The sequence below is a fragment of the Mesorhizobium sp. M0119 genome, from assembly GCF_040322615.1.
Lineage (GTDB): Bacteria > Pseudomonadota > Alphaproteobacteria > Rhizobiales > Rhizobiaceae > Mesorhizobium.
The window spans coordinates 1-46566 of sequence record NZ_JAMYTU010000040.1; the positions used below are offsets into that span (position 1 = coordinate 1).

Here is a 46566-nt window from a genome sequence, read left to right on the forward strand (position 1 = left end):
AGAGAAGCGAGGCCCCGCGAAAGACGTCAAACGCCGGAGAAGCCGCAAGCTCGAAAGCGCTTGACCTCAACATGCCGAATAGAGAAGTGCTTCAGAGCTGCTTCAAGCCGGAGTTTTTCAACACAATCGGCGCGAAGCTGACCTTCGGCCTGCCTCACCGCCCCCTGGCCAAACTCCCCAAAATACCCCGCACGATCGCCCGTCCGACCGACGAGCCGACCGAGCGCACGACTGATTTGATCGCAGCCTCCGCCACCGTCTGGCGGTTGGAGGGCCGCGGCGCGCGGCGGGCGCCGGTCGGCTGGGGATCGTCGTTGCCGAAGCCGGGAATGGTCCAGCGCGAACGGCCTGCGTCCTGTTGCTGCGCCTGTGCCGCCTGGGCGTCCTTGGCCTTTTTCTGCAGGATTTCGAAAGCGGATTCGCGATCGACGGTCTGGTCGTACTGTCCCGCAACCGGGCTCTCAGTGATCAGCTTGCGGCGCTCTTCGGGCGTGATCGGGCCAAGGCGCGAGGACGGCGGGCGGATCAGCGTCCGCTGCACCATGGACGGCACGCCCTTGGCTTCCAGCGTCGAGACAAGCGCCTCGCCGGTGCCGAGCTGGGTGATCACGGTTGCGCAGTCGAAATCGGGATTGGGTCTGAACGTCTCGGCCGCTGTCTTGACGGCCTTCTGTTCGCGCGGCGTATAGGCACGAAGTGCGTGCTGCACGCGGTTGCCGAGCTGGGCCAGGACCGTTTCAGGGATATCCAGCGGATTTTGCGTGACGAAATAAACGCCGACGCCTTTCGAGCGGATCAGCCGGACGACCTGTTCGACGCGGTCGACCAGCACCTTCGGCGCATCGTCGAACAGAAGATGTGCCTCGTCGAAGAAGAAGACCAGCTTCGGCTTGTCCGGGTCGCCGACTTCGGGCAGTTCCTCGAACAGTTCCGACATCAGCCACAGAAGGAACGTCGCATATAGCCGCGGATTCATCATCAGCTTGTAGGCGGCGAGCACGCTGATGGCGCCGCGTCCATCGCGCGTGGTGCGCATGATGTCGGCGATCCGCAATGCCGGCTCGCCGAAGAAATTGGCCGCGCCCTGCTGCTCCAGGACCAGCAGCGTGCGCTGGATGGCGCCGACCGAGGGCTTCGTCACATTGCCGTAGCGGGCGCCGATCTCTTCGGCGCGGTCGGCGATGTTGGCCAGCAGTGACCGCAGGTCCTTCAAGTCGAGCAGCAGAAGGCCTTCCTCGTCGGCGATGCGGAAGGCGATGTTCATGATGCCTTCCTGCGCCTCGGAAAGGTTCATCAGCCGCGACAAAAGCAGCGGCCCCATCTCAGAGATGGTGGCGCGGATCGGGTGGCCCTGCTCGCCGAAGAGATCCCAGAAGATGACCGGGAATTCCTGGAACTCATAGGGATCGAGCTTGACCTGCTCGGCCCGCTTGACCAGGAAGTCCTGCGCCGTGCCCATCATGGCGATACCCGACAGGTCGCCCTTGATGTCGGCGCAGAATACCGGCACGCCGGCATTGGAGAAACCCTCGGCCAATATCTGCAGGGTCACCGTCTTGCCGGTGCCGGTCGCGCCGGTGACCAGGCCGTGACGATTGCCATACTGCAGCAAAAGCTGTTCGGGCCGCTGATAGCTGTCGTCCGGCTTGCGGCTGGCTCCCATGAAGATACTGGTGTCGTCGGCCATGTGTCCGGTCTCCGCAAACCTGTAGGGTTGAATGCCCTGATCCCTTGAAGAAAGGGGAGCCCCGCCGCAGGTATAGTGAGGCCATTGCGCAGCGACAATGGGCGTCGCCGAAAATGGTTTTTGGAGCTTGCGGAACCTGCCCATGTTTGGCAATCGATTGACGGTCGCCGTCACGGAAGGCGTGTTGCACGCATGTGTGCTGCATTGTGATATGGGGCCGGGGACCGTAGACTGACATAGTCGGCCGCTGCGGCCGCTAGAACGAGGAGAACGGATGGTCGCCGGTGCCTTGACCCAGGATGCCCAACTTCCGAACGTCGACCGGCAACGATGGCTGGCGCTGGCAGAGAAGGCGCTGGCCGGCGGGTCCTTCGAGGAAAAGCTCGTCTCGCATACGGACGACGCCATCCGCATCGAGCCGCTCTACGAGCGTTCGGTAACCGCCGAGCCTGTCGTGCGCGCCAACCCGGAATCACCGTGGATCGTCAGCCAGCGTATCGACGATCCGGACATAGGCCGCGCCAGTGCGCAGGCGCTGGAAGACGTCGCGCAGGGTGCTACCGGACTGTCGCTTGTCTTCGAAGGTGCGCCGAACGCCTTCGGCTACGGCTTGCCGAGGACGGCGGAGGCGCTGGAGGGTGTACTCGACGGCGTGCCGCTCAACCGCATCCAGATCCGCATCGACGCCCATCCCTGGAGCCGTGCCGTGGCCGACTGGCTGGTGGCGTTTTTGACCAAGCGCCGCTCCGACCCGGCAAAGCTCAACCTCTCCTTCGGCATCGATCCGGCGGCGATCTTTGCCGGGACCGGCAGGCTGCGCATGTCGATCGAGGCTTTGCAGGCTTCTATGCCGCAATCGCTGGCGCATTTCTTTTCGATGGGCGTGCCCGGCGTGCTGCTGGAAGCCGACGGGCGGGTATTCCACAATGCCGGTGCCACCGAGGCGCAGGAGCTTGGCACCATGCTCGCTTCGGCCGTCTCCTATCTGAGGCTGTTCGAGAAGGCGCGCCAGCCGCTTGTCTATGCGGCGCCGCATATCGGTTTTGCGCTGAGCGTCGACCAGGACCAGTTCGTGTCGATGGCCAAGGTCAGGGCGTTGCGCAGACTGTGGGCGCGTGTCCAGGAGGCCTGCTCGATACCGCCCTCCACCGCCAGCATCCATGCCGAAACCTCCTTCCGGATGATGACGGCAGCCGACCCGGAAACCAACATCCTGCGCACCACCATCGCCGCTTTTGCGGCTGCCGCCGGTGGCGCGGATTCGATCGCCATCCTGCCGCACACCATCGCGCACGGCCTGCCCGCAGGTTTTGCCCGCCGCGTTGCCCGCAACGCGCAACTGATCATGGCCAATGAAAGCCACATCGACCATGTCGCCGATCCGGCTTGTGGTTCGGGCGCTGTCGAAGCGCTGACTGCGGAGCTCTGCGCGGCGGCCTGGCAGGAGTTCCAGCAGATCGAAGCGGAAGGCGGCGTGCTGACCAGCCTTGAGCAAGGCCATATCCAGAAGCGCGTGCAGGCAGCTTCCACCCGCCGCAACGCTGCCTACCAGGCGGGCGAACGGGCGATGATCGGCACGACGCTGCACCCGCCGCAAACCGAGCGTCCTGTCGAGACGCTGGCGGCAGAGCGGCGGCCAGCCTTCACCGAAGGCGTTGCGGTGTGCGAGCCGCTGTTTCCGATCCGCATCGATCAGTCGATCGGAGCCGTACCATGATCCCGGATTTTAGCCAGATCGGCTGGTCGCCGCCACGGCGGGTTCCGGTCGAGGTCAAAGGCCAGCGGATGACGCCGGAAGGCATCGCCGTCAAGCATCTCTACGACCAGGGCGATCTCAAGGGCTTGCCGCATCTCGATACCTATCCAGGCCTGCCGCCTTTCGTGCGCGGCCCCTATCCGACGATGTATGTCCAGCAACCCTGGACGATCCGGCAATATGCCGGCTTCTCGACGGCCGAAGAGTCCAACGCCTTCTACCGGCGCAACCTTGCCGCCGGCCAGAAAGGCCTGTCGGTCGCCTTCGATCTCGCCACGCATCGCGGCTACGACAGCGACCATCCGCGCGTCGCCGGCGATGTCGGAATGGCCGGCGTCGCCATCGATTCGATCTTCGACATGCGCCAGCTGTTCGACGGCATCCCGCTTAACGAGATGACCGTATCGATGACGATGAACGGCGCTGTGCTGCCGATCATGGCGCTCTATATCGTGGCGGCGGAGGAACAGGGCGTCGCGCAGAAGGATCTCGCCGGGACCATTCAGAACGACATCCTGAAAGAGTTCATGGTGCGCAACACCTATATCTATCCGCCAAAACCTTCGATGCGGATCGTGTCGGACATTTTTTCCTACACGTCGAAGCACATGCCGAAGTTCAATTCGATCTCGATCTCCGGCTACCACATGCAGGAGGCGGGAGCGACGGCGGATCTCGAACTCGCCTACACGATCGCCGACGGCATCGAATATGCCCGCGCCGGCGTCGCGGCCGGCCTCGACATCGACCGTTTCGCGCCGCGCCTTTCCTTCTTCTGGGCGATCGGCATGAATTTCTTCATGGAAGTCGCGAAGCTGAGAGCAGCGCGCCTTTTGTGGGCCAGCCTGATGCTGAAGAACTTTTCGCCTAAGGACGAGCGCTCGCTGTCGCTGCGCACCCATTGCCAGACTTCGGGCTGGTCGCTGACGGCGCAGGATCCCTACAACAACATCATCCGCACCATGATCGAGGCGATGGCGGCGACTCAAGGGCATACGCAGTCGCTGCACACCAATTCCTTCGATGAGGCAATGGCGCTGCCGACCGACCATTCGGCCCGCATCGCCCGCAACACACAGCTCATCCTGCAGAAGGAGTCCGGCACGACGCGCATCATCGACCCGTGGGGCGGCGCCGCCTATGTCGAACGGCTGACGCATGATCTGGCGGCGCGCGCGCTTGCGCATATCGAGGAGGTCGAGGACCTCGGCGGTATGGCCGCGGCGATCGAAAAGGGCCTACCGAAGCTGCGCATCGAAGAGGCTGCCGCGCGCACCCAGGCGCGCATCGATTCCGGCGAACAGATTGTGGTCGGCGTCAATGCCCACCGCCCCGGGACGGACATCGAGGTCGACGTGCTGAGGATCGACAATGCCGAAGTCAGGGCGCGGCAATTGTCGAAGCTGCAGCGGCTGAAAGGCACGCGTGACGTCGCCGCCGTCGAGAGCGCGCTCGATGCGCTGACCCGTGCTGCCGGGAGTAACGGAAACCTGCTGGAATTCGCCATCCGGGCCGCACGCGCCAACGCCACGGTCGGCGAGATTTCGTTGGCGCTGGAAAAGGTTTTCGGCCGCCATGTCGCCTCGGTGCAGACGATCTCCGGCGTCTACCGCAACGCGCTCGGCCACAATCCAGTGGTCGACCGGCTGCAGGACAAGATCGTAGCGTTCGAGGAGAAGTCCGGCGGCAAGCCGCGCATTCTGGTCGCCAAGATGGGGCAAGACGGCCATGATCGCGGCCAGAAAGTGATCGCCACCGCCTTTGCCGACCTCGGCTTCGACATCACCGTCGGGCCGATGTTCCAGACGCCGGACGAGATCGCCAGGCTGGCGGTCGAGCATGACGTGCACGTCGTCGGCGCGTCGTCGCTGGCAGCAGGCCATTTGACGCTCATTCCCGAACTCAAGCTTGCACTGAAGAAGCTCGGCCGCGACGACATGCTGATCGTCGCCGGCGGCGTCATCCCGCCGCAGGATTACGATGCAGTCCGGCAGGCAGGCGCCACTGAAATATTCCCACCCGGCACGGTCATCCCGGAAGCGGCGGACCGGCTGATGGACCGGCTGCTGCGGGGGGCTGACGCTTTGTTATAATGTCTGTTGCAACGAAAACACGCTGAGTTATAATCAGCGTTGCAACAGGATGTCTCACCATGAACACGACCATTCGCAAGATCGGCAATTCCGAAGGCGTGATCCTGCCGAGGGAGCTTCTCGACCGCCTGAATCTGAAGGCCGGCGACCAGCTTCAAATCGTTGAAACAGGTGACGGTCTTGCGCTGAAGCCGGTGGACGACAGCTTCGAGCGGCAAATGAAAGCTGCCCGCGAGGTGATGGACAAATACAAGGTCGCGCTTCAGAAGCTCGCTGAATGAGTTGGGAGTTTCTGACGCGGCGTGCGGTGGAAGCCATGCACGCGGAGCAGTTGCGCCGACACGGCGGAGCACAAGGCTTGAGGGATGAAAATGCCCTCGAATCGGCGCTCGCCCGCGCCGAGAACAAGGCCAACTACGGAGACCCGTCGGTTGAAGAACTCGCAGCCGCCTATGTCTTCGGCATTGCCAGAAATCATGCCTTTGTCGACGGCAACAAACGCACCGCCATTGTCGCTGCCGGCGCATTTCTGATTGTGAATGGTTATGCCCTGTCGGCCAATGACGGCATGCTTTACGAATTCGTCATGGGCGTCGCCGCCGGCGAAATCGACGAGGCTGGTGCCGCGGCGTTCTTCCGCGATCATGTGGTGAAGCTCGAAGACTAACTGTCGGAAAGCTTGACGATCTCCCATTCCTTGCCGTTGACTGCGGCAATTTCGCCGACCTTCTTGCCGAACAGCGCCATCGCCATCGGCGACATATGGGAAATTGTCCCCTTGGCGGGATTTGCCTCATCCTCGCCGACGATCTTCCAGTGCACCTTCTTGCCGTCGTCGCTTTCCAGGGTGACACCCATGCCGAAACGAACCAGGTCGCTACCCGGTTCCGGCACGGAGAGCTCGGCGCTTTCCCGCCTTGCCGTCCAATAGCGAAGATCGCGCGACACCAGCGCGATCCGCTCGCGGTCGGCCCTCTTTTCGGCTCTGCCCAGTTCGTCGCGCAGAGCGGCCACCTCCGCATCGATCAGCGCCAGGCCGCGTTCCGTCACCAGATTGCGGTGATGGCTGATCGGCCGCTCGCCGATGCCGGCGATGGCGTTTTCGCTGTCTTCCTCGCGGGTGAAGGCCCTGCTCATTTATCGAACTTATGCCTGCCGCGACGACTCCACAAGCCGTAGCCGGCGAACCGACGTCGGGGCCGATCCGGCCGACCCTGTCTGGCACGAATCCTGCGGCGCGACCGTTGAACGCAAGGAATCTGTGCCGATGTTGAACAGACGAACGCTGCTTGCGCAGACCGCCGGCTTTGCCGTCATGGGGCTTTCGCTCGGCAAGGCAGCGGCGAAAACCCGCCCCGGCATCGAGAAAGCCGCGATGCGCGGGGGGATCAACGCGACCGATCTCGGCGTCCGGCCCGGCGCGCTTGACGACCAGAGCAAGGCCTTCACCAAGCTGCTGCGCGATGCGCACGACCGCGACATGCCGGTGTTCCTGCCGCCGGGGATCTATATCGTTTCCAACCTGTCGCTGCCCGGCCGCGTGCGCCTGTCCGGCGTGCCGGGCGCATCGCGGATTGTCTACGGCGGCAACGGCCATCTCATCATGGCCGAACAGGCCGAGTATATCGAACTCAGCGGGCTCGTGTTCGACGGCAGCAACCGCTGGATGGGCGACTACACGCAAGGCCTGCTCGATCTGCGCCACATCGCCCATCTGGTCGTCGACAATTGCCAGATGACCGGCAGCGGCAAGAACGGCCTGGCGCTCGAACACGCCTCGGGCCGCATCCAGCGCTCGGAGATTTTTGGTGCGGCCGATGCCGGCATCTATTCGGTCGAGGCCGATGGCCTGGAAATATCAGGCAATTGCGTCTCCGACTGCGCCAATGGCGGCATCCTCGTGCACCGCTGGCAGGCGGCGGAAGACGGCACCATCGTCAGCGGCAACCGGATCGAACGCATCCGGGCACGCAGCGGCGGAACCGGCCAGAACGGCAACGGCATCAATGCCTTCCGCGCCGGCAACGTCATCATCTCCGGCAATATTGTTTCGGACTGCGCGTTCTCGGCGATCCGCGCCAACAGTGCCAGCAATTTGCAGATCACCGGCAATACCTGCTCGCGCTCGGGCGAAACGGCCGTGTATTCCGAATTCTCCTTCGAAGGCGCCGTCATCGGCAATAACATCGTCGACGGCGCCGCGAACGGCATTTCGATCGTCAATTTCAACGAAGGCGGCCGCATGGGCGTCTGCTCCGGCAACATCGTCCGCAATCTGTCGACTAGCGGCCCCTACCCTGCCGACGCGCCCGGCTTCGGCGTCGGCATCAGCGCCGAGGCAGACACCACAGTTTCCGGCAATGTCGTCGAGGATGCGCCGCTCTACGGCATGCAAATCGGCTGGGGACCGTTCATGCGCAATGTGGTCGCCACGGGAAACGTCATCCGCAAGGCGGGGACCGGCATCGTCGTCACCGTGGTCGAAGGTGCCGGGACGGCAATCATCTCCGACAATGTCATCGACGGGGTCCAGAACGGCGCGATCGTCGGCCAGCGCTGGGCCGAGCCGGTAACCGGCGACCTCGCCGCGTCAGGCAATGCCGGCTATGCGCATCTGACCGTCGAGCGCAACCAAGTCAGTTGAGGGCGGCCGTCGGCCGGAGCGCGCCGACTTTGGCGCCGATCCGGCTTTCGATGGGCGGATTTGCCTGTTCGATCAGTTTCGCCGCCAGCGCGTGGTCGGCGTGCAGCAGCTTTGCCAGCACGGCCGCGACCATCACTTCAGCGGCGCGGCCGGCGCCGTCGTCGCATTTCAGCGCGATGCCAAGGCCAAGCTCCGGAAGGGCGGCGCAAAAAACACCTTCGGCGCCTCCCTTGACGAAAATCCGGCCCGGCGCTGCCTCCATCATCGCGACATCGGACCTGCCCGTGCCGGCGACGAAAAACGGCTCGGCCATGCAGGCGGAAAGCAGCCGCTCCGCCGCCCGGGCGCGCACCGGCTCGAAGCCGGCACCTGTCGCCATGCGGGCAAAGCCAAGGGCAAAGCTGCGCAGCGGCACGGCATAGGTCGGAATCGAGCAGCCGTCGGTGCCGCGGTGATCGGCGTCGTGGGCGGCACCGGTCACCGCCTGCATCGCTTCGCGCACCATCTCCTGCGACGCATGGCCAGCCTTGACGTAACCGCGATGGGCGATGCCGCTGTGAACGCAGGTGCATAGGAAGCCTGAGTGCTTGCCAGAACAATTATTGTGCAGCGCGTTCGGCGCGCTGCCGGCGCGGGCAAGCGCCAGCGTCGCTCCATGGCTCGACGGCCAATGCGCGCCGCATTCGAGTGCCGTCTCGTCGAGGCCGGCCTTCGCCAGCATGGCCCGCGCGAGCTCGACATGTGGCGGCTCGCCGGAATGCGAGGCGCAGGCCAGCGCCAGCTCCCGGTCACCGAAGCCGTAGGCATCGGCAGCGCCGCTCTCGACCAGCGGCAACGCCTGGATCGCCTTGACCGCCGAACGCGGGAACACCGGCTGTCCCGTGTCGCCGATCTCCCAGACAGGCTTGCCGTCGGCGTCGAAGACGGCAACAGCGCCGCGATGCGCGCTCTCGACGATTGCGCCGCGCAAGACTTCGACCAGAACCGGATTTGTCATGTCACCTCCCGCAATGCGGGCGGGTTTATCTGATCCGGTCGAGAATGGAAACGTAGTTGGCGACCGCAGCACCACCCATGTTGAAGATGCCGCCGAGCTTTGCTCCCGGCACCTGGATGCCCCCGGCCTCGCCGACAAGCTGCATGGCGCTCAGCACATGCATCGATACGCCGGTGGCGCCGATCGGATGGCCCTTCGCCTTCAGCCCGCCCGACGGATTGACCGGCAGCCTTCCATCTTTCGCCGTCTCGCCATCCAAGGCCAGCTTGGCGCCCTCGCCCGGCTTTGCCAGGCCCATCGCCTCATACTCGATCAGTTCGGCGATGGTGAAACAGTCGTGCGTCTCGACGAAGGACAGGTCGCCGAGCGTCACGCCCGCCTTCTTCAACGCCTGGTTCCAGGCCTGCTCGCAGCCTTCGAAGGCGAGGATGTCGCGCTTCGACATCGGCAGGAAATCCTGCACATGCTCATTGGCGCGGAAAGCGACCGCGCGGCGCATCTTCAGCGCCGTGGCGGTATCGGCAAGGATAAGTGCGGCGGCGCCGTCCGACACCAGCGAGCAGTCTGTGCGCTTCAGCGGACCGGCGACGAAGGGGTTTTTTTCGCTTTCCTGCCGGCAGAACTCGTAGCCGAAATCCTTGCGCATCTGCGCGTAGGGATTGTCGACGCCGTTCTTGTGGTTCTTGGCGGCGATCGTCGCCAGCGCATCCGACTGGTCGCCGTAGCGCTGGAAATAGGCTTGGGCGATCTTGCCGAAGACGCCGGCGAAGCCTGCCGGCGTGTCACCGTCCTCCGGCAGATATGAGGCCTTGAGCAGGTTCTTGCCGATCTCCGGACCGGGCGTCGTCGTCATCTGCTCGGCGCCGACCACCAGCACGATACGGGCGGCATTGGCGTCGATGGCGCGGATGCCTTGCCTGACCGCCGCCGAGCCGGTGGCGCAGGCGTTCTCGACGCGGGTCGCCGGCTTGAAGCGCAGCCGGTCGTCGGCCTGGAGGACCAGGCTCGCGGTGAAATCCTGGGCGGAAAACCCGGCGTTGAAGTGGCCGAGCACGATCTCGTCGACGTCATCCGGACCGATGCCGGCATGGTCGAGCGCCTCGACTGCCACCTTGGTGATCAGGCCCTCCAGCGTCTCGCCTTCGAGCTTGCCGAAGCGCGAATGCGCCCAACCGACGATGCATGCTGTCATGGCGATCTCCATCCTGTGGACCTGGGCTACGCGATACTGCGGCGCGCCTCAGCATTGTTCAAGCATGAACCGTTCCGCCGGCGTCGTGAAGGGGCCAGAACCGCACAATCGCTTGATCTTGATATCTGGTCATAGTGCCTGGCTTTTGCCAGCAAATCAGGCTGGATTTTTGTTGATTGATGCGTCAATAAAAAATAATCTTGCCACGACAAGACCGGAGCAAGAATGCCGAAACTCGGAATGGAGCCGTTGCGCCGCAGGGCGCTCATCGACGCAACGATCTCGGCGATCGGCGAGCGCGGTTCGCTTGATGTGACGATGTCGGAAATCGCCGGGCGCGCCGGCGTGTCCTCGGCGCTTGCCCACCATTATTTCGGCGCCAAGGACGAATTGCTGTTGGCGACGATGCGGCACATCCTGAGCGAGCTCACCGCCGATACACGCCGTGCACTTCGCGCGGCCGGCACGGCGCGCCAGCGCGTCTCGGCAGTGGTCGCGGTCAATTTCTCCGACATCCAGTTCCAGCCCGAAACGATCGCCGCCTGGCTCGCCTTCTACGTCGAGGCGCAGAAATCGGCAGCACTTCGCCGGCTGCTCAAGGTCTATGCGCGGCGGCTGCATTCCAATCTGCTCAGCGGGCTGGCCGGCATCCTGCCCAGAAGCGAGGCGGACCGGGTCGCCGAAGCGACGGCGGCGCTGATCGACGGCCTCTATATCAGGCGCGCGCTGAAGGACGGCGTCCCCGATGCCGCGACCGCGATTGCACTGGTCGAGGACTATCTCGAAACGAAGCTCAGCGGACGGCAGAAGCAGTGACATCCAAGCGACCCAACATCCTGATCGTGATGGTCGATCAGCTCAACGGAACGCTGTTTCCGGACGGGCTGGCGGACTTCCTGCACGCGCCGCATCTGAAGGCGCTGGCCACACGTTCGGCGCGTTTTTGCAACAATTACACCGCCTCGCCGCTCTGCGCGCCGGGCCGCGCCGCATTCATGAGCGGCCAGTTGCCGTCACGCACCGGGGTCTACGACAACGCCGCCGAATTCGCGTCTTCGATCCCGACCTTTGCCCATCATCTGCGCGCTGCCGGCTATCACACCTGCCTCTCCGGCAAGATGCATTTCGTCGGCCCGGACCAATTGCACGGTTTCGAGGAGCGGCTGACCACCGACATCTATCCGGCCGATTTCGGCTGGACGCCGGACTATCGCAAGCCCGGCGAGCGGATCGACTGGTGGTATCACAATCTCGGCTCGGTGAGCGGCGCCAGTACTGCCGAGATCACGAACCAGCTGGAATATGACGACGAGGTCGCCTTCCATGCGGTGCAGAAGCTTTACGATTTTGCCCGCGTCTCGGACGATGCCGCACATCGGCCCTGGTGCTTGACGGTTTCCTTCACCCATCCGCACGATCCTTACGTCGCACGCCGGCGCTACTGGGACCTCTACGAGGATTGCCCGGCGCTCGAGCCTGAGGTCGGCTTCATTCCTTACGACAGGCAGGACCCGCATTCGCAGCGGCTCTACCGCGCCAGCGACTATGATAGGTTCGACATCACCACTGAGCAGATACGCCGCGCGCGGCGCGGCTATTTCGCCAATGTCTCCTATCTCGACGACAAGCTCGGCGAGCTGCTGTCGGTGCTCGAGACGACGCGCATGCTCGACGACACGATCATCCTGTTCTGCTCGGACCATGGCGACATGCTCGGCGAGCGCGGGCTGTGGTTCAAGATGTGCTTTTTCGAGGGTTCGGCGCGGGTGCCGCTGATGATCGCCGGCAAGAGCATACACGCCGGGCTGATCGAGACGCCGGTTTCCAATCTCGACGTGACGCCGACGCTTTGCGATCTCGCCGGCATCGACATCAGCGCGATTGCGCCGTGGACCGACGGCCAGTCGCTGCTGCCGCTGCTAAACGGAAAGAAACGCTCCGCGCCGGTGCTGATGGAATATGCGGCCGAAGGCTCCAATGCGCCGATGGTGGCGATGCGCGAGGGCCGCTACAAATTCATCCATTGCGAGATCGACCCGCCGCAACTGTTTGATCTTGAATCGGATCCGCGGGAATTGACCAATCTCGCCGCCGATCCGGCCAATGCGGCTTTGGTGGCCGCTTTCACCGACAAGGTGCGGGAGCGCTGGGACATGGCGGCGTTCGATGCCGCGGTGCGTGCCAGCCAGGCACGCCGCTGGGTGGTCTACCCGGCGCTGCGCAACGGCACCCATTATCCCTGGGAGTTCCAGCCGCTGCAGAAGGCGTCGGAACGCTACATGCGCAATCACATGAACCTCGACCTGCTCGAAGAGCAGAAGCGCTTTCCGCGAGGCAAATGATGGCAGACAGTCTCGTCCCCTCTGTCGACCACCTCAGGCAGGCCTATGCCGTCACCTCGAAGGCGACGCAGATCACACCGCTGCTGGAATCGGCGGCACTCGCCCGCGAGACCGGCGCCGCCCGCGTCTTCGTCAAGGCCGAGTCGCTGCAATGGGCCGGATCGTTCAAGGTGCGCGGCGCCTATTGGCGGCTGAAGCGGCTGTCGCCCGACGAAGCCAAAATGGGCGTCGTCGCCTATTCCTCCGGCAATTTCGCGCAAGGGCTGGCGGCGGCAGGCCAGGCGCTTGGCATTCCCGTCACCATCGTCATGCCGATCGACGCGCCGGCCGCCAAACGCGATGCCACGGCGGGCTATGGCGCCCGTGTCGTGCTGACCGACCATGGCGAGCGCGCGCGTGAGGAGGTCGCCGCCGCCAAGGCGCGCGAGATCGCCGCGAGCGAAGGTCTGGCGCTGCTGCACCCGTTCGACGATCCGGAGATCGTCGCCGGCCAGGCCGGCGCCGGACTGGAGGTACTCGACCAGCTCGCCGCCAGGCAAGTGGAGGCCGATCTCTTGTTCTGCTCGGTCGGCGGTGGCGGGCTGATCGGTGGCGTTTCGCTGGCCTTCCACTATCTGTCGCCAGCCACGGAGATCATCGGGGTCGAGCCGGAAGGTTTTGACGGCATGGGGTCCTCGCTGGCGCATGGTGCCATCGAAACCATGCCGATCGGGCCGAAATCGATCTGCGACGGGCTGATGTCGCGGCGGCCCGGCGACGCGCCGTTCGCAGCGGTGAAGGCCGCCGGCGTTCGCGGCGTCACCGTCGACGATGCTTCGGTGCGGCGCGCCATGCGCATCGCCTTCGAGCGGATGAAGCTGGTGCTCGAACCATCCGGCGCTGCTTCGCTGGCGGCGTTGCTCGGCGGCAAGGTCGACGTGACCGGCAAGACCGTTCTCGTAATGGCAACCGGCGGCAACGTCTCGCTGGCCGATTTCATTGCCCATATGAACCATGGACGCGCATGAACTATGCTTGAAGCGGATTTCGTGATTATCGGCTCCGGCTCGGCCGGTTCGGCCATGGCCTACCGGCTGTCGGAGGACGGCAAGCATTCGGTGATCGTCATCGAATATGGCGGCAGCGATATCGGGCCGCTAATCCAGATGCCGTCGGCGCTGTCGATCCCGCTCAATATGAGCCTCTACGACTGGGGCTTTGTCAGCGAGCCGGAGCCGCACCTCGGCGGCCGCGTGCTGGCGACGCCGCGCGGCAAGGTGATCGGCGGCTCGTCGTCGATCAACGGCATGGTCTATGTGCGCGGCCATGCCCGCGACTTCGACCACTGGGCCGAACAGGGCGCGGCCGGCTGGGGCTTTGCCGACGTGCTCCCCTATTTCAAGCGCATGGAGGACAGCGCAGGCGGCGAGGATGGCTGGCGCGGCCATGGCGGCCCGCTTACTGTGCAGCGCGGCTCGAGAACGAACCCACTCTATGGCGCCTTCGTCGAGGCAGGCCGTCAGGCCGGCTTCGAGCTGACCGACGACTATAACGGCGCGAAGCAGGAAGGCTTTGGGCCGATGGAGCAGACCATCCGCGGCGGCCGTCGCTGGTCGGCCGCGAGCGCCTATCTGAGGCCGGCGCTGAGGCGGAAAAATGTCAGCCTGGTCAAGGGTTTCGCCCGGCGGGTAATCATCGAGAATCAACGCGCCACCGGCGTCGAGATCGAAGTGCGCAAACGGATTCAGGCGGTCAGAGCGCGGCGCGAGGTGATCGTTGCCGCGTCCTCGATCAACTCGCCCAAGATCCTGATGCTGTCCGGCATCGGCCCCGGCCAGCACCTTAGGGAGAACGGCATTCCGGTGATCGCTGACCGGCCTGGAGTCGGTCGCAATCTGCAGGACCATATGGAACTCTACATCCAGCAGGAATCGACAAAGCCGATCACGCTGAACTCCGTCTTGAACCCGTTCTCGAAGGCGCTGATCGGGGCACAATGGCTGTTCTTCAAGTCGGGTCTCGGCGCGACCAACCATTTCGAGGCGGCCGCCTTCGTGCGCTCGCGCGCCGGCGTCGATTATCCCGATATCCAGTATCACTTCATCCCGGCCGCGGTCCGCTATGACGGCAAGGCGGCGGCGAAGGCGCATGGTTTCCAGGCGCATGTCGGGCCGATGCGGTCGAAGTCGCGCGGTTCGGTCACGCTGCGCTCGCCCGATCCCAGATCGAAGCCGGTGATCCGCTTCAACTACATGTCGCATCCGGATGACTGGACGGAGTTCCGCCACTGCATCCGGCTGACCCGCGAGATCTTCGGGCAAGCGGCCTTCGATCCGTACCGCGGCAAGGAACTGTCGCCGGGCTCGCATGTGCAATCGGATGACGACCTCGACGCCTTCATTCGCGACCACGCCGAAAGCGCCTACCATCCTTGCGGCACCTGCAAGATGGGCCGTGCCGATGATGCGATGAGCGTCGTCGATCCGGAATGCCGCGTCATTGGCGTCGAAGGGCTGCGGGTCGCCGATTCCTCGATCTTTCCACGCGTCACCAACGGCAATCTCAACGCGCCGTCGATCATGACCGGCGAGAAGGCCGCCGACCACATTCTTGGCCGCACGCCGCTGGCGCCTTCCAACCAGGAACCATGGATCAATCCGCGCTGGCAGGTGTCGGACAGATAAGCCATGATCCGGCGGACTGCTCCGCTCTAGCGAAGACGATTGGAGAACAGCTATGCGCGCCCAGCCAACGGCATCGCATTATGTCAACGGCCGCTACATCGACGACGAGCAGGGTGCGCCACTGCCGGTCATCTATCCAGCAACCGGCGAGACGATCGCGATGTTGCGTTCGGCGACGCCGAACGTGCTGGAACTCGCGATCGAAGCAGCGCGTGCAGCACAACCCGCCTGGGCGCGGCTGAAGCCGGTCGAGCGTGGACGCATCCTGCGCCGCGCCGCCGACATATTGCGGGCGCGCAATGCTGATCTGGCGCGCATCGAGACGCTGGATACCGGTAAGGCGATCCAGGAGACGTTGGTGGCGGATGCGCCGTCGGCCGCGGATTGCCTCGAATATTTCGGCGGCGCGGTCGCTGCCTATAATGGCGAGTCCTTCGATCTCGGCGGACCCTTTGCCTATACAAGGCGCGAGGCGCTGGGCGTCTGCGTCGGCATCGGCGCGTGGAACTATCCGATCCAGATCGCCGGCTGGAAATCGGCACCGGCACTCGCCATGGGCAACGCCATGGTGTTCAAGCCGTCGGAGAACACGCCGCTATCGGCGCTGGCGCTCGCCGAAATCTATACCGAGGCCGGCTTGCCCGACGGGCTGTTCAACGTCGTGCAAGGCTATGGCGATGTCGGCGCCGGCCTCGTCGGGCATGATGTCGTCGCCAAGGTCTCGGTGACCGGCTCGGTACCGACCGGCCGCAAGGTGCTGTCGCTCGCCGGTTCGAAGATGAAGCACGCGACGATGGAGCTCGGCGGCAAGTCGCCGCTGATCGTCTTCGAAGACGCCAACCTCGAAAACGCCATCGGCGGCGCGATGCTCGGCAATTTCTATTCGACCGGCCAGATCTGCTCCAACGGCACGCGGGTGTTCGTGCAGAGCAGCATCCATGACCGTTTCGTCGACAGGCTGACCGAACGGACCAAGAAAATCCGCATCGGCGATCCGCTCGATCCGGACACGCAAATGGGGCCGCTGGTCTCCAAGGCGCAGCACGACAAGGTGGTCTCTTACATCGAAGCGGGCAAACAGGATGGCGCGGTGCTCGTCTGCGGCGGCAATATGCCTTCGCTGCAGGGCTTCCAGGGCGGGTTCTTCGTCGAGCCGACGGTGTTCACCGGTGTCACCGACACGATGCGCATCGCGCGCGAGGAGATTTTCGGGCCAGTGATGAGCGTGCTGAAATTCGACAGCGAGGACGAGGTGATCGAGCGCGCCAACGATACCGAATTCGGCCTCGCCGCTGGCGTGTTCACCCGCGATCTGGCGCGCGCCCACCGCGTCATCGCCGAATTGCAGGCCGGCACCTGCTGGATCAACGCCTACAATCTGACGCCGGTCGAAATCCCGTTCGGCGGCTTCAAGCAGTCCGGCGTCGGCCGCGAGAATTCGCTCGCGGCACTGGCACTCTATTCGCAGCTGAAGTCGGTCTATGTCGAGACGGGGGACGTCGCCAGCCCATACTGATCCTTGCGGGCGGTGCCGTCCAGATACTGCGTCAGCGCGCAGACGAGATGATAGAAGATGCTGGCCGGCACCTCGCTTGCCAGCGAGCGGCCACGCTCGTCGATGCGGTCGATCCACAGGCCGAGCGGTGCCGGATTGATGTGCCAGCGGAACAGCCGGCCGACACGCGCCTCGATTTCCGGCTTCAGGTCGGGACCGCCCGAACCGTCCAGCGCGATCGCCGCCTTGATCGCTTCGGCCTGCGGCCAGCTGCGCGAGACGCGGTCGAGCGGCAGTCCTTGCCGCGAGACCGCGCCGTAGGCGAGGCCTGTGGCGCGGTTCAGGCCATTGGCAATTGCCGACGCATAAAGTTTCCGGGCGAGCCCTGTCAACCCGCTCTGGCCACTACGGCCGGCGAAGTCGACCAGCAGCGAGGCCCATTCGAAATGATGGCCCGGTTCGGTCCACGTGCCCTTCTCGCCAGGGGCCGGCCGCCATTCATTGTCGAAATACTCACCCAGTGTCCAGCTCTCCGGGTCGAAGAAATGGCTGCGGAACAGATCGACGATACGCGCGGCGCGGCGAAGATAGGCGCGCTCGCCGGTCGCCTGATGCCAGGCCAAAAACGCCTCGAGCAGATGCATGTGCGGGTTGGAGCGGCGCTCGCCCTCGCCGCTCGAGGTCTCGCGGAAGCCGGTCAGGCGCTCGTCCTCGAGATGCGCGTCGATGAACGCAAAAGTCTCCTCGCCAAGCCGCAACGCATCGGGATTGCCGCACATATGGGCATGCGCCAGCGCCAGGAGCACGCAGGAATGGTCGTAAGCATCCTCGGCTGCGTCGGCGACGGTGCCGTCGACGTTGAGCGTGCGTACCCAGCCGCCATTGTCGGTACGTCCGTGCCTGGCCATGAATTCGAGGCCGTGGCTGATCAGCCGATCGGCTGGGCCGTTCCAGCCGCGCGCCTTAGCGACGGCGAAGGCGTAGATCTGCCTGGCCTGTGTGCGCATGCGCTTGGGTTTCATCAGCGGGGCGGCATCGAAGCCGAGCGCTTCGTGGAACCCGCCATGGCGCTCATCGACGCCGACCGTCGACCATAACGGCACCGTCTCCTCGAACAGCCAATGGTGCACGCGGCGCTGCCAGGCGCCGCTTTCGATGACACGATCGTCGGCGGGCGTGAACCTGGTCTCCAGGCGGCCGCTCTTTTCGAGCTGCTCGACGATCTTCTTGACGTTCTGGCTGTGGCTGACCGGAGCGACGAAAGTGGCGTCGGCGGTCGACACGATGGCGACGTCCTTCAGGCCTATGGCCGACAGCAGGCGGCCGTCGCTGCGGATATAGGAGTTCTCGCAATCGATGGCGACGACGTCGCCGACGATGACATTGCCCTGCGTGTCGGAGGGGCCGACGTCGAGCAGCGATTGCCAGGAGCCGAGATCGTTCCAGCGAAAGCCGGCCGGCACCATGGCGATGCCGCTGGCGCGCTCCATGATCGCATAGTCGATCGATGTCGATGGGATGGCGGCATAGAGCTCCAGAGGCATGTAGAGGCCGGAAAGGTCCGATGTCGCAGCCTGGTAGGCAGCCTCTGTGGCGCTCCAGATGTCTGGCTGGAAAGCCATGAACGCGTCGCGCATGGCACTGGCGCGAAACAGGAAGATGCCGGTGTTCCAGTAGAAATTGCCGGCCTCGAGATAGCTCTGCGCGGTGGCGAGATCGGGTTTTTCGACGAAACGCGAGACATCGCAGATACCATCGCGCTCGCCGGCCACCTCGATGTAGCCATAACCGGTCTCGGGTTGGGCGGGCTTGATGCCGAACACCACCAGCCTGCCTTGGCGCGCGGCCGCCGTGCCGGCCTCGACGCTCCGCCAGAATTGCTGCGCGGTCGCGATCTCATGGTCGGACGGCACCACCAGCACCAGGCTGTCGCCGAATTCCGACAAGGTGCGCAGGCTTGCCAAAGCGACGGCCGCGGCAGTGTTGCGTCCGGTCGGCTCGAACAGCGGACCGCCGCCGGAAAGCTCGTGACCGGCAATGTCGGCATGAACGCGGTCGGCATGCCTTTCCGACGCAATCAGGAAAACCGGCGTTTCGCCTTCCGGCCGCGCGGTCAGCCGGCGCAGCGTCTTGGCCAGCATCGAGCCGTCGCCTGAGAAATCATGGAACTGCTTGGGATTGTCCTCGCGCGACAGCGGCCACAGCCGCGAGCCGACGCCGCCGCTCATCACAAAACTGACGATCCGTTCGGTCATGAAAACAAGCCCCGCGTTCAAAAGGTCTGATTGTAGGCGCCGACTTCCGGGCTGCGGCGCAGCACCGCGTCGACGGCTTCGAACATCTGCCGCCGCCGCTCGGACGATATCGGGCTTTCGACCACCACCACAAGCTCCGGCTTGTTCGATGATGCCCGCACCAGCCCCCAGGTACCATCCTCCGCCACGACCCTGACGCCGTTGACGGTGATCAGTTCGGCTATCTTCTGGCCGGCGAAGACCGCGCCCTCGTCCTTCATCTTGCGAAAGTCGCCTACGACGCGCTCGACGACGCCGTATTTGAGCTCGTCGGCGCAGTGTGGCGACATGGTCGGCGTGCCGAAGGTTAGCGGCAGATCGCGATAGAGGTCGGCCATGCTGCTTTGCGGGCTGCGATCCAGCATCTGGCATATGGCGATGGCCGTTACCAGGCCATCGTCATAGCCGCGGCCGATCGGCGGATTGAAGAAGAAATGGCCCGATTTTTCGAAACCGGCGGCGGCGCCGAGTTCGGCGACGCGCCGTTTGATATAGGAATGACCGGTTTTCCAATAGTCGGTGACCGCGCCATTTTCCCGCAGCACCTTGTCCGTCATGAACAATCCGGTCGACTTGACGTCGACGACGAAAGTCGAGCCTGGGTAGAGGTGCGAGATGTCGCGCGCCAGCATGACGCCGACCTTGTCGGCGAAGATCTCGTTGCCTTCATTGTCGACCACGCCGCAGCGATCGCCGTCGCCGTCGAAACCGAGCCCGACATCGGCGCCCGTTTCCAGCACCTTGTCGCGAATGGCGTGCAGCATCTGCATGTCTTCGGGGTTGGGATTGTAGTTGGGAAACGTATGATCGAGCTCGACGTCGAGCGGGATCACCTCGCAGCCGATCCTTTCCAGTGCCTCGGGAGCGAAAGCCCCGGCGGTGCCGTTGCCGCAGGCGGCCACCACCTTGAGCTTCCTGGAGATACGCTTGCCCGCTGTCAGATCGTCAAGGTAGGTTTTGCGGAAATCCGCAACGAAGTCATAGGAGCCACCACCGACAAGGTCGAAATCGCCTGAGAGCACGATCGCCTTCAACGCGCTCATCTCCTCCGGACCAAAAGTCAGCGGGCGCGCCGCGCCCATCTTGACGCCGGTCCAGCCATTCTCGTTGTGCGAGGCAGTGACCATGGCGACGGAGGGCGTGTCGAGCGCGAACTGGGCGAAATAAGCCATCGGCGACAGGGCAAGCCCGACATCCTTGACCCGTGCGCCGGCCGCCATCAGCCCGGAAACCAACGCCAGCTTGATGGCAAGCGAATAAGAGCGGAAATCGTGACCGGTGACGATGTCGGGTCCGGCACCCAGGCGGCGGATCAGCGTGCCGAGCCCCATGCCGAGCGCCTGGACGCCGATCAGATTGAGTTCCGGCGGCTCGTTCGAGCCGGGATGGCCGAACCACCAGCGCGCATCATATTCGCGAAACCCGGACGGCTTGATCAGCGCCGAGGTTTCAAACTCAAAAGTGTTTGGTCTGACATCGCTAACGATCTTCATCGACAAGGCTGCAAACTCCAGGCGGCTGAATCAGGTGCTTCGAGGCAAGTGGACGATTACCCAGAAGCCCCTTTAAGCCGTGTTTGTGCGACAGGAAACTGAAACCTGTATGACGTGGCGGCTAAAGCGAAAGAAATGCGACAGAAGCGCTGCCATTGGCGCTTGCAGTAACCAAACGCGGCGGCTATAAGCCCGCGGTCTGGTCACGGAGTGTAGCGCAGCCTGGTAGCGCACATCGTTCGGGACGATGGGGTCGCAGGTTCAAATCCTGCCACTCCGACCAGAAAAAACAGCGGCTTAGCTGTTTTTGTTCCCGAAACGTCCGCGGCAGTTCTGACCAATCGCGCTATGCGCTCAAGCGAAATCGCGTCACGTCGATGGCCGCGGCCATCAGCGTCTGTGTGTAGGTGGCCTGCGGATTACTGAAGATCGCCTCGGCCGGTCCCTCCTCGACGATCTTGCCCTGCTTCATGACGATAATGTAGTCGGCCATCGCGCGCACGACGGCGAGATCGTGGCTGATGAACAGATAGGACAGCTCGTGGTTGGCCTGCAGCTTGCGCAGCAATTCGACGATCTGCTTCTGCACGGAGCGGTCCAGCGCCGAGGTCGGCTCGTCCAGCACCACCACTTTCGGCTTCAGTATCATGGCGCGCGCAATGGCGATGCGCTGCCGCTGCCCGCCGGAGAATTCGTGCGGATAGCGGTTGCGCGTGTTCGGGTCGAGCCCGACTTCAAGCAAGGCATCGACCGCGCGGAGATCGCGCTGCCTGCCCGACAGATTGGGCTCGTGGACCAGCAGCCCCTCGGTGATGATCTGGCCGACGGTCATGCGTGGCGACAGCGAGCCGAATGGATCCTGGAAAACCAGCTGCAATTCGCGCCGCAGCGGCCGCATCGCCTGCCGGTCGGCGTGGGAAATGTCGCGATCGCCAAGCCGGATGATGCCGTCGCTGGGCAGGAGCCGCAGCAAGGCGCGGCCGAGCGTCGATTTTCCCGAGCCGGATTCGCCGACGATGCCGATGGTCTGGTTGCGCTTCAGCCGGATCGAAATGCGATCGACAGCGCGCAATATCAGCGGTTCTCCGCCAAGAAATCCGCCGCCGATCTTGAAGGTCACCTCGACGTTCCTGCCTTCAAGCAGGACAGGGGCATTCGGAGGCGGCGGCGCCTTGGTGCCGGTCGGTTCGGCGGCGAGCAGCATCTTGGTGTAGGCGTGCTGCGGGTTGGCGAAGATCGCTTCCGCCTCGCCCTCCTCGACGACCTCGCCATAGCGCATCACATAGACCCGATCGGCAAAGCGCCTGACGATACCGAGATCGTGGGTGATGAAGACGATCGCCATGCCGAGCTTGCGCTGCAGTTCGGCGAGCAGCATGAGGATCTGTGCCTGGATGGTGACGTCGAGCGCGGTCGTCGGCTCGTCGGCGATCAGTATGTCGGGGTCGTTGGCCAGCGCCATGGCGATCATGACGCGCTGGCGCTGACCGCCCGACAACTCGTGCGGATAGGATTTCATCCGCCGCTCCGGATCGGGAATATGGACCAGCCGCAGCAACTTGAGCGCCTCCTCGCGCGCCGCAGCGGCGCCAAGTCCGCGATGCTTGCGGATCGGCTCGATCAGCTGGTTGCCGATCGAATAGAGCGGGTCGAGCGAAGTCATCGGCTCCTGGAAGATCATGCTGATCTTGCGGCCGCGGATCTTGTTGAGCTCGGGCTTGCTCAAGGTCAAAAGATTGCGGCCGCGATAATCGACGGTGCCGGTGGCTTCGCCGTTCGAGGCGAGCAGGCTCATCGCCGCCATCATCGTCTGGCTCTTGCCGGAACCGGATTCGCCGACGACGGCGACGGTTTCGCCTGATTTGACGTGGATGTTGATGCCCTTCACCGCCTCCACCACACCGTCGAGGGTGCGGAAGCGGACGCGAAGGTCCTTGACGCTGAGGATGGTTTCGGAAGCAGCCATCTCAACGATCCTTCGGGTCGAGCGCGTCGCGCAGCCCATCGCCGACGAAATTCAGCGCGAACAGCGTGGAGACGAGAAAGAAGGCGGGGAACAAAAGCAGCCAGTTGGCCGAACCGATGTTCTGGGCGCCGACCGAGATCAGCACGCCCCAGCTGGTCATCGGCTCCTGGACGCCGAGCCCGAGGAACGACAAAAAACTCTCCAGGATGATGACCTGCGGCACCAGCAGCGTCATGTAGATCACCACCGGCCCGAGCAAATTGGGGATCACATGGCGCAGCAGAATGCCGCGCTGCCTGACGCCCATCGCCTCCGCCGCCTGGACATATTCTTGCCGGCGGATCGACAGCGCCTGTCCGCGCACGATGCGCGCCATGTCGAGCCACAACACCGCGCCGACGGCCAGGAACATCAGCACGAAGTTCCTGCCGAAGAACACCACCAGCATGATGACGAAGAAGATGAACGGCAAAGAATAGAGCACGTCGACGATACGCATCATCACCTCGTCGACTCTGCCGCCGGCAAGGCCGGCGGTGGCGCCGTAGAGCACGCCGATGACCACGGCCACAATGCCGGCAAGCAGGCCGATGGCCAGCGATATGCGCCCGGCCATCAGCGTTCGGGACAGGAGATCGCGGCCGGTATTGTCGGTGCCGAACAGGAAATATTGCTGCTTGATCGAGGCACTCATCACCATTTCGAGACCGTCCGGCGATTTGCTCTCGATCTTTGTGTCATCAAAGGTATCGGAACGATCAAGGTAGCGAATGTTGCGGTCGTCGATCGGCTTGGACGATCTGACGGTAACGAACACACGGCTGCCCTCCTGCCGCCACTCCTTGATGTCGACGCGCATACGCCTGATCGCCTCATCGAGAGCGCCTTCGATCATGTCGGCCTTCGGATAGGCGGAGAAGCTCGGCGGCGTCCGGACATAGTCGGCATAGATGGTTGTGTATTGGTGCGGCACGAAATAGGGCCCAAACACGCTGATGACGGCGATGAAGGCAAGATAATAGAGACTGAACATGGCCGCGCGATTGGCCTTGAGGCGTGCCCAGGCGTCCCCCCACAGGGATCGGCCGACGACCGGTGCGGCAACTGCGATATCAGTCATAGCGCACCCTCGGATCGACGACACCATAGAGGACGTCGACGATCAGGTTGAAAACGATGGTGAAGAGCGCGATGACCACCACCGTCCCCATCACCAGAGTGTAGTCGCGGTTGAGCGCGGCAACGACAAAATGGCGGCCGATGCCCGGGATAGAAAAGATGGTCTCGACGATGATCGAGCCAGTGAGAAGGGCCGCGGCTGCCGGACCGGTGAAGGAGACGATCGGCAGGATGGCGCCGCGCAGAGCATGCTTGACGACGACTGACCAGTCGGACAGGCCGAGCGCGCGCGCGGTGCGGATGTGATGCGAGTGCAGCGATTCGATCATCGAGCCGCGCATCAATCGGGCGACGATGGCGATCTGCGGTAGAGCGAGCGTCAGCACCGGGCCGACCTTGTTGATGAGGGCTCCATCGCCCCAGCCACCGATCGGCAGCAGCTTCCAGGTCAATCCGAATACAAGCTGGATTACCGGGGCGATGACGAAGGTCGGTATGGTGCTGCCGGCGGTCGCCAGCGCGATCACCGAATAGTCGGCAAGCTTGTTCTGGTTGAGCGCGGCAACAGTGCCGAGCACGCTGCCGAGGAGCAGCGCCAGAACGAGCGCCGAAGCGCCGAGTTGGATCGAGATCGGCAGGCCTTCCCTGAACAGCTCGCCGACGGTGAAATCCGGCATGTTGTAGCTGGGGCCGAAATTGCCGCGCAGAAGATTGCCTAGATAATGGAGGTACTGCAGCCAGAGCGGGTCGTTGAGGCCGAACTGGGCTTCGAGATTGGCTCTGATCTCGGGGCTCAGGCCCCGCTCCTGGTTGAACGGTCCGCCCGGTGCGACGCGTATCAGGAAGAACGCTATGGTCACGATGACGAACAGCGTCGGGATGGCGGTCAGCAGCCGCCGAAATACGTAACGCAGCATCGATGCCCCGCTTGATCCAGAGCAGCGCGCGTCCAGCTGGACGATTGCGCTCTAGTCTTCAAATCTTCGCACCGGCATTGTCGAAAATCGAATCCGGTTCCCGGGCCGATGCGATGGCAAACCAGCGCCGCCGCGCATTGAGGTGCGCGGCGGCCTGGCTAAGGGTCAGTCCTTGCTGATGAAGCGGGACGGATGGATATCCATCACATTGTCGTCGAAGCCGTGCAGCTTCGAGGAAACGATGTCGTGATAGCTATAGTAAAGGATCGGAATGTTGCCGACCTCATCGACGAGGATGCGCTCGGCGTTGGCGAGTTCCTTCATGCGCTCTTCGGGCTTGCCACCGGCGGCGGCGGCCTTGTCCATGGCCTCTTCGTATTTCGGGCTGTTGTAGATGGAATAGTTGTTGCCACTGGCCTTGCGGGAGATGCCAAGGAAGGTTTCCGGATCCTTGTAGTCCGCAATCCAGGCGGCACGCGCGACGTCATAGTCGCCCTTCTGCTCGAGGAACGAGTAGTGGGTCTTTGTATCGGTGTTGAGCAGGCTGACCTCGACGCCAAGCGGCTTCAGCTGTTCCTGGATGGCGACGGCGGTGTTCTTGTGGTTTTCCGAGGTGTTGTAGCGGATTTCCATCTTCAACGGATGCTCGGGCGTATAGCCGAGCTTTTCCAGGATTTTCTTGGCTTCATCCTCGCGGTCGATCTGCGACATGTCGGCGTATTTGGCCAGTGCCGGCGTGTAGCCCTCGATGCCTGGAGGCACCATCGAATAGCCGGGCAGCATCGAATTCTGCCAGACTTTTTCGGCGAGGAAGTCGCGATCGATCGCCATCGAGATGGCGTTGCGCAGTTCGACATTGTCCCACGGCGCCTTGTCGGTCTTGATCGCATAATAGTAGGTGCCGAGATATGGCCCGACACGGACCTGGTCGCCGAATTTGGCCCTGAGGTCGGCGAGCTGTTCGGTCGGCAGGTCACCGTAGCTGTCGAGTTCGCCGGCCTCGAAGCGCTTCATCGCCGACGAGCGATCCTCGGTCGGGATGTAGTTGACCACGTCGAACTTGACGCTCGCGGCGTCCCAGAATTTCGGATTCTTGACCAGCTTCAGATGGTCGTTGGGAATCCACTCCGCCGCTGTAAAGGCCCCGTTGGAGACCAGCTTGCCTGCCTTGATCCAGTCGGCGCCAAGCTTTTCGATAGACGCCTTATTAACCGGATAGGTCGCCTGATGGGTCAGCATCTCCAGGAAGTAAGGCGTTGGCGCCTTGAGCGTGACTTCGAGGGTATTTGCGTCAATCGCCTTGACGCCCATATCCTCCGGCTTGCCCTTCTTGGTGTTGACTTCCTCGGCACCCTTCACTGGATAGAGCATGGAAGCGTATTCGGCAGCGGTGGCCGGATCTTCCAGCCGACGGAACGAATAAACGAAGTCGTCCGCCGTCACCGGGCTGCCATCCGACCAGAGGCCGTCCTTGCGCAGCTTGAAGGTGTAGACAGTGCCGTCGTCGGACACCGTCCAGCTTTCGGCGGCGCCCGGAATGAGATTCGTCTTCTGGTCATGCATGACGAGGCCCTGGAACAGGTCGCGTATGATATCGGCTTCGTAGACCGTCGAGGTCTTGTGCGGATCGAGCGTCTCCGCTTCGGCGGCGGCTCCGCGGTTGTAGACGGTTTCGGCGAAAGCCGGCGTGTAGAACGTACCGGCGGCCAAGACCATGGTCGTGGCGAGTACCGTCGCCTTCAGCACATGTTTCAGCATGGAGTTCTCCCTAATGACGTCGCCCTTCAGCCACGTCTCTAAGTGTTGACGCCCCGAAACCGATTGGCTGGTTCCTTTCGAGCGCGCAGCCGGTTCCCTTTCCGGCAGCTGGTGGTCAAACAGTAACGTGGAGATTTTTTATTTCAACAGACTCTCGGGGTCACCCAAAGTAAGGCGCCGGGACAGTCGCCTTGCGAGCGGCCAATCAATGGTCGAAACCATGGGCTTGGCTGCGTTTCATCGCCCGGAAAACGCCCGTCCGGGGGAGATAATCTGGCGGATCATTTCAGTTTGCGAGAATGTATTAATTAGTTTTTAGTCAACCATGGGTTACATATTTGGGCGGGTTCGGCACATCTCTCTTAAGTTCCGTGGACAAGGGCAATGGATAAGACAGACAGTAAAACTGTCTCATTAGCGGCAAAAAACATACGCCAATTAAGGACAAAGCTACGCCTAATCGGGGACGAATCTGGAACTTCTGCGGTTGAATTCGCCCTGCTTTCACCGGTCTTTATCCTGCTCCTGCTCGGAATGGTTGCATATGGTATCTATTTTGGTGCGAGCAACTCCTTGCAGCAGATCGCCGCCGATGCCGCCCGCACTGCGATTGCCGGATTGAACCAAACCGAGCGCCAGGCGCTGGTGGCGAGTTTCGTCAAAAACAATGCCAGTGGATACCCGTTCGTCGATTCCGGCAAGCTGACCTATCAGGCGACGGACAGCACGGCCGACGGAAATCAGTTCGTCGTGTCGATCCAGTACGATGCCAGCAACCTGCCGATCTGGAACCTGTTACCAAGCGTTGCGATGCCGCAAACCACGATCTCGCGCAGGTCGACCATCAGGATTGGAGGCATTTGAAATGTCGCAGTTCTTGCTGAGGGGCATCGGCCGGATCGCTCGCTCGATGGTTGGCGAGGAGAAGGCGAACTTTGCCGTCATGACGGCGCTGATAGCGCCATTCGCGCTGGGGCTGGCGGCCTTCGCTGTCGACGAAGGTTCGATCTACACGGAGCGCAGGGAAGCCCAGGCGATGACCGATCTGGCGGCGATCACCGCGGCGTCGAACATCAACAATATGGAAGCCGCGGCGGTAACCACGCTCAGTGACAACCGAATGCCCGGCATCATTGTTCAAAAGCCGGGTGAGACAATCGTTCCCACGGTTGGGAAAACCGTCGTGTCGGTCACCGGCGGCCGATACTCAGCGGCGTCCTCCGTCGAAGTCGACAAGCGCTTCGAAGCCGGTAAAACGCCTTACAACGCCGTTCGCGTCACTCTGCAAAAAATCCCCGCCCGGTATTTCGCCAGTTCGCTCATCCCTACCCCGGTTGTCGGCACCGAAGCCATTGCCAGCGTGACCCCGCAAGCGATGTTCTCGGTCGGGTCCAGGTTGCTCAGCGTCAATGGCGGCATCCTCAACGCGCTTCTCAGCAAGCTGCTGGGCGCCAACATCTCGCTCAGCGTCATGGACTACAACGCGCTGATCTCGGCCGATGTCAACGTGCTTTCGTTCGTCGATGCCCTTGCCGTACAGTTGCAACTAACCGGTGTCAGCTATTCCGACGTGCTGGCGTCAAAAGCGACGGTAGGCCAGATCGCGACCGCCATGGCCAATGCGTCCGGGTCGGGCAGCGCCAGCAAACTTGTGCTGCAGACGATCGCATCCAGGGCCACCAACACGGTCAAGATACCCCTCAATCATCTTATCGATCTTGGCTCGATCGGTAGGCTCGGCCTCGGACAAAAGTCTCCCGGCTTTTCCGTCGACGCAAGCGCGATGGGCATGCTGGGTGCCGCCGCCTCGCTGGCCAATGGCTCAAACCAGGTCCAGGTCGATCTCGGCGCCACTATTCCGGGACTTACCTCCACCACGCTCGCCATCGCTATCGGTGAACCGATGCAATACTCACCCTGGCTGGCCGTCGGGGAAAAAGGCACCGTGGTGCGCACCGCGCAGACGCGCATCAAGCTGGTCACCACAGTCGGCATCGGCAATTCCAATCTCGGCGGCGGCATCAGTCTGCTGTCCGTCAACCTGCCTCTGCATGCCGAAGTCGCCTATGCGGAAGCCAAGCTAACCGACATCAGCTGCCCGACGGGCCGGCCGGATAGCATCAAGGTCTCGATCGCCGCGCAGCCAGGCGTGGCCTCGCTGCACCTTGCCGCCAGCGACGCCGACAACAACCCATCGGCCTTCGCCGATTTCAGCAATCCGCAATCGTTCTCCGATGCCACGATTGCACAAGTAAGCGTGAAGCTTCTGCTGCTTACCCTCAATCTGCTCGATGTGAAGGGTTCTTCATCACTTGCCATCACCAACAACGATCCGACCACATTGACGTTCGACAGCACCGATATCGCCAACAAGACGATAAAAACTGTCGCCACAAAAAACCTGACGCAATCGCTCACGACATCGTTGGTCAGCGGCCTTTCGCTCTCGGTCAATGCGCTGGGCCTCGGGCTGGACGTGACGGCCCTGCTCGGAACGGTGAAGCCGGCAGTGGTAACGGTTCTGAACGGCGTGACGGCGCCTGTCGACGCACTGGTCTATAACGTGCTTGCGGCGCTTGGTGTGCATGTCGGCGAGGCCGATGTCCGGGTTGTCGGCGCGACTTGCGGGCGCTCCGTGCTTGTTCAATGAGATGATGAAATAGAGATCAGCCGATCCGGCCGAGGAAGCAGCCTAGCGGCGACAGCGACAGAGTTCTTTCCTGCAAGACCCCGTCAGCATCGCCAAGATCTATCGGTTCTATCGCATCCAGGTCCGGCGGCAATTGCCAGTCGGCCAACTCGTCGGCGAAATTGAAGACGCAGAGCAGCTTTTCGTCACCGCCTTCTCGAACGAAAGCAAGGACGTCGCCTTCGGCATCGAGGAACCGGATCGAGCCTCGAACCAGCGCCGGATGCTGCTTGCGCAAGGCCAGCATCGCCCGGTAGCTCGCCAGGACGGACGTTTGCTCGCCGTACTGGACGTCGACCGCCCGGGCGCGATGGCTTGCCGGGATTGGAAGCCACGGCTTGCCGGTCGAAAAGCCGGCGTTGTCGACGCTAGCCTCCCAGACCATCGGCGTTCGGCACCCATCCCGCCCCTTGATTGCCGGCCAGAAGCGGACGCCGAAAGGATCGTGCAAATCCTCGAAGGCCAGTTCGGCCTCCTCCAGCCCGAGTTCTTCGCCCTGGTAAAGGCAGATCGATCCGCGCAGGCAGGAAAGCAGCGCGATCGAGAATTTTGCCACCGTGCCTGGATCGCCGGCTGGCCTTGTCCAGCGGCTGACATGGCGCACGACATCGTGGTTGGAGAATGCCCAGCAAACCCAGCCGTCGAACACCGTACTCTCGAACGCCTCGACACAGCCACGCACATGCGCCGCCGAGAATTGCGGGCCGAGCAGGTCGAAGGTGTAGGACATTTGGAGCTTGTCGCCACCGCCGGTATAGGCGGCGAGTGTCTGCAACGAACGGCTTTCGTCGCCAATCTCGCCGACCGCGGCGCGGCCTTCATATTCGTCAATCAAGGCCCGGAAGCGCCTGAGGAAAGCCAGGTTTTCCGGCTGGCTCTTGTCGAACAGATGCTCCTGGTAAAGATAGGTGCTGGTTGCCGTATTGATGCCGGCGACGCTTTCCGCCAAAGGCGGGTTGCTGCGCAGCCAGCGGTCGTGGACATAGTAGTTGACCGTGTCCAGCCGAAACCCGTCGACGCCGCGCTCGAGCCAGAACCGCACCGTTTCCAGCAAGGCGTCCTGCACCTGCGGATTGTGGAAATTAAGGTCCGGCTGCGAGGCGAGGAAATTGTGGAGGTAATATTGCCTGCGCGTTGCGTCCCATTCCCAGGCCGGGCCGCCGAAAAGCGACAGCCAGTTGTTAGGGGCGGTGCCGTCGGGCTTCGCATCGGCCCAGACGTACCAGTCGGCCTTGGGGTTGTCGCGGCTCGTGCGGCTTTCGACGAACCATTCGTGCCGATCCGACGAATGCGACAAGACCTGGTCGATGATCACCTTCAGGCCGAGCCGGTGCGCCTCGGCGATCATGGCGTCGAAGTCCTCGATCGTGCCGAACATCGGATCGACGGCGCGGTAATCCGAAACGTCGTAACCCATGTCGGCCATTGGCGACTTGAAGAAAGGCGACAGCCAGACCGCGTCGACACCGAGCGATGCGACATGGGCCAGCCTCGAGGTGATGCCGCTGAGATCGCCGCTACCGTCGCCTGTCGTGTCCTGGAAGGAGCGCGGGTAGATCTGGTAGATGACGCAGCCGCGCCACCATTCGGCATTGTCAGCCATCATGGCTCTCCCCTGCGCCCGCCCGCGCGGTCCTGCGTTCGATCATGAATATGACCGTTCGCCCAGGCACCGGCCGTGAGATATCGCCAGAATCCGTTTCGGTGGCCGTGCGCCAATGAAAACCCGCCCGTTCCGGCAGCGTGAACATGCAGGCCCGGCGGTCGCCGTTGATGATCACTGCAAGACGACTGTCCCGATCGCTAGCGAGAACCATGACCAGCCGGTGCCGCCTGGCATCGTGCCAGGCTGCCTCGTCGAGCGTCACGCCGGTTTCAGTCAGCCAGGCAACGTCTGGCATTTCCGAGCCGGCCGCTGGCTCGCCGGTGAGAAAGCTTGCGTCCAAAAGCGCCGGCACGGCACGACGCATCTTGGCGAGCAGAACGGTGTACTGCTCAAGCGCCTGGTCGCGCCCGGCCCAGTCGACCCAGGTGATGTCATTGTCCTGCGAGTAGGCGTTGTTGTTGCCGCGTTGCGTGCGGCCGAACTCGTCGCCGGCCGTCAGCATGATCGTGCCGCGCGAGGCAAAGAGCGTCGCCAGCAGCGCGCACTGGTCATCGAAACGGGCCGCAACGATCGCGCGGTCGTCGGCCTGGCCCTCGACGCCATTGTTCCAGGACAGGTTGTCGTCGTGACCATCGCGGTTCTGTTCGCCATTGGCCTCGTTGTGCTTGTGCTCATAGGCAACGATATCGGCCAGCGTCATGCCGTCATGCGCAGCGATGAAATTGACGCTGCGGCTCGTTGTCTGGCCTGCTTTGGAAAAGACGTCGGACGAACCGGCAAGCCGCGTCGCCAGCGCACCGATCATACCGCCGTCGCCGCGCCAGAAGCGGCGGATATCGTCACGGTATCTGTCGTTCCATTCCAGGAAGGGCGGCGGAAAATTGCCGAGCTGATAGCCATCCGGTCCGATGTCCCAGGGCTCGGCTACCAGCACCCGGTCGCCGAGAACAGGGTCGTTGCGAATGGCGTTCAGCAGCGGCGCATCAGCGTCGAAAATGCCGTCGACGCGGCCAAGGATCGGCGCTAGGTCGAAGCGGAACCCGTCGACACCGGCGCGCTGGACAAAGTGACGAAGTGCGTCGAGAACCATTTCCCGGACGACCGCATGATCGCACGCAACCGTACTGCCGGTTCCGGTGTCATTGACCAGAGCGCCGTCGGCCTCGTGCCGGTAGTAGGCGCGGTTGTCGAGCCCGCGCAGCGACAATGTCGGGCCGAGCCGGTCGCTTTCGCCGGTGTGGTTGAACACCAGGTCGAGGATGGTGCCGAAGCCGGCCTCACGCAGCGCGGCAACCGTGGCGCGCAACTCGGCCAGACCACCGGGCGCCAGTCGCGGATCGAGCGCCATGAAGGTCACGGGATTATAACCCCAGGCGTTGCGCAGACCGAGCGGCGGTAAATGCCGTTCGTCGATCGATGCAGTCACCGGCATCAACTCAATGGCTGCGACGCCGAGTTTTTGCAGATGCTCGATAACAAGGGGATGAGCGAGCGCTGCAATGGTGCCGCGTTGCTTCTCGGGAATGTCCGGATGCAGCTTTGTGAAGGCGCGTACCGGCACCTCGTAGATGAGGCCGCCGGGCCGAAACAGAGGCGGCAAGGCAGGCAAGGGTTCCGGCAAGGCGCCAGCAATGGCCTTCGGCATCAGCGACGCCGTGTCGGCCCCATCGCCCCGGCGCGCGGCCAGCCGGCCGTCATAGGCATAGGGCCTGTCGATCTCGACGGCATAGGGATCGGCCAGCAGCTTGTCGGGATCGAACCAGAGACCGTGTTCCGGCGCGTAGTCGCCATCGGCGCGGAACCCGTATCGGGTGCCGGCGCCGAGACCGGCAACAAAACGTGCGTGGACGCCCTCGCCTTCCGACTGGAGTTCCAGCCGGTCGACTTCGCGGTTGCCGTGTTCGTCGAAAATCGAGATCCAGATGCGCCGAGCCGACGAGGACCATGCGGCGAAGCGGATGCCTTCCTTGGTGATAGTTGCACCGAGTTGGCTCACGCGCGCTCACAGCAGCAGGTCGTAGACAGTTTGAGGCGTTGCCAGGTTAGCTCCCCCTTCTCCCCTTGTGGGAGAAGGTGTCGCCAAAGGCGACGGATGAGGGGTGCTCCAGCTTGGCGCGGACGGCATTCCTTCCAACACCCCTCATCCGTCTCGGCGCTTCGCGCCGATCCACCTTCTCCCACAAGGGGAGAAGGAAAGGCGCGCCGCTCCAAGCTCACGTAATCACGCTCGGCTTGGCGCGGCCGGTATGGCTGCGAATCCCGGCGATATCGTCGGCGGCCGCAATCAGGTCGGCAAGCGCCTCCTGGGTGTCGAGATCGTGGCGGCTGTTGTCCGGCTCGTAGCGCTCCACATAAAGACGTAGCGTCGCGCCCGAGGTGCCGGTGCCTGACAGGCGGAAGACGACGCGTGAGCCGCCTTCGAACAACACCCTGATGCCCTGGTTCTTGCTGACCGAACCGTCGACTGGATCGTGATAGGCGAAATCATCGGCGCTGGCGATCGTCATGCCGCGCACGCTGGCGCCAGGCAGCGAGCCAAGCTTGCCGCGCAATTCGTCGACAAGCGCGTTGGCGCGATCAGTCTCGACCTCCTCGTAATCGTGGCGCGAATAGTAGTTGCGCCCATACGCCGCCCAATGCTGGGTGACGATCTGCTTGGCGCTTTCGCCGCGCACGGCAAGGATGTTGAGCCACAAAAGCACGGCCCACAGGCCGTCCTTTTCGCGGACATGGTTGGAGCCGGTCCCGGCACTCTCCTCGCCGCAGATCGTTGCCATACCAGCATCGAGCAAATTGCCGAAAAACTTCCAGCCGGTTGGCGTCTCGTAGATGCCGATGCCGAGCTTTTCGGCGACGCGGTCGGCAGCACCGCTGGTCGGCATCGAACGGGCGATGCCTTTCAGCCCGGCCTTGTAGCCCGGAGCCAGATGGGCATTGGCAGCGAGCATCGCCACCGAATCCGACGGGGTGATGAAAATGCCCTTGCCAATGATCAGGTTGCGGTCGCCATCGCCATCCGAGGCGGCGCCAAAGTCTGGCGCATCCGGCCCCATCATCTCGTCGTAGAGGTATTTTGCATGCACCAGATTGGGATCGGGATGGTGGCCGCCGAAATCCGGCAGCGGGATAAAATTGCGGGCGGTGCCGTTCGGCGCACCTAGCCGGTTTTCGAGGATCTCCTTGGCGTAGGGGCCGGTCACCGCATGCATGGCATCGAAGCGCATGCGGAAGCCCGATTTGAACAGCGCCCGCAAGGCATCGAAATCGAACAGGCTTTCCATCAGTTCGGCATAGTCGGTGACCGGATCGATGATTTCGACGGTCATGTCAGCCGCCTTGACCGTGCCGATCGTGTCGATGTCGACCGGCCCGATATCGGCGATCCTGAAGCTCGAAATCGCCTTGGTTTTTTCGAAGATCGCGTCGGTCAGCTTTTCCGGCGCCGGGCCGCCATTGCCGGCATTGTACTTGATGCCGAAATCCTCATGCGGGCCACCCGGATTGTGGCTGGCCGACAGGATGATGCCGCCGAAGGTCTTGTATTTGCGGATAACATGCGAAGCGGCCGGCGTCGACAGGATGCCGCCCTGCCCGACCATCACCTTGCCGAAGCCGTTTGCCGCAGCCATGGCGATGGCCTTCTGGATGACCTCGCGGTTATAGAAGCGGCCGTCGCCGCCGATCACCAGGGTTTTTCCCTCGAATCCGTCCAGCGCGTCGAAGATCGACTGGATGAAGTTCTCGGCATAGTGCTCCTGCTGGAACACCGGGACCTTTTTACGCAGCCCGGAGGTGCCGGGCTTCTGGTCGGGATAGGGTTTGGTGGCGATAGTGCGGATCATCAGTCAGGCAGCCCTTTTCGAAAGCAGCAAGCGATAGAGTTCGACATATTTTTCGGCGCTTTTGTCCCACGACACGTCGGCCTTCATGCCTTGCCGCTGCATCGACGTCCACACCGCGGGATTGGCATGCGCCTCGACAAGGCGGCGGACGGCGTGCAGCAAGGCGCCGGCATTGGCGGGGGCAAACTGGAAACCGGTCGCCACGCCGGCCGAGATGGCGGCTTCGTTGGCATCGATGACCGTGTCGGCAAGGCCGCCGGTGCGGGCGACGACCGGCACACAGCCATAGCGCAGGCCGTAAAGCTGTGTCAGCCCGCAAGGTTCGAAGCGCGACGGGATGATGATGGCGTCGCAGCCGCCCTGCATGGTGTGGGAGAGTCCCTCGTCATAGCCGACGACGACGCCGATGCGACCACGATGGCGGGCTGCGGCGGCAAGCAACGCGCCTTCCAGCCCAGCGTCGCCAGACCCAAGGATTGCCAGCCGTGCACCTGCCGCGACAATGCCATCGACGGCCGCCGCCAGTATGTCCATGCCCTTTTGCCAGGTCAGCCGGCTGACCACGCAGACGATCGGGCTATCATCGCGATCGAGGCTGAAACGGTCCTCGACCGCGGCCTTGTTGGGCATTCGCGCCTTAAGCGTCTTTGCCGTGTAATTGGAGACCAGATGCTTGTCGGTTTCCGGGTTCCAGATCTCGGTATCGATGCCGTTGACGATGCCATGGAGATCGACGGAGCGCATGTTGATCAGGCCGTCGAGGCCCATGCCGAATTCGGGCAAGCGGATTTCCTGCGCATAGGTCGGGCTGACCGTGGTGATCGCCCAGGCGGCCTGCAGGCCGGCCTTGAGGAAGCCGACGCCGCCATAATATTCGACGCCGTCGAGCGCCATCGCCGGTGCCGGCAGGCCAAGCTCGCCAAAAATGCCGGCGCCGAACTGGCCCTGGAAGGCGAGGTTGTGCACGGTGATCATCGACGGCGTGCCGACCGCCTTGCCGTAGCGCATGTAGGCGAGCGTCATCGCCGACTGCCAGTCATGGGCATGGACGATATCGGGCAGGTAGCCTGAGATCGCGCCGCCGGCAATATCACCGCCTACCTGGCTCAAGGCCGCGAACCGCCGCCAATTGTCCGGCCAATCGGCGCCGGTCGCGTTGCCGTATGGGCCGCCGGGGCGGTCGAAAAGATGCGGCGCGTCAAGCACGAACAGGTCGAGCCCGGCGATCTGGACGGCATGCACCGAAGCCTTGCCGCCCTGCAGCAATGAATATTGCTGAACCGCCTTCTTTTTCCTGAAGGCGCCCATCACCTGGGGATAGCCGGGGACGAGCGTGCGCATGGTGACGCCGTTGCCGGCCAACGCCACGGGCAAGGCGCCAGTCACGTCGGCGAGCCCTCCGGTCTTGACCAGCGGAAAGATCTCGGGCGCCACCGACAGAACCTGCATGCACTACGATCCCAGCCTGTTGATCATGTCCTGCGTGACGAGGCAGATGCCTTTTTCCGAAACGCGGAAACGCTTGGCGTCGAGGACAGGATCCTCGCCGACCACCAGCCCCTCCGGGATCCTGACGCCGTGATCGATGACCACGCGCTTCAGCCTGGCGTTGCGGCCGACATGGACGTCGGGCAGCATGACGACCTCCTCCAGCGTCGAATAGGAATTGATGCGCGCGCCGGTGAAGATCAGACTTCGCTTCAGCGAAGCGCCCGAAACGATGCAATCGCCCGACACGAGAGACGACACCGCCGACCCGCGGCGGCCATCCTCGTCATGCACGAACTTTGCCGGCGGCTTCAACTCGGCGTAAGTCCAGATCGGCCAGTCGCGGTCGTAGAGGTCGAGTTCCGGCGTGATGTCGGTCAGGTCGATATTGGCTTCCCAATAGGCATCGACCGTGCCGACGTCGCGCCAATAGGCCTCGTTCTCGGCGGTCGAGCGCACGCATGATTTGGCGAAACGATGGGCGATCGCCTTTCCGTGTTCGACGATGTAAGGGATGATGTCCTTGCCGAAGTCGCGGCTCGAGCCGGGCTCCGCCGCATCGCGACGCAATTGCTCCATCAGGAACTTGGTCTTGAACACATAGATGCCCATCGAGGCCAGCGCAAAATCCGGCTTGTCGGGAATGCCCGGCGGATCGGCGGGCTTTTCGATGAAGGAGATGATGGTGTCCTTGTTGTCGACATGCATGACGCCGAAGCCGGTGGCTTCCATACGCGGCACTTCGAGGCAGCCGACGGTGACATCGGCGCCGGCCTCTACATGCTGGCGCAGCATCAATTCGTAGTCCATTTTGTAGACATGGTCGCCGGCCAGGATGACCATGTATTCCGGCCCATAGGCCTCGATGATGTCGATGTTCTGGTACACGGCGTCGGCGGTGCCCTCATACCACTGTGTTTCCGACACACGCTGGCTGGCCGGCAAAATGTCGAAGCTCTCGTTGCGCTCAGGCCGCAGGAAGTTCCAACCGCGCTGCAGATGGCGGATCAGCGAATGCGCCTTGTACTGGGTGGCGACGCCGAGGCGGCGGATACCGGAATTGAGCGCATTGGAGAGCGCGAAATCGATGATGCGGGTCTTGCCGCCGAAATAGACCGCCGGCTTGGCGCGGCGGTCGGTCAGTTCCTTGAGCCGGCTGCCACGGCCGCCGGCCAGCACATAAGCCATGGCGTCGCGTGCCAGCGGCTGTGTTCGTTTTATTTCAGCCATTCCTATCCTCCCAGGTTAGATGCTCCAGACATAGCTCAGTCCGGGACGAATTCGAGCATGATCGTCGACAGCGGCGGCAAAAGCATCGTCGCCGAAATGCCTCCTCCTTCCGCCCGAGCCTCGACGCCGCCGCTATTGCCCTTGCCGGAACCGCCATAATCCGTGGCATCGGTGTTGATGATCTCGCGCCATTTTCCGGCCTGCGGCAACGGCACGCGGTAATTGTCGCGCGGCACCGGCGTGAAGTTGGAAATGACGGCGACCGGATTGCCGCCCGGCGCGCTGCGTAGCCAGGCAAATACCGAGTTCGCGCTGTCGTCGACGATCAGCCAGGAAAAGCCCTCCGGCTCGCAGTCGCGGGCATGCAGCGCCGGGCGCGAGCGGTAAAGATAGTTCAGATCGCGCACCGTCTGCCAGACGCCACGGTGGAGCCGGAAATCGAGCAGGTTCCAGTCGAGCGCGCGCGCCTCGCTCCACTCGCGGCGCTGTGCGAACTCCTGGCCCATGAACAACAGCTTCTTGCCGGGATAACCCCACATGAAGGCGTAGTAGGCGCGCAGCGTCGCGAATTTCTGCCAGTCGTCGCCGGCCATCTTGTTGAGCAGCGTGCCCTTGCCGTGCACCACTTCGTCATGGGACAGCGGCAGCACGAAATTCTCGCTGAAGGCGTAGACCAGGCCGAAGGTGATGTCGTTGTGGTGATGCTTGCGGAAAATCGGCTCCTTGGAGAAATACTCCAAAGTGTCGTGCATGAAGCCCATGTTCCATTTGAAACCGAAGCCCAGTCCGCCTTCATGCACCGGCTGCGAGACTTTCGGCCACGAGGTCGATTCCTCGGCGATGGTCATCACACCCGGATGGTGGCCGTAGACCTCCTTGTTCATACGCTGCAGGAAGCTGACCGCTTCGAGATTCTCGCGCCCGCCCTTCTCGTTGGGAATCCATTCACCGGCCTTACGCGAATAATCGAGATAAAGCATCGAGGCGACCGCATCGACGCGCAGACCGTCGACGTGATATTTCTCTGCCCAGAACAGCGCATTGTTGACCAGGAACGAAATCACCTCGCGACGACCGAAATTATAGATCGCGGTGTTCCAGTCGGGATGGAAGCCCTTGCGCGGATCGGCATGTTCGTAGAGTGCGGTGCCGTCGAACTTTGCCAGACCGTGTTCGTCAACCGGGAAATGCGCCGGCACCCAGTCGAGGATGACGCCGATGCCGGCGCGGTGAGCACCGTCGACGAAGCGGGCAAAACCGTCCGGATCGCCAAAGCGGGCAGTCGGCGCATAGAGACCCGTCGTCTGGTAGCCCCAGGACGGGTCATAAGGGTGTTCGGAGATCGGCATGAATTCGATGTGGGTAAAACCGGTCTCGACCACGTAAGGGATCAGCCTGTCGGCGAGCTCGTCCCACGACAGGAAGCTGCCGTCGTCGTGAAGCCGCCATGACCCGGCATGGACCTCGTAAATCGATACGGCTTCGCGCCTGTGGTCGGCATTGCGCCAGTAGTTCCGGTGCGCCTCGTCGCCCCATTCATGCGCCGGCGGCAATGCCGTCACCGAGGCGGTGGCCGGGCGCAGTTCGGACTTGAAGGCGAACGGATCTGCCTTGAGCGGCAATCTCACGCCATCCGGCCCGATGATCTCGTACTTATACGGGCGGCCAGCGCCGATGTCGGGAATGAACAGCTCCCAGATGCCGGTGTCGCGGCGGACGCGCATGGTGTGCCTGCGGCCGTCCCACTCGTTGAAGTCGCCGACCACCGAGACGCGCCTTGCATTGGGCGCCCACACCGCAAAATGCACGCCCGATGCACCTTCATGGTCGATGAGATGGGCGCCGAGCTTGTCGAACAGCCTGAGATGCGATCCTTCGGCGATGTAATAATCGTCCAGCGGGCCGAGCACGGGGCCGAAGGAATATGGATCGGTCAGCCACCAGTCACCGCCGGAATTCCTGGCATGATAGCGCAGCGGCTGGCGTTTGCGCAGCGACAGTTTGCCTTCGAAGAAACCGCGATCGTCGCGTCTCGACAGCTCGCCGGCCTTCTTGCCGGTCAGCGTGTAGGCGGTGACGACCTCGGCATGAGGGACGAAGCAGCGGGCGACAAAGCCCTTCCCCGCCTCATGCACGCCGAGCACGGCAAACGGGTCGCCATGCGTGCCGGCGACAATCGCCGCGACATCGCCGGCTGGCGCCAGTCCGTCCGGCCCGCTTGTCGCAACGGTCGCGCGCGGCTTGCTCATCAGGCAGTGTCCCTCCTCGGGCACCAAGTGTGTGTTTCTAGTGAAGTTTTGAATTCGACAGTCGCAGGCCGCCTGACCTTCCAAGGGATGCGAAGGTCAAATCACTCCACTAGGGCCACATTGTTCCTGGTCTCATGCAATCACATCAGGCGGGCACGTGCCAGATGTCTTTCGCATATTGGCGGATCGTGCGGTCGGACGAGAACCAGCCGACGCGGGCGACATTGCGGATCGCTCTGGCGTACCAGTCCGGGCTGTTGCGCCAGACGGCATCGACGTCGCGCTGGGTGGCGGCGTAGGCATCGAAATCCGCAGCGACCATGAACCAGTCGCTCTGGTAAAGGCCGTTGATCAGGTCGCGATAACGGTCCGGATCGCCAGGCGAAAAGACCCCGGACGAAACCGCGGCAAGCGCCTGCGCCAATTCAGGCGATCCCTCGATTACGACGCGCGGATCGTAACCATTGTTGCGCCGCTCGGCGACTTCCTCTGTGGTCAGGCCGAAGATGAAGATGTTGTCGTCGCCGACACATTCCTTGATCTCGACGTTGGCGCCGTCGAGCGTGCCGATGGTCAGCGCGCCGTTCAGCGCGAACTTCATATTGCCGGTGCCGGACGCTTCCATGCCGGCGGTCGATATCTGCTCCGAAAGATCGGCGGCCGGCATCATGATCTCGGCAAGGCTGACATTGTAGTTCGGCACGAACACCACTTTCAGCAAACCGCGCACCGCCGGGTCGCGGTTGATGACCCGGGCGACGTCGTTGGCAAGTTTGATGATCAGCTTGGCGTTGTGATAGCTGGGCGCCGCCTTGCCGCCGAAGAATTTGACGCGGGGCATCCAGTCGCGCTCCGGATGCGAGCGGATCTGGTCGTAAAGCGCGACCGCTTCGAGAATGTTCAAGAGCTGGCGCTTGTATTCGTGGATGCGCTTGACCTGGATGTCGAACAGCGCCGAGGGGTCGACCTTGATACCGAGGCGGTCGGCAACGAGATTGGCAAGCCTCGTCTTGTTCGCCCGTTTGACAGCGGCGAACTTGTCGCGGAAGGCGGCGTCCTCGGCGAAAGGATCAAGCCGCTTTATCTCGTTGATGTCGTCGAGGAAACCGTCGCCGATCGCCTCTCGGGTGAGTGCCGTGAGGCCGGGATTGCACTGTATCAGCCAGCGCCGCGGCGTGATCCCGTTGGTCTTGTTGTTGATGCGGTCCGGGTAGAGCTTGTGAAGGTCGGCAAACACCGTCTCCTTCATCAGCTCGGTATGCAGTGCCGAGACGCCGTTGATCGAGTGCGAGCCGACAAAGGCCAGATTGCCCATGCGCACGCGGCGATCGCCATTTTCCTGGATCAGCGAGATGCGGCCGATCTGTTCGTCCGAGAACTGGTCGGAGGCGCGCGCCTCGAGCAACACCTCGGCGTTGATGGCGTAGACGATCTGCATGTGACGCGGCAACAGTCGCTCGAACAATGGCACCGGCCAGCTTTCGAGCGCCTCGGGGAGCAGCGTGTGATTGGTGTAGCCGAAGGTGCGCTTGGTGATGCGCCAGGCCTCGTCGAAATCCATGCCGTGGACATCCATCAGCAGGCGCATCAGCTCGGGGACGGCGATGGCCGGGTGGGTGTCGTTCAGGTGAATCGCCGCCTTGTCGGGCAGCGATTGCAGGTCGCCATACTGGCTGAGATGACGCTGGACGATGTCCTGCAGCGAGGCGGTGGAGAAGAAATACTCCTGCCTGAGCCGCAACTCCTGGCCCGCCTTGTGGGAATCGGCCGGGTAAAGGACGCGCGACAACGCATCGGCCTTGTTGCTTTCGGCGAGCGCACCGATGTGATCGCCGGCGTTGAACTTGTCGAGCAGGATCGGGTCGACCGGCATGCCGGACCACAGACGCAGCGTGTTGACGCGGTTGGCCCGCCAGCCGACAACCGGCGTATCATAGGCGACTGCCAGAACATGTTCGGTCGGCTTCCAGACGTGCCGCTCCAGCCGGCCGTCCTTCGAGGTGACCGATTCCACCGAGCCGCCGAAGCCGACCTCGAAGGAGCGTTCGCGGCGCTCGAACTCCCAGGGGTTGCCGTGATCGAGCCATGTCTCGGGCAGCTCCACCTGCCAGCCGTCATGGATCTCCTGCCGGAACATGCCGTTGGCGTAGCGGATGCCGTAGCCATGCGCGGGGATATTGACGGTAGCCATACTTTCCATGAAGCAGGCGGCGAGCCGGCCAAGACCGCCATTGCCAAGGGCAGCGTCCGGTTCGAGCGCGGCAATGATGTCGAGGTCGACGCCAAGCGACGACAGCGCCTCGCGCATATTGTCCATCAGGCCGAGATTGGAGAAGGCATCGCGCATCAGGCGGCCGATGAGGAATTCCAGCGACAGGTAGTAGACGCGCTTTTCCTGCTGGGCGTAGGCCTCTTGGGTCGCCTGCATCCAGTGATCGACGATGCGGTCGCGCACAACCTTGATCGAGGCGGTGAGCCAATCGTACTGTGTTGCAACGTTGGTGCCCTTACCGACCCTGTATTTGAGGGCCTGCAAGACTTCCTCGGCGAGCGTCTTGGGATCCGGGTTTTCGAGCGTGGGCAGAGGAGCTTCGGTTGTCATCGCGCGCGTCATGCTGCCTCTCGTGAAATTGCCAGGATCATGCGGCTTTCACCATCTCTGCCAATGCTAATGCATCCCACCGGATGTTCAATCGATTCAGGCGACCGCGAGCCGGGTTGCCCTGCGGCAATTTGGCATTTTAAAACAGCGTGTTTGGGTCCCTCAGCGATGGGTTTCAAGTTCTTGCTCAAGCCGCCAGCGCCGCTTCCGGCGGCACCTTGGCGCCGGTCATGAAGGCGACCGCGTCGGACATCGTATACTGCTTCGGATCGATGACGCACAGGCGACGGCCGAGCCGGTGAATGTGGATGCGGTCCGCCACCTCGAAGACATGCGGCATGTTGTGTGAAATCAGCACGATCGGCAGGCCTCGGCGTTTGACGTCGAGTATCAGTTCGAGCACGCGGCGGCTCTCCTTGACGCCGAGCGCGGCCGTCGGCTCATCCATGATAACCATCTTCGAGCCGAAGGCGGCGGCGCGCGCCACTGCCACGCCCTGGCGCTGGCCGCCCGAGAGCGTTTCGACCGCCTGGCTGATGTTCTGGATGGTCATCAGGCCAAGTTCGGTGAGCTTGTCGCGGGCACGCTTTTCCATCGCCGGACGGTCGAGCATGCGCAGCCAGCTGCCAAGAAAGCCCGGCTTGCGGATCTCGCGGCCAAGGAACATGTTGTCGGCGATGGACAGCGCCGGCGACAGAGCCAGGTTCTGATAGACCGTCTCGATGCCGGCCTCGCGGGCCTCCATCGGCGATTTGAAGGCAATAGGCTTGCCTTCAAGCCGGATCTCGCCTTCGTCGGGGGTGACGGCTCCGGAAATCGCCTTGATAAGCGACGACTTGCCGGCGCCGTTGTCGCCGATGACAGCAAGGATTTCGCCCGGATAGAGGTCGAAGTCGGCGCTGTCGAGAGCGGTGACGCGGCCATAGCGCTTGACCAGGCTGCGGGCGGTAAGGATCGGTTCCTGAGTCTGGTTCATGCCGAGATCTTCCTGATCCACTGGTCGATACCAACAGCGATGATGATAAGGGCGCCGACGGACAATTGCGTCCATTGGGGATCTGTCCCCCAAAGCCTGAGGCCGAGCGCGAACACCCCGACGATCAGCGCACCGAAGATGGTCCCGAGGATGGAACCGCGGCCGCCGAACAGCGATGTGCCGCCAATCACCACGGCGGTAATCGAATTGATGTTCTCGAACTGCCCGGCCTGCGGCGAGACCGATCCGATGCGTCCGATCAAGGCCCAGCCGGCGATGGCACAAATGATGCCAGTCAGCGTATAGACCGTGACCAGCATCCGGCTGACGCGCACCCCCGACAGTTCCGCGGCTTCCGGGTCGTCGCCGACTGCGTAGACATGCCGGCCCCATGCCGTGTGATTGAGCACGTACCAGGCAATTGCCCCCATGATCAGCACCAACAGCACGCCATAGGTGAAGACGGCGCCGCCGATCCTGAACGAGCCGCCGAAAAACTGCAGCAGCGGTGCCGTTGCCTCGAGATCCTGGCTGCGGATGGTCTCGTTGCCGGAATAGATGAAGTTGATGGCAGCGTAGATCGACCAGGTGCCGAGCGTCACGATGAAGGGCGGCAGTTTCACCCAGGCGATGAGAACGCCGTTGATCAAGCCGCAAATCGCGCCGACAAGCAGCCCGACGGCAACGGCGACCGGCGCTGGAACACCGTAATGCATGGCAAACTGGCCCATAACAACCGAGCTCAGCACCATGATGGCGCCGACTGACAGGTCGATGCCAGCGGTGAGCACCACCAGTGTCTGCGCGATGCCGACCATGCCTGTTATCGCCACCTGCTGGAGGATCAGGGTGAGGGTGAAGGGAGAAAAGAAGCGGCCACCGACGACGACTGCGAACAGAACCACCGAGATGAGCAGGATGATCAGCGGCACCATGGCGGGGCTTTTGTGCAAGCGGTGCTGGATGCTCTCCAATGTCGAGCGGGAATGCGTCTCGAATGAAGCGACGCTGGCGTCGCTGGCGGCCAGGCCCGTCTCGAATTCCTGCGGTCCCTTGCTCCTGGTTGTTTCGACGCTCAAGTCGGCCTCCCCGCCTGTGATGTGGAGCGGCCGAAACCGCTCCACATTCTCTATTGTTGTTTTGAAGTTGAGCCGATCAGGGGATCAAATCAACCCCAGCACTTGCTGAGGCCTTGCTTCGTGTCGATGGATTCGATGCCGGCGGCAGGCTTGTCGGTGATCAGCGTGACGCCGGTGTTGTAGAAATCCAGACCGGGCGACGGCTCCGGCTTCTTGCCGGTGTCGGCAAAGGTCTTGATCGCTTCGATGCCGAGCGAGGCCATGAGCAGTGGATATTGTTGTGAAGTGGCGCCGATCACGCCCTCGGCAACGTTCTTGACACCAGGGCAGCCGCCATCGACCGAGACAATCAGGACGTCCTTCTCCTTGCCGACTGCCTTCAGCGCCTGGTAGGCGCCCGCGGCCGCAGGTTCGTTGATGGTGTAGACGACGTTGATATCCGGATCCTTCTGGAGGCAATTCTCCATGGCAGTATGCCCGCCATCCTCATTGCCGCTCGACAGATCATGACAGACGTTGCGTGCGTCGGTTTCGTCGCCGATCTTCTTGGGATCGCCGAGGTCGATGCCGAAGCCCTTCATGAAGCCTTGATCACGCTGGACGTCGACGGAGGGCTGGCTGGCGATCAGATCCATGTAGGCGATGTGCGCATCCTTGGCCTTGTCGCCCAAGGTAGCCTTTGCCCAGGAGCCGATAAGCTCGCCGGCCTTGAAATTGTCGGTCGCAAACGTCGCATCCGCGGCATCGGCAGGCTCGAGCTGCGTGTCGAGAGCGATCACCAGCACCCCTGCATCGCGCGCCTTCTTCACCGCCGGCACGATGGCCGCAGTGTCGGTGGCGGTGATCAAAATGCCCTTGGCGCCGTCGGCGATGCAGGATTCGATCGCCGCAACCTGGCCCTCATTGTCACCTTCCGCCTTGCCGGCATAGGCTTTCAGATCGACACCGATTTCCTTGGCTTTCGCGGCGGCACCCTCCTTCATCTTGACGAAGAAGGGGTTGGTGTCGGTCTTGGTGATCAGGCAAGCACTGACATTGGCTGCGGACGCGGTCGATGCAAACGCAATCAAGCTCAGACCGGCCGCCGCAAACACGGTGGATTTCAACAGTTTTGACGTGGTCACGATTTTCCTCCCATGGAACCATTTAGGATGCCGGCCAACCGGCATCTGCAGCGCGTCCGACGAAATCTCCCAGTGTCGACGCCGACTTCAAGAGACACCACTCCGCCAGCACTGTCAATAATTAAATCACTCTTATTTATTATTGACAATGCAGGATTGTTCACTCACTCTAGACCAAAAGCATTGAGGGGAAACGACGGGAGGAACAGGGGTGGAGACCGGCATTACAAGGCACGGCTCGCCCGATGCGGCCGAAAGCCGCCTGCACCGCGGCACCAATCAAAGTGGCATGCGGGACCACAATGAGCGGCTGGTTCTGTCGCTGGTGCGCCAGCACGGCAGCCTGGCCAAATCCGACATTGCGCGCATGACCGGCCTTTCGGCGCAGACAGTGTCAGTCATCATGCGCGAGCTGGAGGAGGACGACCTGCTCGTCCGGCAGGCGCCCTTGCGCGGCAAGATTGGCCAGCCCTCGATACCCATGGCGCTCAATCCCGACGGCGCCTATTTCATCGGCCTGAAGATCGGCCGCCGCAGCGCCGAGCTGGTGCTGATCGATTTCCTCGGCAATGTGCGCTCGATGCTGCAGCATTCCTACCGCTACCCTGCCCCGCGCGAGACGGTGGAATTCGTCACAAGCGGCATGAAAAAGATGCGCGGCGAACTCACCCCTGCGCAGGATAAACGCATCGCCGGGCTTGGCATCGCCATGCCGTTCGAATTGTGGAACTGGGCCGACACCGCCGGCGCGCCGCGTGAAATCATGGACGAATGGCGCCATCGCGACATCCGCGCCGACATCCAGGCGCAATGCGAATTTCCAGTCTATCTGCAAAACGACGCCACGTCGGCCTGCGGGGCCGAGCTCGTGTTCGGCCAGGCGGCGGGCGCGGCGCGCGATTTCGTCTATTTCTATATCGGCGCCTTTGCCGGCGGCGGCATCGTGCTCAATGGCCGGCTTTTTGGCGGCCCAACCGGCAATGCCGGCGCGCTGGGCTCGATGCCGGTGCCCGGGCCGGACGGCAAGCCGACCCAGCTGATCGACGTGGCGTCGATCGCCATGCTGGAAAAGGCGCTCAACGCGCGCGGCGTCGAGGCCTCGCATCTGTGGACCTCACCGGAGGACTGGGGCGCGATCCGCGCCCCACAAGACCCCAGGCTAACCACCGCCCCCCAGCCCCTCACCGATTCCCACCGTGGGGCGTGCGCGGGCCTCGATTTAGCACCCCCCGGGCAAGCCCGCTTGCTGCCCCGCGCCCGGCGCC

Annotated in this window: 33 protein-coding genes and 1 tRNA gene; 14 read left to right on the top strand and 20 right to left on the bottom strand. The window is 62.9% G+C overall.

What is annotated here, in order from left to right:
• Nucleotides 1–154: 154 nt before the first annotated feature.
• The gene (locus NKJ40_RS25950; protein WP_352468516.1) at nt 155–1687 is read right to left on the bottom strand and encodes a helicase HerA-like C-terminal domain-containing protein; all 1533 of its coding nucleotides are present in this window, start codon (nt 1685–1687) and stop codon (nt 155–157) included.
• A 274-nt stretch (nt 1688–1961) separates the two neighbouring features.
• Between NKJ40_RS25950 and NKJ40_RS25955 the strand changes: the two genes are divergently transcribed.
• The 4 genes from NKJ40_RS25955 to NKJ40_RS25970 are packed head-to-tail and all read left to right on the top strand — an operon-like array spanning nt 1962 to nt 6203.
• Nucleotides 1962–3404 carry a methylmalonyl-CoA mutase subunit beta gene (locus tag NKJ40_RS25955; RefSeq protein WP_352468517.1) on the top strand — a complete coding sequence of 481 codons (1443 nt, stop codon included), beginning with the start codon at nt 1962–1964 and terminating at the stop codon, nt 3402–3404.
• Entirely contained in the window at nt 3401–5536 is a 2136-nt protein-coding gene (scpA, locus tag NKJ40_RS25960; RefSeq protein WP_352468518.1) for a methylmalonyl-CoA mutase, read from the top strand. Before NKJ40_RS25955 ends, scpA begins: the two co-directional genes overlap by 4 nt.
• Nucleotides 5537–5595: 59 nt before the next feature.
• Nucleotides 5596–5817, top strand: a complete 222-nt coding sequence (locus tag NKJ40_RS25965; protein WP_095496758.1) for an AbrB/MazE/SpoVT family DNA-binding domain-containing protein — start codon at nt 5596–5598, stop codon at nt 5815–5817.
• Nucleotides 5814–6203 (top strand): type II toxin-antitoxin system death-on-curing family toxin, encoded by a 390-nt coding sequence (locus tag NKJ40_RS25970; RefSeq protein WP_352468519.1) that lies wholly within the window; start codon nt 5814–5816, stop codon nt 6201–6203. The genes NKJ40_RS25965 and NKJ40_RS25970 overlap by 4 nt, the downstream gene beginning before the upstream one ends.
• Here NKJ40_RS25970 and NKJ40_RS25975 read toward each other — a convergent pair.
• Nucleotides 6200–6673: a GreA/GreB family elongation factor gene (locus NKJ40_RS25975; RefSeq protein WP_352468520.1), complete on the bottom strand. Its 474-nt coding sequence runs from the start codon at nt 6671–6673 to the stop codon at nt 6200–6202. The two genes, NKJ40_RS25970 and NKJ40_RS25975, sit on opposite strands and share 4 nt — an antisense overlap.
• A 130-nt stretch (nt 6674–6803) precedes the next feature.
• Here NKJ40_RS25975 and NKJ40_RS25980 point away from each other — a divergent pair, with 130 nt between their 5' ends.
• Nucleotides 6804–8180, top strand: a complete 1377-nt coding sequence (locus NKJ40_RS25980; RefSeq protein WP_352468521.1) for a TIGR03808 family TAT-translocated repetitive protein — start codon at nt 6804–6806, stop codon at nt 8178–8180.
• Here NKJ40_RS25980 and NKJ40_RS25985 read toward each other — a convergent pair.
• Nucleotides 8173–9177: an asparaginase gene (locus tag NKJ40_RS25985; RefSeq protein WP_352468522.1), complete on the bottom strand. Its 1005-nt coding sequence runs from the start codon at nt 9175–9177 to the stop codon at nt 8173–8175. The two genes, NKJ40_RS25980 and NKJ40_RS25985, sit on opposite strands and share 8 nt — an antisense overlap.
• A 25-nt stretch (nt 9178–9202) precedes the next feature.
• Complete coding sequence (locus tag NKJ40_RS25990) at nt 9203–10369, bottom strand: acetyl-CoA acetyltransferase (RefSeq protein WP_352468523.1); 1167 nt, start codon at nt 10367–10369, stop codon at nt 9203–9205.
• A 225-nt stretch (nt 10370–10594) separates the two neighbouring features.
• Between NKJ40_RS25990 and betI the strand changes: the two genes are divergently transcribed.
• Genes betI through betB form a run of 5 tightly spaced genes read left to right on the top strand, consistent with a single transcriptional unit; the run spans nt 10595 to nt 16890 of the window.
• Nucleotides 10595–11185: a choline-binding transcriptional repressor BetI gene (gene betI, locus NKJ40_RS25995; protein ID WP_352449081.1), complete on the top strand. Its 591-nt coding sequence runs from the start codon at nt 10595–10597 to the stop codon at nt 11183–11185.
• Complete coding sequence (gene betC / locus NKJ40_RS26000) at nt 11182–12711, top strand: choline-sulfatase (protein ID WP_352468524.1); 1530 nt, start codon at nt 11182–11184, stop codon at nt 12709–12711. The genes betI and betC overlap by 4 nt, the downstream gene beginning before the upstream one ends.
• Entirely contained in the window at nt 12711–13718 is a 1008-nt protein-coding gene (locus NKJ40_RS26005) for a threonine/serine dehydratase family protein (RefSeq protein ID WP_502903759.1), read from the top strand. Before betC ends, NKJ40_RS26005 begins: the two co-directional genes overlap by 1 nt.
• 3 nt (nt 13719–13721) lie before the next feature.
• Nucleotides 13722–15374, top strand: coding sequence for a choline dehydrogenase (gene betA, locus NKJ40_RS26010; RefSeq protein ID WP_352468526.1), 1653 nt, complete (start codon nt 13722–13724; stop codon nt 15372–15374).
• 52 nt (nt 15375–15426) lie between these two features.
• Nucleotides 15427–16890: a betaine-aldehyde dehydrogenase gene (gene betB / locus NKJ40_RS26015; RefSeq protein WP_352468527.1), complete on the top strand. Its 1464-nt coding sequence runs from the start codon at nt 15427–15429 to the stop codon at nt 16888–16890.
• On the opposite strand, the gene NKJ40_RS26020 is transcribed toward betB, so the two are convergent.
• Nucleotides 16854–19124 (bottom strand): AGE family epimerase/isomerase, encoded by a 2271-nt coding sequence (locus NKJ40_RS26020; RefSeq protein ID WP_352468528.1) that lies wholly within the window; start codon nt 19122–19124, stop codon nt 16854–16856. The genes betB and NKJ40_RS26020 overlap by 37 nt on opposite strands.
• Nucleotides 19125–19141: 17 nt before the next feature.
• Nucleotides 19142–20656: a phosphomannomutase/phosphoglucomutase gene (locus NKJ40_RS26025; protein WP_502903760.1), complete on the bottom strand. Its 1515-nt coding sequence runs from the start codon at nt 20654–20656 to the stop codon at nt 19142–19144.
• Between the two features lie 206 nt (nt 20657–20862).
• On the opposite strand from NKJ40_RS26025, the gene NKJ40_RS26030 reads away from it, so the two are divergent.
• A tRNA-Pro gene (locus tag NKJ40_RS26030) sits at nt 20863–20939 on the top strand.
• A 63-nt stretch (nt 20940–21002) separates the two neighbouring features.
• Here the strand turns inward: NKJ40_RS26030 and NKJ40_RS26035 are convergent.
• The 4 genes from NKJ40_RS26035 to NKJ40_RS26050 all read right to left on the bottom strand — a co-directional run bounded on the left by NKJ40_RS26035 (nt 21003) and on the right by NKJ40_RS26050 (nt 26416).
• The gene (locus NKJ40_RS26035) at nt 21003–22622 is read right to left on the bottom strand and encodes an ABC transporter ATP-binding protein (RefSeq protein WP_352468530.1); all 1620 of its coding nucleotides are present in this window, start codon (nt 22620–22622) and stop codon (nt 21003–21005) included.
• 1 nt (nt 22623) lies between these two features.
• Nucleotides 22624–23742 (bottom strand): ABC transporter permease, encoded by a 1119-nt coding sequence (locus NKJ40_RS26040; protein WP_352468531.1) that lies wholly within the window; start codon nt 23740–23742, stop codon nt 22624–22626.
• The gene (locus NKJ40_RS26045; RefSeq protein ID WP_292653620.1) at nt 23735–24658 is read right to left on the bottom strand and encodes an ABC transporter permease subunit; all 924 of its coding nucleotides are present in this window, start codon (nt 24656–24658) and stop codon (nt 23735–23737) included. Before NKJ40_RS26045 ends, NKJ40_RS26040 begins: the two co-directional genes overlap by 8 nt.
• 165 nt (nt 24659–24823) lie before the next feature.
• The gene (locus NKJ40_RS26050; RefSeq protein ID WP_352468532.1) at nt 24824–26416 is read right to left on the bottom strand and encodes a peptide ABC transporter substrate-binding protein; all 1593 of its coding nucleotides are present in this window, start codon (nt 26414–26416) and stop codon (nt 24824–24826) included.
• A gap of 384 nt (nt 26417–26800) precedes the next feature.
• On the opposite strand from NKJ40_RS26050, the gene NKJ40_RS26055 reads away from it, so the two are divergent.
• On the top strand, nt 26801–27280 hold the full coding sequence (locus NKJ40_RS26055; protein WP_352468533.1) for a TadE/TadG family type IV pilus assembly protein: 480 nt from the start codon (nt 26801–26803) through the stop codon (nt 27278–27280).
• A gap of 1 nt (nt 27281) precedes the next feature.
• Entirely contained in the window at nt 27282–29066 is a 1785-nt protein-coding gene (locus NKJ40_RS26060; RefSeq protein WP_352468534.1) for a pilus assembly protein TadG-related protein, read from the top strand.
• 16 nt (nt 29067–29082) lie between these two features.
• Here NKJ40_RS26060 and bglA read toward each other — a convergent pair whose 3' ends face one another.
• The 10 genes from bglA to NKJ40_RS26110 form a co-directional block, all read right to left on the bottom strand.
• Nucleotides 29083–30711, bottom strand: a complete 1629-nt coding sequence (gene bglA, locus NKJ40_RS26065; protein ID WP_352468535.1) for a beta-galactosidase BglA — start codon at nt 30709–30711, stop codon at nt 29083–29085.
• A complete protein-coding gene (gene glgX / locus NKJ40_RS26070) occupies nt 30701–32707 on the bottom strand; it encodes a glycogen debranching protein GlgX (protein WP_352468536.1) in 2007 nt (668 codons plus the stop codon). Before glgX ends, bglA begins: the two co-directional genes overlap by 11 nt.
• A gap of 217 nt (nt 32708–32924) precedes the next feature.
• The gene (locus NKJ40_RS26075; RefSeq protein WP_352468537.1) at nt 32925–34553 is read right to left on the bottom strand and encodes an alpha-D-glucose phosphate-specific phosphoglucomutase; all 1629 of its coding nucleotides are present in this window, start codon (nt 34551–34553) and stop codon (nt 32925–32927) included.
• A 3-nt stretch (nt 34554–34556) separates the two neighbouring features.
• The gene (gene glgA, locus NKJ40_RS26080; RefSeq protein WP_292653627.1) at nt 34557–36002 is read right to left on the bottom strand and encodes a glycogen synthase GlgA; all 1446 of its coding nucleotides are present in this window, start codon (nt 36000–36002) and stop codon (nt 34557–34559) included.
• Between the two features lie 3 nt (nt 36003–36005).
• A complete protein-coding gene (glgC, locus tag NKJ40_RS26085) occupies nt 36006–37271 on the bottom strand; it encodes a glucose-1-phosphate adenylyltransferase (protein WP_352468538.1) in 1266 nt (421 codons plus the stop codon).
• 35 nt (nt 37272–37306) lie between these two features.
• Nucleotides 37307–39520, bottom strand: coding sequence for a 1,4-alpha-glucan branching protein GlgB (glgB, locus tag NKJ40_RS26090; protein WP_352468539.1), 2214 nt, complete (start codon nt 39518–39520; stop codon nt 37307–37309).
• Between the two features lie 145 nt (nt 39521–39665).
• On the bottom strand, nt 39666–42134 hold the full coding sequence (locus NKJ40_RS26095) for a glycogen/starch/alpha-glucan phosphorylase (protein WP_352468540.1): 2469 nt from the start codon (nt 42132–42134) through the stop codon (nt 39666–39668).
• A gap of 175 nt (nt 42135–42309) precedes the next feature.
• On the bottom strand, nt 42310–43098 hold the full coding sequence (locus NKJ40_RS26100) for an ATP-binding cassette domain-containing protein (RefSeq protein ID WP_352468541.1): 789 nt from the start codon (nt 43096–43098) through the stop codon (nt 42310–42312).
• The gene (locus NKJ40_RS26105; RefSeq protein ID WP_352468542.1) at nt 43095–44177 is read right to left on the bottom strand and encodes an ABC transporter permease; all 1083 of its coding nucleotides are present in this window, start codon (nt 44175–44177) and stop codon (nt 43095–43097) included. Before NKJ40_RS26105 ends, NKJ40_RS26100 begins: the two co-directional genes overlap by 4 nt.
• 89 nt (nt 44178–44266) lie before the next feature.
• Complete coding sequence (locus NKJ40_RS26110; RefSeq protein ID WP_352468544.1) at nt 44267–45283, bottom strand: sugar ABC transporter substrate-binding protein; 1017 nt, start codon at nt 45281–45283, stop codon at nt 44267–44269.
• Between the two features lie 229 nt (nt 45284–45512).
• On the opposite strand from NKJ40_RS26110, the gene NKJ40_RS26115 reads away from it, so the two are divergent.
• Nucleotides 45513–46566 (top strand): ROK family transcriptional regulator (locus NKJ40_RS26115; RefSeq protein WP_352468543.1); only part of this gene is annotated, 1054 nt, incomplete at its 3' end.

Excerpts from the sequence above, each read along its gene's own strand:
- NKJ40_RS25950 (WP_352468516.1), bottom strand. The coding sequence starts at position 1,687 with ATGGCCGACGACACCAGTATCTTCATGGGAGCCAGCCGCAAGCCGGAC.
- NKJ40_RS25955 (WP_352468517.1), top strand. The coding sequence starts at position 1,962 with ATGGTCGCCGGTGCCTTGACCCAGGATGCCCAACTTCCGAACGTCGAC.
- scpA (WP_352468518.1), top strand. The coding sequence starts at position 3,401 with ATGATCCCGGATTTTAGCCAGATCGGCTGGTCGCCGCCACGGCGGGTT.
- NKJ40_RS25965 (WP_095496758.1), top strand. The coding sequence starts at position 5,596 with ATGAACACGACCATTCGCAAGATCGGCAATTCCGAAGGCGTGATCCTG.
- NKJ40_RS25970 (WP_352468519.1), top strand. The coding sequence starts at position 5,814 with ATGAGTTGGGAGTTTCTGACGCGGCGTGCGGTGGAAGCCATGCACGCG.
- NKJ40_RS25975 (WP_352468520.1), bottom strand. The coding sequence starts at position 6,673 with ATGAGCAGGGCCTTCACCCGCGAGGAAGACAGCGAAAACGCCATCGCC.
- NKJ40_RS25980 (WP_352468521.1), top strand. The coding sequence starts at position 6,804 with ATGTTGAACAGACGAACGCTGCTTGCGCAGACCGCCGGCTTTGCCGTC.
- NKJ40_RS25985 (WP_352468522.1), bottom strand. The coding sequence starts at position 9,177 with ATGACAAATCCGGTTCTGGTCGAAGTCTTGCGCGGCGCAATCGTCGAG.
- NKJ40_RS25990 (WP_352468523.1), bottom strand. The coding sequence starts at position 10,369 with ATGACAGCATGCATCGTCGGTTGGGCGCATTCGCGCTTCGGCAAGCTC.
- betI (WP_352449081.1), top strand. The coding sequence starts at position 10,595 with ATGCCGAAACTCGGAATGGAGCCGTTGCGCCGCAGGGCGCTCATCGAC.
- NKJ40_RS26005 (WP_502903759.1), top strand. The coding sequence starts at position 12,711 with ATGGCAGACAGTCTCGTCCCCTCTGTCGACCACCTCAGGCAGGCCTAT.
- betA (WP_352468526.1), top strand. The coding sequence starts at position 13,722 with ATGCTTGAAGCGGATTTCGTGATTATCGGCTCCGGCTCGGCCGGTTCG.
- betB (WP_352468527.1), top strand. The coding sequence starts at position 15,427 with ATGCGCGCCCAGCCAACGGCATCGCATTATGTCAACGGCCGCTACATC.
- NKJ40_RS26020 (WP_352468528.1), bottom strand. The coding sequence starts at position 19,124 with ATGACCGAACGGATCGTCAGTTTTGTGATGAGCGGCGGCGTCGGCTCG.
- NKJ40_RS26025 (WP_502903760.1), bottom strand. The coding sequence starts at position 20,656 with ATGAAGATCGTTAGCGATGTCAGACCAAACACTTTTGAGTTTGAAACC.
- NKJ40_RS26035 (WP_352468530.1), bottom strand. The coding sequence starts at position 22,622 with ATGGCTGCTTCCGAAACCATCCTCAGCGTCAAGGACCTTCGCGTCCGC.
- NKJ40_RS26040 (WP_352468531.1), bottom strand. The coding sequence starts at position 23,742 with ATGACTGATATCGCAGTTGCCGCACCGGTCGTCGGCCGATCCCTGTGG.
- NKJ40_RS26045 (WP_292653620.1), bottom strand. The coding sequence starts at position 24,658 with ATGCTGCGTTACGTATTTCGGCGGCTGCTGACCGCCATCCCGACGCTG.
- NKJ40_RS26050 (WP_352468532.1), bottom strand. The coding sequence starts at position 26,416 with ATGCTGAAACATGTGCTGAAGGCGACGGTACTCGCCACGACCATGGTC.
- NKJ40_RS26055 (WP_352468533.1), top strand. The coding sequence starts at position 26,801 with ATGGATAAGACAGACAGTAAAACTGTCTCATTAGCGGCAAAAAACATA.
- NKJ40_RS26060 (WP_352468534.1), top strand. The coding sequence starts at position 27,282 with ATGTCGCAGTTCTTGCTGAGGGGCATCGGCCGGATCGCTCGCTCGATG.
- bglA (WP_352468535.1), bottom strand. The coding sequence starts at position 30,711 with ATGATGGCTGACAATGCCGAATGGTGGCGCGGCTGCGTCATCTACCAG.
- NKJ40_RS26075 (WP_352468537.1), bottom strand. The coding sequence starts at position 34,553 with ATGATCCGCACTATCGCCACCAAACCCTATCCCGACCAGAAGCCCGGC.
- glgA (WP_292653627.1), bottom strand. The coding sequence starts at position 36,002 with ATGCAGGTTCTGTCGGTGGCGCCCGAGATCTTTCCGCTGGTCAAGACC.
- glgC (WP_352468538.1), bottom strand. The coding sequence starts at position 37,271 with ATGGCTGAAATAAAACGAACACAGCCGCTGGCACGCGACGCCATGGCT.
- glgB (WP_352468539.1), bottom strand. The coding sequence starts at position 39,520 with ATGAGCAAGCCGCGCGCGACCGTTGCGACAAGCGGGCCGGACGGACTG.
- NKJ40_RS26095 (WP_352468540.1), bottom strand. The coding sequence starts at position 42,134 with ATGACGCGCGCGATGACAACCGAAGCTCCTCTGCCCACGCTCGAAAAC.
- NKJ40_RS26100 (WP_352468541.1), bottom strand. The coding sequence starts at position 43,098 with ATGAACCAGACTCAGGAACCGATCCTTACCGCCCGCAGCCTGGTCAAG.